This is a genomic window from Kitasatospora sp. NPDC056184, assembly GCF_042268405.1.
Lineage (GTDB): Bacteria > Actinomycetota > Actinomycetes > Streptomycetales > Streptomycetaceae > Kitasatospora.
Window position 1 is genome coordinate 1 of record NZ_JBHJUI010000009.1, and the last position, 40516, is coordinate 40516.

General features: G+C 74.7%; 33 protein-coding genes. 13 read left to right on the forward strand and 20 right to left on the reverse strand.

Going from position 1 to position 40516, the window contains the following annotated elements; translation table 11 throughout:
• Positions 1 to 125: 125 nt before the first annotated feature.
• Positions 126 to 1652 carry a carbohydrate binding domain-containing protein gene (locus ACFC0B_RS19025; RefSeq protein ID WP_376086975.1) on the reverse strand — a complete coding sequence of 509 codons (1527 nt, stop codon included), beginning with the start codon at positions 1650 to 1652 and terminating at the stop codon, positions 126 to 128.
• Between the two features lie 290 nt (positions 1653 to 1942).
• Between ACFC0B_RS19025 and ACFC0B_RS19030 the strand changes: the two genes are divergently transcribed.
• The gene (locus ACFC0B_RS19030; RefSeq protein ID WP_376086976.1) at positions 1943 to 2608 is read left to right on the forward strand and encodes a GDSL-type esterase/lipase family protein; all 666 of its coding nucleotides are present in this window, start codon (positions 1943 to 1945) and stop codon (positions 2606 to 2608) included.
• An 82-nt stretch (positions 2609 to 2690) separates the two neighbouring features.
• Positions 2691 to 3647 (forward strand): aldo/keto reductase, encoded by a 957-nt coding sequence (locus ACFC0B_RS19035; RefSeq protein ID WP_376086977.1) that lies wholly within the window; start codon positions 2691 to 2693, stop codon positions 3645 to 3647.
• Positions 3648 to 3658: 11 nt separating this feature from the next.
• Here the strand turns inward: ACFC0B_RS19035 and ACFC0B_RS19040 are convergent, their stop codons facing one another.
• From ACFC0B_RS19040 to ACFC0B_RS19050, 3 genes are all read right to left on the reverse strand, one after another.
• A complete protein-coding gene (locus ACFC0B_RS19040; protein ID WP_376086978.1) occupies positions 3659 to 4324 on the reverse strand; it encodes a GNAT family N-acetyltransferase in 666 nt (221 codons plus the stop codon).
• A 74-nt stretch (positions 4325 to 4398) separates the two neighbouring features.
• Entirely contained in the window at positions 4399 to 5088 is a 690-nt protein-coding gene (locus ACFC0B_RS19045; protein ID WP_376086979.1) for a nitroreductase family protein, read from the reverse strand.
• Between the two features lie 78 nt (positions 5089 to 5166).
• Complete coding sequence (locus ACFC0B_RS19050; protein WP_376086980.1) at positions 5167 to 6804, reverse strand: ABC-F family ATP-binding cassette domain-containing protein; 1638 nt, start codon at positions 6802 to 6804, stop codon at positions 5167 to 5169.
• Between the two features lie 445 nt (positions 6805 to 7249).
• On the opposite strand from ACFC0B_RS19050, the gene ACFC0B_RS19055 reads away from it, so the two are divergent.
• Positions 7250 to 8857 carry an ABC-F family ATP-binding cassette domain-containing protein gene (locus ACFC0B_RS19055; RefSeq protein ID WP_376086981.1) on the forward strand — a complete coding sequence of 536 codons (1608 nt, stop codon included), beginning with the start codon at positions 7250 to 7252 and terminating at the stop codon, positions 8855 to 8857.
• A gap of 33 nt (positions 8858 to 8890) precedes the next feature.
• Here ACFC0B_RS19055 and ACFC0B_RS19060 read toward each other — a convergent pair whose 3' ends face one another.
• Complete coding sequence (locus ACFC0B_RS19060) at positions 8891 to 10351, reverse strand: S41 family peptidase (RefSeq protein WP_376086982.1); 1461 nt, start codon at positions 10349 to 10351, stop codon at positions 8891 to 8893.
• Positions 10352 to 10587: 236 nt separating this feature from the next.
• On the opposite strand from ACFC0B_RS19060, the gene ACFC0B_RS19065 reads away from it, so the two are divergent.
• Together ACFC0B_RS19065 and ACFC0B_RS19070 are read left to right on the forward strand one after the other, a co-directional pair.
• On the forward strand, positions 10588 to 10800 hold the full coding sequence (locus ACFC0B_RS19065; protein ID WP_344322900.1) for a hypothetical protein: 213 nt from the start codon (positions 10588 to 10590) through the stop codon (positions 10798 to 10800).
• A gap of 30 nt (positions 10801 to 10830) precedes the next feature.
• Entirely contained in the window at positions 10831 to 11202 is a 372-nt protein-coding gene (locus ACFC0B_RS19070; RefSeq protein ID WP_376087433.1) for a toxin Doc, read from the forward strand.
• 75 nt (positions 11203 to 11277) lie between these two features.
• On the opposite strand, the gene ACFC0B_RS19075 is transcribed toward ACFC0B_RS19070, so the two are convergent.
• The 6 genes from ACFC0B_RS19075 to ACFC0B_RS19100 form a co-directional block, all read right to left on the reverse strand.
• Positions 11278 to 11994, reverse strand: coding sequence for a response regulator (locus tag ACFC0B_RS19075; protein WP_376086983.1), 717 nt, complete (start codon positions 11992 to 11994; stop codon positions 11278 to 11280).
• Positions 11991 to 13289, reverse strand: coding sequence for a sensor histidine kinase (locus ACFC0B_RS19080; RefSeq protein WP_376086984.1), 1299 nt, complete (start codon positions 13287 to 13289; stop codon positions 11991 to 11993). Before ACFC0B_RS19080 ends, ACFC0B_RS19075 begins: the two co-directional genes overlap by 4 nt.
• Complete coding sequence (locus tag ACFC0B_RS19085; RefSeq protein ID WP_376086985.1) at positions 13286 to 14365, reverse strand: hypothetical protein; 1080 nt, start codon at positions 14363 to 14365, stop codon at positions 13286 to 13288. The genes ACFC0B_RS19080 and ACFC0B_RS19085 overlap by 4 nt, the downstream gene beginning before the upstream one ends.
• Before the next feature lie 113 nt (positions 14366 to 14478).
• Positions 14479 to 15519, reverse strand: coding sequence for a hypothetical protein (locus tag ACFC0B_RS19090; RefSeq protein WP_376086986.1), 1041 nt, complete (start codon positions 15517 to 15519; stop codon positions 14479 to 14481).
• Positions 15520 to 15548: 29 nt separating this feature from the next.
• On the reverse strand, positions 15549 to 17690 hold the full coding sequence (locus ACFC0B_RS19095; protein ID WP_376086987.1) for a DUF6571 family protein: 2142 nt from the start codon (positions 17688 to 17690) through the stop codon (positions 15549 to 15551).
• A gap of 19 nt (positions 17691 to 17709) precedes the next feature.
• Positions 17710 to 18180 carry a hypothetical protein gene (locus tag ACFC0B_RS19100; RefSeq protein WP_376086988.1) on the reverse strand — a complete coding sequence of 157 codons (471 nt, stop codon included), beginning with the start codon at positions 18178 to 18180 and terminating at the stop codon, positions 17710 to 17712.
• A 235-nt stretch (positions 18181 to 18415) separates the two neighbouring features.
• On the opposite strand from ACFC0B_RS19100, the gene ACFC0B_RS19105 reads away from it, so the two are divergent.
• From ACFC0B_RS19105 to ACFC0B_RS19120, 4 genes are all read left to right on the forward strand, one after another.
• On the forward strand, positions 18416 to 19606 hold the full coding sequence (locus ACFC0B_RS19105; RefSeq protein ID WP_376086989.1) for a CaiB/BaiF CoA transferase family protein: 1191 nt from the start codon (positions 18416 to 18418) through the stop codon (positions 19604 to 19606).
• A 27-nt stretch (positions 19607 to 19633) separates the two neighbouring features.
• Positions 19634 to 20776 (forward strand): acyl-CoA dehydrogenase family protein, encoded by a 1143-nt coding sequence (locus tag ACFC0B_RS19110; RefSeq protein ID WP_376086990.1) that lies wholly within the window; start codon positions 19634 to 19636, stop codon positions 20774 to 20776.
• An 84-nt stretch (positions 20777 to 20860) separates the two neighbouring features.
• Positions 20861 to 22075: an acetyl-CoA C-acetyltransferase gene (locus ACFC0B_RS19115; RefSeq protein WP_376086991.1), complete on the forward strand. Its 1215-nt coding sequence runs from the start codon at positions 20861 to 20863 to the stop codon at positions 22073 to 22075.
• A 40-nt stretch (positions 22076 to 22115) separates the two neighbouring features.
• Entirely contained in the window at positions 22116 to 24293 is a 2178-nt protein-coding gene (locus ACFC0B_RS19120; RefSeq protein ID WP_376086992.1) for a 3-hydroxyacyl-CoA dehydrogenase NAD-binding domain-containing protein, read from the forward strand.
• A gap of 12 nt (positions 24294 to 24305) precedes the next feature.
• Here the strand turns inward: ACFC0B_RS19120 and ACFC0B_RS19125 are convergent, their stop codons facing one another.
• From ACFC0B_RS19125 to ACFC0B_RS19150, 6 genes are all read right to left on the reverse strand, one after another.
• On the reverse strand, positions 24306 to 25040 hold the full coding sequence (locus tag ACFC0B_RS19125; protein ID WP_376086993.1) for a MerR family transcriptional regulator: 735 nt from the start codon (positions 25038 to 25040) through the stop codon (positions 24306 to 24308).
• Positions 25041 to 25209: 169 nt separating this feature from the next.
• Positions 25210 to 26259, reverse strand: coding sequence for an isopenicillin N synthase family dioxygenase (locus ACFC0B_RS19130; protein ID WP_376086994.1), 1050 nt, complete (start codon positions 26257 to 26259; stop codon positions 25210 to 25212).
• Positions 26260 to 26588: 329 nt separating this feature from the next.
• The gene (locus ACFC0B_RS19135) at positions 26589 to 27353 is read right to left on the reverse strand and encodes a MerR family transcriptional regulator (protein WP_376086995.1); all 765 of its coding nucleotides are present in this window, start codon (positions 27351 to 27353) and stop codon (positions 26589 to 26591) included.
• 293 nt (positions 27354 to 27646) lie between these two features.
• Positions 27647 to 28666 carry an acetamidase/formamidase family protein gene (locus ACFC0B_RS19140; RefSeq protein ID WP_376086996.1) on the reverse strand — a complete coding sequence of 340 codons (1020 nt, stop codon included), beginning with the start codon at positions 28664 to 28666 and terminating at the stop codon, positions 27647 to 27649.
• On the reverse strand, positions 28663 to 30090 hold the full coding sequence (locus tag ACFC0B_RS19145) for an APC family permease (protein WP_376086997.1): 1428 nt from the start codon (positions 30088 to 30090) through the stop codon (positions 28663 to 28665). Before ACFC0B_RS19145 ends, ACFC0B_RS19140 begins: the two co-directional genes overlap by 4 nt.
• A 158-nt stretch (positions 30091 to 30248) precedes the next feature.
• Positions 30249 to 31364: a substrate-binding domain-containing protein gene (locus tag ACFC0B_RS19150; protein WP_376086998.1), complete on the reverse strand. Its 1116-nt coding sequence runs from the start codon at positions 31362 to 31364 to the stop codon at positions 30249 to 30251.
• Positions 31365 to 31475: 111 nt separating this feature from the next.
• On the opposite strand from ACFC0B_RS19150, the gene ACFC0B_RS19155 reads away from it, so the two are divergent.
• Positions 31476 to 31919 carry a MarR family winged helix-turn-helix transcriptional regulator gene (locus ACFC0B_RS19155; protein ID WP_376086999.1) on the forward strand — a complete coding sequence of 148 codons (444 nt, stop codon included), beginning with the start codon at positions 31476 to 31478 and terminating at the stop codon, positions 31917 to 31919.
• Positions 31920 to 31989: 70 nt separating this feature from the next.
• Here ACFC0B_RS19155 and ACFC0B_RS19160 read toward each other — a convergent pair whose 3' ends face one another.
• Together ACFC0B_RS19160 and ACFC0B_RS19165 are read right to left on the reverse strand one after the other, a co-directional pair.
• On the reverse strand, positions 31990 to 32568 hold the full coding sequence (locus ACFC0B_RS19160; RefSeq protein WP_376087000.1) for a hypothetical protein: 579 nt from the start codon (positions 32566 to 32568) through the stop codon (positions 31990 to 31992).
• A gap of 2 nt (positions 32569 to 32570) precedes the next feature.
• On the reverse strand, positions 32571 to 36098 hold the full coding sequence (locus ACFC0B_RS19165; RefSeq protein ID WP_376087001.1) for a chemotaxis protein: 3528 nt from the start codon (positions 36096 to 36098) through the stop codon (positions 32571 to 32573).
• 495 nt (positions 36099 to 36593) lie between these two features.
• Between ACFC0B_RS19165 and ACFC0B_RS19170 the strand changes: the two genes are divergently transcribed.
• Both ACFC0B_RS19170 and ACFC0B_RS19175 read left to right on the forward strand, forming a co-directional pair.
• Complete coding sequence (locus tag ACFC0B_RS19170; protein WP_376087002.1) at positions 36594 to 37097, forward strand: hypothetical protein; 504 nt, start codon at positions 36594 to 36596, stop codon at positions 37095 to 37097.
• 29 nt (positions 37098 to 37126) lie between these two features.
• Complete coding sequence (locus tag ACFC0B_RS19175; protein ID WP_376087003.1) at positions 37127 to 38803, forward strand: trypsin-like serine protease; 1677 nt, start codon at positions 37127 to 37129, stop codon at positions 38801 to 38803.
• 51 nt (positions 38804 to 38854) lie between these two features.
• Here ACFC0B_RS19175 and ACFC0B_RS19180 read toward each other — a convergent pair whose 3' ends face one another.
• Positions 38855 to 39772: an oxygenase MpaB family protein gene (locus tag ACFC0B_RS19180; protein WP_376087004.1), complete on the reverse strand. Its 918-nt coding sequence runs from the start codon at positions 39770 to 39772 to the stop codon at positions 38855 to 38857.
• A 166-nt stretch (positions 39773 to 39938) separates the two neighbouring features.
• Between ACFC0B_RS19180 and ACFC0B_RS19185 the strand changes: the two genes are divergently transcribed.
• A complete protein-coding gene (locus ACFC0B_RS19185) occupies positions 39939 to 40337 on the forward strand; it encodes a YciI family protein (RefSeq protein ID WP_376087005.1) in 399 nt (132 codons plus the stop codon).
• Positions 40338 to 40516 lie beyond the last annotated feature (179 nt).

Here is a 40516-nt window from a genome sequence, read left to right on the forward strand (position 1 = left end):
TTTAACAGCCCCCCCCGGGGGGGCGGGGCCTGCTTTTTAGTCTACCCCGGGCCACCGGGGCCCCTATTCGGGGGGGCGCGGGGGGCCCGGGGGGGGGGGCCCCCGGCGCCGGGCGCGGAGCGGGCTCAGCCGGTGTACTGGGCGAAGATCTTCGCGAACTCGTACGGCTGCTGCGGGATGTTGGTGCACTTGAAGAGGCCGCCGCCGGTGCAGGCGTTGGCGTCCCGGGTGGCGTCCCAGAAGGCCAGCGTGCCGAGGTGGTGCTGCCGGGCGAAGGCGACCAGCTGCTGGGCGTCGGCCTGGTTGTAGATCTGGTGATCGTCGTTCTCGCCGAGCATCGGGGTGACCCCGACCATGGCCCACAGCCGGGCGTCGTCCTTGGCCGGGTACAGCGCCTTGAGCTGGCCGTACAGCGACTGCGCGGCCTGGACGGCGGCGTCGCCGTAGTCGGTGCCGGCGCGGTAGTAGTCCATCGCCATGACGTTGACGACGTCGACGTCCACGCCCGCGTCCCGGGCGGAGCGGACGATGGCGACGCCCTCGCCGGTCAGGCCCTCGGGCAGGACCGGCAGGGTGAAGGAGACCTTCAGGCCGGGGTGGGCCTTCTGCAGCTTGGCGAGGGCGGCGGAGCGGCGCTCGTTGGCGACGGTGTCGGCGATCGCGGCGCCCTCGATGTCGAAGTCGACGTAGCGCAGGTTGTAGGCGTTCACCACGGCGTCGTACTCGGCGAACAGGGAGTCGACGCCGGTGCAGGCGGCGGCGAGCTCGGTGCCGCTGGCGCCGCCGAAGGAGAGCTTGACGTCGCCGCCGGCCGCGCGCAGCGCGTCGATCTGGTCCTTGGCCCAACCGGTGCGCGGGTCGTGGGCGTTGAACCAGCTCGCCTTGCAGCCGACGGCGGTGACGAAGCCCATGGTGAAGGACTTGAGGTTGCCGGACTTCGCCATCGCTGGCATCGAGGGGGTGGGCCAGGCGCCCATGTCGATGTACGGGGCCACCGGGAGGGCGACGTTCGGCGCCGGGGTGGTCGGCCCGCCGGTCGGCGGCGCGGTGGTGGTCGGCGGGGGCGTGGTGGGCGGGGTGGTGGGCGGCGGCGTGCCCGGGCCCCCGCCGGGGCCGGTGAGCGCGACGTCGTCGGCGAGGTAGGCGCCCTGGCCGTACCAGCCGTGCAGGTAGACGTTGACGCTGGTGGTGGCCGCGCCGGTGGTGAAGGTCGCGGTGAGCTGCTGCCAGCCGGAGCCGCCGGGCGTCCAGACGGCCGGGTCGGTGACACCGCTGCCGGTCGCGCCGAGGTACACGTACGGGCCCTGGACCCAGGCGCTGAGCGTGTAGGTGGTGTTGGGCTTCACCGCGACGCTCTGGCCGCACTGCGCCGTGTCGGCGCCGGAGACCTCGCCGCGCAGTGCGTACGAGCCGCTGCGCGCACCGGAGCCGACCACGCTGCCGGTCGCCCCGGAGCAGCTCCAGGCGCTCAGCGATCCGCTCTCGAACCCGGGGTCGCCCAGCAGGTTGCCGTCCGCGGCGCCGGCGTTCCCGGCGATCGTGGCGAGGCCGCCGCCGGCCAGGACGACGGCGGTGGTGAGGCCGAGCAGCTTGGTGCGGAGGGCGGGGCGCCGGTGCCGGGCGGCGGTGTCGTCGTGGGGCGCGCGTGGCATGGGGGTGCCTCTCGGGAACAGGGGGCCGCCGCCCGCCTCGCGCGGGGGGAGGAGGCGCGGGGCGGGCGGCGGTGGAGGGGTGGTCCGGTGGGGGAGGTGCGCCGTGCTGAGCATCAACCTGGACTAGACCACCTGGGCACGTCAAGAACCTCCGGTGCATCAAAGGCGCGTCGTGGCAAGGCTTACGCGGACCTTAAGGTTCCGCGGGAACCCGTGACGACGGCCCGGTCGGCCGCGGGGCAGGTGTGCCGGGCGGGCGGCGGGTTCCGGGCAGTGGCTAGGGTTCCGCCATGACCAAGGACAGCGGCGGCAGGGACCTGCGGATCACCTTCGTCGGCGACTCGTTCACCCAGGGGATCGGGGACCCGGAGTTCCGCGGCTGGGTGGGCCGGGTGGCGGCGGACTGCTGGGCCGAGCTCGCGGCGGGGCCGGACCGGGTGACGGTGTTCAACCTGGGCGTGCGGAGGAACACCTCGGCGGACGTGCTGGCCCGCTGCTGGGGCGAGACGGCGGTGCGGGCGCTGCCGGGCGCGGACAACCGGCTGGTGCTGTCGGTGGGCAGCAACGACGCGGTGGAGGAGGGCGGCCGCCCGCGGGTCGCGCCGGAGGCGTGCCTGGCCAACGTGGCCGCGCTGCTGGACGGGGCGCGCGAGCGGGGCCTCGCGCCGCTGGTGGTGGGCCCGCCGCCGGTGGTCGGCGCGGGGGCGGAGCACCTGGAGCGGCTGCTGGCGCTGGCCGACGGGATCGCCGGGATCTGCGCCGGGCGCGGGGTGCCGTTCGTGGGCGTGACCCGGGAGCTGGCGGCGGACCGGGAGTGGGCGGCGGAGGCCCTGGCCGGGGACGGCGCGCACCCGGGCGCGGCCGGGTACCGGCGGCTCGCGGACCTGGTGCTGCGGGGCGGACTGCGGGCGTGGCTGACGGAGGATCACTCGGCGGTGGGAACCGGCTTGACCTAGAGCGCACTCCAAGGGGGAGGCTGGTCCCGTTGAACCGACCGCGGTCGGCACCACGGGGCCGCCACCAGTGAGGAGTACCGTCATGCGCAACGCCACGCTCGGCAGCGAGGGTCCGGAGGTCGGGGTCGTCGGACTCGGCTGCATGGGGATGACCTGGGCCTACGACGTCCACAACCGCGACGACGACAACTCGGTGCGGGTGATCCGGCAGGCGCTGGACCTCGGCGTCACGCTGATCGACACCTCCGACATCTACGGGCCGTACAGCAACGAGGAGGTGGTCGGCGCCGCGCTGGCCGGGCCGTACCGGGAGCGCGCGGTGCTGGCCACCAAGGTGGGCCTGGTGCCGGGCAACGCCGAGGAGCGGGTGCTGCGCAACGGCCGCCCCGAGCACATCCGGAAGTCGATCGACGACAGCCTGCGCCGGCTCGGCACCGACCACGTCGACCTGTACCAGCTGCACCGGATCGACCCCGAGGTGCCGGTCGAGGAGTCCTGGGGCGCGCTCGCCGAGGCGGTCGCGGCCGGCAAGGCGCGGCGGATCGGGCTCTCCGAGGTGGACGTGGCGGAGATCGAGCGCGCGCAGGCCGTCCACCCGGTGGCCTCGGTGCAGAACGAGCTGTCGCTCTGGACCCGGGACTCGCTCGCCGAGGTGCTGCCGTACACCGAGGAGCAGGGGATCGCGTTCCTGCCGTTCTCCCCGCTCGGCCGCGGCTTCCTGACCGGCGGCATCGCGTCCTTCGACGAGCTGCCGGCGGACGACTTCCGCCGCGCGCTGCCGCGCTTCCAGCAGGAGGCGCTGAAGGCCAACCTGGCCCTGGTGGAGCGGGTGCGGGTGGTCGCGGCGCGGCACGGCGCGACGCCCGCGCAGGTGGCGCTCGCCTGGGTGCTGGCGCAGGGGCGGTACGTGCTGCCGATCCCGGGGACCAGGACGCCGAAGTACCTGGAGGAGAACGCGGCGGCGGCCGACCTGGTGCTCTCGCCGGCGGACCTCGCCGAGCTGGACGCGCTGCCGGCGGCGGCGGGCGAGCGGTACTGAGCGGACACGCCCTACGGAAGGGGCGCCGGGCCTTCCTGGATCCAGATCTGCTTGCGCCCGGTCTCGCCCGGTGCCCGCACCGGCGCGTCGACCACCCGGTCGAGCCGGAAGCCGAGCCGGCGGGCCACCGCGCCGCTGGCGGTGTTGGCCGGGTCGCAGTGGATCTCGACCCGGCGGATCCCGGGCAGGGCGAGCGCCGCCGCGGCGACGGACCGGGCGGCGGCGGTGGCGATGCCGCGGCGCGCGTGCTCGGCGCTCACCCAGTAGCCGATCTCCAGCGCGCCCGGGCCGATCCGGGCGTGCAGGCCGAACGAGCCGATCACCCGGCCCGGTTCGGCGTCCAGGCCGGCCAGGTAGATGAAGTCGGTGCCGGCGTCCCAGGCGGCGACGCCGGCCGCGGTGAGCTCGGCGGTCCGGGCGCGGGTGGGCGCCTCGGCGGCCCACTCCAGCCAGGGGCGCAGGTGGTCCAGGTTGGCCCGGACGGCGGCGTTGAGCGCGGGCGCCTGGGCCGGGGAGCGCCGCCGCAGGGTGATCCCCCCGGCCGGCCGCAGCAGTTCGGGCGGCCGGCCGGGGGCGGAGGCGCCCGGGCCCGGCGCGGCCGGACCCGGACCGGACACCGGCGCGGGTGCGCCGGGTGCGGGCGCGTCCCCGCGCGGCGGCGGCATGACGTGATTCATGACAGCGATTATGTCGGCGTCCTGTACCTGTCACCACCGGCCGCCGCCGCGCGCCGGGACCGTCCGGGGGCGCGTCAGAGCCGGACGAGCACCTCGTCGAGCTCCTTGCGCCGCAGGTCCGGCACGCGCGCCCCCTCGGCGGGGTAGCCCACCGGGATGACGTAGGCGGCCCGTTCCTCCTGCGGCCGTTCGCACACCTCGTTGAGGAACTTCATCGGACTCGGCGTGTGGGTGAGCGTGGCCAGTCCCGCCTGGTGCAGCGAGGCCAGCAGCAGGCCGACCGCGATGCCCACCGACTCCTTGGTGTAGTACGGGCGGGGCGAGCTGGGGCCCTTGTGCACCTCGAAGACGACGATCACGGCCGGCGCGTCCTCCAGGAACGGCTTGTGCCAGTCGGTGCCGATCGGCGCCAGTGCGGCCAGCCACTCCTCGGAGGCCCGGTGCGCGTAGAACTCGCGTTCCTCGGCCTCGGCGGCCTCCCGCAGCCGGCGCTTGCGCTCCGGGTCGGTGATCACCACGAACCGCCAGGGCTGGACGTGCGCGCCGCTCGGCGCGGTGTTGGCGGTGCGGACCGCCCATTCGACGACGCCGTCCGGGATCGGGCGGGTCGCGTAGTCGCGGACGGTCCGGCGCCGGTCCATCAGGTCGTGGAAGGCCTTGCCGCGGGCCTCGGCCTCGTGGGCGGGCACGGTCATGGGGGTGAGCGGGACGGTCGGGTAGGACGCGTCCGCCACCGCGCTGTCGAGCGCTGTGCTGTCAACCATGGGCGACAGCACAGCACATGACGGCGGGCCGGGGAAGAGGTCTGGACCTCCTCTCCCGGCCCGCGGCCCCGTCCCCGGCTACAGCTCGCGGACCGTGCCGCCGCCGACCTCGATCCGGCGGTTCACCGCGACCGTGTCCAGCATCCGCCGGTCGTGGGTGACCAGCAGCAGCGTGCCGGTGTACGAGGCCAGCGCCGACTCCAACTGCTCGATCGCGGGCAGGTCCAGGTGGTTGGTGGGCTCGTCCAGCACCAGCAGGTTCACCCCGCGGGCCTGGAGCAGCGCCAGCGCCGCCCTGGTCCGCTCGCCGGGGGAGAGGGTGCCCGCCGGGCGCAGCACGTGCGCCGCCTTCAGGCCGAACTTGGCCAGCAGGGTGCGCACCTCCTCCGGCGCGAACTCCGGGACGGCGGCCGCGAACGCCTCCAGCAGGGGCTCCCCGCCGAGGAACAGCCCGCGGGCCTGGTCCACCTCGCCGACCACCACGCCGGAGCCCAGGACGGCGCTGCCCTCGTCGAGGTCGAGCCGGCCCAGCAGGGCGGCCAGCAGGGTGGACTTGCCCGCGCCGTTGGCGCCGGTGATCGCCACCCGGTCCGCCCAGTCGATCTGCAGGTCCACCGGGCCGAGCGTGAAGCCGCCGCGCCGGGCGGTGGCCCCGCGCAGGGTGGCGACCACGGCGCCGGAGCGCGGCGCGGTGGCGATCTCCATCCGCAGCTCCCACTCCTTGCGCGGCTCCTCGACCACGTCGAGGCGCTCGATCATCCGCTGCGTCTGGCGGGCCTTGGCGGCCTGCTTCTCGGTGGACTCGGTGCGCATCGCGCGCCCGATCTTGTCGTTGTCACTGGACTTGCGGCGCGCGTTGCGCACGCCGTTCTCCATCCAGCCGCGCTGCATCCGGGCCCGGGCCTCCAGGCCGGCCTTGGTGTCGGCGTACTCCTCGTAGTCCTCGCGGGCGTGCCGGCGGGCGGTGGCGCGCTCCTCCAGGTACGCCTCGTAGCCGCCGCCGTAGACGTTGACCTGCCCCTGGTGCAGGTCCAGCTCCAGCACCTTGGTGACGGTGCGGGCCAGGAACTCGCGGTCGTGGCTGATCACCACGGTGCCCGCGCGCAGGCCCTTGACGAAGGCCTCCAGTCGCTCCAGGCCGTCCAGGTCGAGGTCGTTGGTGGGTTCGTCCAGCAGGAAGACGTCGTAGCGGGAGAGCAGCAGCGAGGCCAGGCCGGCCCGGGCCGCCTGGCCGCCGGACAGCGCCGTCATCGGCAGGTCCAGGGAGACCTTGAGGCCGAGCGAGTCGGCGACCTCCTCGGCCCGTTCCTCCAGGTCGGCGCCGCCGAGGTCCAGCCAGCGGTCCAGGTTGACGGCGTAGGCGTCGTCGGCGCCGGGCACGCCGTCCACCAGGCCCTGGGTGGCCTCGTCCAGCGCGGCCTGCGCGGCGGCCACCCCGGTGCGGCGGGCCAGGAAGTCGCGGACCGACTCCTCCGGGCGGCGCTCCGGCTCCTGCGGGAGGTGGCCGACGTTGGCGGTGGCCGGGCTGAGCCGGACCGAACCGCCCTCCGGGGCGTCCAGGCCGGCCAGCAGGCGCAGCAGGGTGGACTTCCCGGCTCCGTTGACGCCGACCAGGCCGATCACGTCGCCGGGGGCGACGACCAGGTCCAGGCCGGAGAAGAGGGTGCGCTCGCCGTGGCCGGCGGCGAGGTCCTTGACGACGAGTGTGGCGCTCATGATGCCCCGATTCTAGGCGGGCGGACACGGACGCCGCCGGGGGCGGCGGCACACGAGGGTGCCGCCGCCCGCGACGGGCGGGCCGGGCCGGCCCCGGACGTCGCCGGATCGGCACGCGATCGGCGCCGGAAAAACCGGTTGCACGCCTCCGGGGGGCCTCCGTAGCGTGATGCCTGCCACCCGCCAGAACAGGAGTAGGCCCTTGATCTACTGAGGTCCCGAGACACCGCCCCCGCCGCGCCGCAGCCATGTCGCCAGCCTTGTTGCCGACCAGTTCGCTGCCCGCGGTCCGTGAGTGTGCGCGTGCCCGACCTCAGTGGTGAGCCGGCCCGGCGTCCCCCGTCGCTTCGACGACCCCGGCCCTCCCCTCCCGGTCCCCCGCCCGCACCGCGGTGTCTCCCCGTGTTGCTCCACGACCACGTCGGCGACCTTCGGGAGGCTTTCCATGGCACAACCCACCACTTCGCTCCTCTGCACCGACCTCTCCTTCGAGTGGCCGGACGGCAGGCCCGTCCTCGACGGCTTCCACCTCGCGGTCGGCCCCGGCCGCACCGGGCTGATCGGCCTCAACGGCGCGGGCAAGTCCACCCTGCTGCGCCTGCTGGCGGGCGAGCTCACCCCCGCCTCCGGCGCCGTCAGGGCGGCCGGCGAGATCGGCTACCTGCCGCAGGGCCTCACCCTGGACACCGGCCTGCGGGTCGACGAGGCGCTCGGCGTCCGGGCCGCCCGCGAGGCCCTGCACGCCATCGAGACCGGCTCCACCGACCAGCGCCACTTCGACGCGGTCGGCGAGGACTGGGACGTCGAGGAGCGCGCCCGCGCCCTGCTCGACCGGCTCGGCCTGCACCGGCTCGACCTCGACCGCACCACCGGCGAACTCTCCGGCGGCGAGGCCGTCCTGCTGCGGCTGGCCACCCTGCTGCTGCGCCGCCCCGACGTCCTGCTGCTCGACGAGCCGACCAACAACCTCGACCGCTCCGCCCGGCAGCGGCTCTACGAGACGGTGGCCGGCTGGGGCGGCGTGATGGTGATCGTCAGCCACGACCGCGAGCTGCTCCAGCACGTCGACCAGATCGCCGAACTGAGGGACGGCCAGGTCACCTGGTACGGCGGAAACTTCGCCGAGTACGAGCGCACCGTCGCCGCCCAGCAGGAGACCGCCGAACGGCTGCTGCGCAACGCCGAGGCCGACGTCCACCGCCAGAAGCGGGACCTCGCCGAGGCCCGGATGCGGCTGGAGCGCAGCGCCAGCTACGGCAGGAAGCGCTCGGTCACCCGCAACGACCCGCACATCTTCGCCGGGAAGCTCAAACGCCAGGGCCAGGAGACCGCCGGCCGGCTCCAGGGCATGCACACCGAGCGCCTGGAGGAGGCCCGGCGCAAGCTGACCGCCGCCGAGGAGGCCGTCCGGGACGACGCCGAGATCCGGATCGACCTGCCCCGCACCGCCGTGCCGGCCGGGCGCACCGTGCTCACCCTGGACAAGGTCCGGCTGGCGTGCGGCATCACCGCCGACCTCGACCTGCGCGGGCCGGAGCGGATCGCCCTGGTCGGCCGCAACGGCGCGGGCAAGTCCACCCTGCTGCGCACCATCGCCGGCGAACTCGCCCCGGTGGCGGGCGAGGTGGTCACCCCGGTGCCGCTGCGCCACCTCCCGCAGCGGCTCGACCTGCTCGACGACGGGCTGACCGTCGTGGGCAACGTCAAGCTGTTCGCGCCGGGCGCGGGGGACAACGCGGTCCGGGCCCGGCTGGCCCGGTTCCTGTTCCGCGGCGGGCGGGCCGACCAGCCCGCCGGCACGCTCTCCGGCGGCGAGCGGTTCCGCGCCACGCTGGCCGCGCTGCTGCTGGCCGACCCGCCGCCGCAGCTGCTGCTGCTCGACGAGCCGACCAACAACCTCGACCTGGCCAGCGTCCGCCAGCTCACCCAGGCGCTCGCCGCCTACCGGGGCGCGCTGATCGTCGCCAGCCACGACCTGCCGTTCCTGCGCGGCCTGGGCGTGACCCGCTGGCTGGAGCTGGACGGCGGGCTGAGGGCGGTGGACCCGATGTAGCGGTGGATCCGGCGGGGCGGTCCGACCCGGCGGTCAGCGGTGGCCGGACCCGGCGGCGAGCAGGCGCCGGGCCTCGGTCAGCGCGGAGTCCTTCAGGCCGGCCAGCTCCTCCGCGGTGAAGACCGGGGTGCGGACGTCCGGCGGGATGCCCGGTCCGTCGAAGGTGCTGCCGTCGCGGGTGAGGAACTTCTCGTTCGGCAGGCCGACGAGCAGGTCGTCGGAGAGCGGCTTGAGCATGACGTCGGAGAACACGCCCTGGGTGTTCTCGCCGATCCGGGTGACCTGCGGGCCGCGGCCCGCCATCGCCTGGGTGAAGGTCTCGCCCGCGCTCACCGTCGAGCCCGCGGTGAGCAGGGCGACCGGCCCGGTGTAGCGGGTCGCCCCGGCGGCGGGGCGGACGGTGACCGGCTGGGGCCGGGTGAAGGCGGTGGGGTCGGCCGGGTCGTTGCGGGCCACCTTGCGGTAGGCCTGGTACGGCCGGTCGGTGAGCCGGGAGGCGATCCGCAGCCCCAGCTCGTCCGAGCCGCCGCCGTTCAGCCGCAGGTCGATCACCAGCCCGTTCAGCCGCCCGGGGTGCGCCAGGACGAGGTCCAGCGCCTTGTCCAGCTCGGCCGCCTGCTGCTGGTACGAGCCGTCGTCGACGTACTCGTCGAAGCCGCTGACCCGCAGGTAGCCGATACCGCCGGGCAGTTCGCCGACGCCCAGCCGGCCGCGGCCGAAGGGCTGCTCGGGGGCGATGAGCTGGGCGGCGACCGCTCGCCCGGCCTGCTCCCGCACCTGGTCGGTGGGCTCCTCGGTGCCCGGGCGCAGACCGCCGAAGACGAGGTCGTAGCCGCCGTCGGCCGCCTTGCGCCCCAGGAAGGTGTGCGCGTCGCCGAGCGGCTCCAGCAGGCCCTTGATGATCTCCGCGAGTGCGGTGGTGCCGGTCTGCGGGGTGATGGTCGCCCGGGCCTGCGCACCCCGGGCCCGCCAGTCGATGCCCTTGGCGGCGAAGAACGGGTAGTTCTCCTCGAAGGTCGCCCAGAACCGGTCGAAGACCGCGAGCGCGTCCTGCGGCGCCGGCCGCGTGCACCGCGCGGGCAGTCCGCCGGGCAGCCGGGAGAGGTTCTTGGTCCCGACGGAGCTGTCCTCCTTGTACACGGCCCGGTCACGCCCCCGGGGCGTGACGGTCAGCTCTCCGAAGCCCTTGCCGGGCCGGCCGTACCGGACGGCGCCGCCGCCGCCGGGCGCGCCGACCTGCGTGCCGCTCAGGAAGCCCGGAGTGCAGCTGATCCGGGTCACGTCGTAGGTGGTGAAGGCGGTCCCGTGGACCTCGACGATCGTGCCGTACCCGTCCGCCTGCCAGACGCCCTCCAGCCGGTTGGCCCCCGGCCGCGCGGCGCCGTCCCCGCCCGGTGCGGCGCCCGCCGCGCCGATCGTCCCGGCCGTGACCGCGAGCGCGACCGCCGCGATCCCCGCCGCCCTGGCCACCGACCTCCGGTGTCCGATACCCATGCCGTTCCCTGCCGTTTCCGGTCCGGGCCTCCCCCGCGGAACCCCTCCGCCGCCCACGGGTCGACGGTACGGACCGGTCGGGCCGCCGGACGTCAGCCTGCGGAGCGGTCCGCACCCCGACCGGGGAGGTACGTCGGCGGGGTCCGGCTCCGACCGGCGGCGTACACCCGCCCGGAGCGATCTCGGGGACGTCGGCTCGGTGTCCAACTCCCGTACGCTCCAGTACCATCGGCGCCATGCCAGCTCTCAACATCGAGTACACGGAGCACGAACTCGCCGCCATCCGCGAGGCGGCCGCCGCCGACGGCAAGAGCGTCAAGGCCTATGTGCACGACCTGAGTGTGCGGGAGCAGCAGCGCCGGGTGTTCGTCTCCCACGCGGTGGCGTTCTGGAACGCGCACCGCGAGGAGTTCGACCGGGAGTTCCCGGAGGACGCGCCCGCCGCCTGAGCGGGCGTGAGCGACGAGGGTGCCGCGATGATGCTGCTGCGGGTCGATCTGCGCTGGCTGCTCGACGTCCAGGAGTCGGCCTCGCCGGAGGACCTCGGCGTGCGGGACTACTCGGCGCTGCAGGCGGCCGTCGCCCGGCACCGGGTGAACACCGCGCAGCTCGGCCACGACGCCGACCCGGCCTGGTGCGCGGCCGCCCTGATGCACACCATCGTGCTGCTGCGGCCGCTCCCGGCGCGCAACAACCTGTACGCCTGCATGACGACGGCGGCGTACATGCACGCGGCCGGGGAGGGCGTCGACCCGCCGTACGGGGCGCTGGTGGAGCTGGCCCGGGACATCGCCGCGGGGCGGGCGGACGTGTTCGCGGCGGCCGACCGGATCCGCTCCTGGCGGATCTGAGGACCGTCGGGCCCGGGACGCACAGGGTGGCGCCGACCGCGGGATCCCCGCGGACCCGTGCCCCGCGCACCCCGCTCAGCCCGGCAGCACGAACCCCGACTCGTACGCCGCGATCACCGCCTGGGTGCGGTCCCGCGCCCCCAGCTTGGCCAGCACGCCGCCCACGTGCGTCTTGACCGTCTCCTGGCTGAGGACGAGCTTCGCGGCGATCTCCCCGTTGCTGAGCCCGGCCGCCATCAGCCGCAGCACCTCCCCCTCCCGCCCGGTGAGCCGCCCGATCGGGCCGCGGTCGGGCGCCGGACGGGAGACCCGCGCGGCCGGAGCCGCGTACCGCAGGGCCAGGTCGCGGACGGCCGCCGGGAACAGCAGCGAGTCGCCGCGCGCGATCAGCCGCACGGCCTGCACCATCTCCTCGGCCCGCGCCCGCTTCAGCAGGAACCCGGCCGCCCCCGCCCGCAGCGCGTCGTAGACGTGGTCGTCGTGCTCGAAGGTGGTGACCACCAGGATCCGGGGCGGCTCGGCCATCCCGGCGACCAGCTGCTCGGTGGCCCGGATGCCGTCGATCCCCGGCATCCGGACGTCCATCAGCACCACGTCCGGTCGCAGCGCCCGCACCAGCGGCACCACCTCGGCGCCGTCGGCCGCCTCGCCGACCACGGTGAGGTCCGGCTCGGCGTCGATCACCACCCGCAGGCCGGTGCGCACCAGTCGCTCGTCGTCGGCGATCACCACCCGGACCGGCCCGCCGGCCGTGGCCCCCGAACCCCCCGCGACGTACCCGTCGTCGTTCACCGCTCTCCTCCCACCGGCAGCCAGACGGCCAGCCGCCACGTCGTTCCGTCGTCCACCGGCCCGGCCTCGCAGCCGCCGCGCAGCGCCGCCGCGCGCTCGCCGATCCCGCGCAGCCCGCGCCCGCCGCCGGGCCGGCTGGGCCGCCACCGGCCGAGCGGATTGGTCAGTTCGATCTCCAGCCGCCCGCCGGCCGGGGCGACCCGCAGCCGGGCGGGCGCGGGTCCGGCCGGTCCGGCGTGCCGCAGCACATTGGTCAGGCCCTCCTGGACGATCCGGTAGGCCTCGCGGGAGAACGCGGCCGGCAGCCGGTCCAGCCCGGGAGCCAGCTCGGCGTCCACCGCCAGCCCGGTACGGGCCAGCTGCCGCAGCAGGTCGTCCAGCCCGGCGAGGGTCGGTCCGGCCGGCCCGGCCGCGTCGCCGTCCTCCTCGCGGAGCAGCCCCAGCACCGCGTCCAGCTCGGCGACGGCGCCCCGCGCGGTCTCCTCGATGGCGGCCAGCGCCTCCGCCGCGAACTCCGGGTCGGCGCGCAGCACCCGGGCGGCGGCCGAGGCCTGGATGCCGACGGCGCTCAGCGCGTGGCCGACCGAGTCGTGCAGCTCCCGGGCCAGCCGGTTGCGCTGGGCGAGCACGGCGGCCCGCCGCTCGGCGGTGGCCAGCCGCTCGTCCGGGGTCGGGCCGAGCAGCACGGGCGCCCACCGCGCCAGCAGCGCGCCGAGTCCGGCGCTGGTGCCGACGATCAGCGCGAGCAGCGCGCCGCCCAGCAGCGGCCCGGGCAGCCAGCCGGGCACGCCCCGGGCCTCCCAGAACCGCACCGCCTCCTCGAAGCCGGTCGGCCGGAGGATCAGCACCACGGCGAACGGTGCCCCGGCCAGCGTCATCCCGCTGACGACGCCGCCGAACAGCAGGTGCAGCACGAACCACGCCGCCGTCCGCCGCCGGGCCGCCCAGGACCGGGCCGGCCCGGTGACCACCTCCGCTGCCCGCCGGGGCGTGCACAGCGCCAGGGCCGCCGCGCCCTCCAGGGCCCGGACGGTCGGGACCAGGGCGGTGACGGCGGCCATCGGGAGCGAGGCGGCGAGCGCGGCGAAGTAGAGCAGGACCTGCATCAGCGAGCCCTTGCGCGGGTCCAGCGCGCCCAGGGCGACCGTCGACAGCATCCAGTACGGCATCAGCAGCGCGCCGCCGAGCACCAGGTGCACCCAGCGCAGCCGGGCCCGCCGGCCGAGCAGCGCACCCGCCGCCCGCCGCAGCGCGACGCCGCGCCCGTCCCGCCCCCGACCCGCCCCCGTGATCACTTCGCCGACTCTACGTCAGCCCTCGCGGTGCGGGAGACCGTTGCCGCGGACCACGCGGTGTCCGGGACGGCGCCCGCCGCCGCCCGCTCGACCAGCGCGACCGCGCCCACCGCCAGCACCAGCAGCCCGGTCACCACCTGCACCGACTCGACCAGCGGGAGCAGCCCCGGCACGGCCTCGCGCGGGTCGGCGGAGGCCGTGACGGACGTCCCGAGGGCCACCAACTGCCAGGCGCCCCAGGCGAACACCGACCCGGCCGCCGTCCACACCACCGCCAGCGGCCCGCGCAGCCGCCACTCCGGGCGGCGCCGGAAGACCAGCACCAGCAGCGCCGCCACCGCGGCCACCGCCATCACGGCCGTCACCGCGTCCATGATGGCCACGCTCCGGCCGCGCTGCTCCTGCCACACCACCGGCAGCCCGGCCGAGCCGCCGAACGCCCAGTACAGCCGGGCCGCCGCGACCCCGGCGGCGAGCAGCGCGGCGACGCAGGCGAAGGCCCGCTGGGTGGTCAGCGTGGGGGAGTGCGGCAGGTCGCCGATCCGGTCGCGGCGCAGCAACCCGGCCCAGCGCTCCCGCGCGTACAGCAGGAAGCCGGCGATCAGGGCCACCCCTTGGACGGCGAATCCGCCGTACACCAGGGTGAACACCCAGCCGCTGGGCCCGTCGTCGGCGCCCGCCTTCGCGGCCTCCGGACCGAGCACCAGGGCGGACAGCAGGAAGAGCGGCAGGGCGACCAGGATGGTGCCGAGCAGGCCGGTCGCGACCCACATCGGGAAGGCCAGCAGCCCGGCGGGCGCGCGCCGCCCCCACGGCCGGACGAACGCCAGGGCCAGGGCGACGGCGACGGCGTCCATGCCGAAGGTGAGCAGGTTGAGCAGCCACAGGTCGTCCATGGCGTCGGCGTCACCGGCCCCGACCGGGTGGCCGGTGAGCCAGAGCAGCTTGAGGGTGAGGTAGGGCACGGTCGCGGCGACGGCCGTCCAGGCGGCGGCGGTCCGCACCCGGCCGACGGGTGGGGCGGCGGGCGGAGCGGCGGCCGGGGCTGTCGCGGAGAGCGGGAGCGTCGAGGTCATGCCCCCACGCTCCCGCGCACCCGCCCGCCCGGACGTCCTGCGGCAAACCGATCCGCCTCCCCCGCCGGGGGGATCCGAGGGGGAGGCGGCGGTCCCCGGGGAGGAGGGGGCGGCTAGGGGACGATCGGCTCGCAGCCGATCGCCTTGCCGGCGGCGGTGAGGAACTGCGTCCAGACGGCCTCGGTGTCGGGCAGCAGGTCCCGGCTCCTGAGGGCCGGTGCCGGGTGCTGTTCGTAGTGGAAGTAGGTCGTCCGGCCCCGGCAGGTGGTCACCACGTCCTCGTTCGAGTCCCCCGACCACCTGCTCCGGCCGAACGCCGTGGAGCGCGCCGCTTCCGCCGCGAGGTCGACGACCCGAGGCTCGGTGATGACGACGAACGACTCCACCGGTCTCCCGGTGGGCCTGTCGGTCACCTCGCAGGACCAGACCGGGGAGAAGGCCGTGGTGGCCTGCTGGCGGTACCGGTCGTCGTGGTCCGCGTCGGGTGCCCTGGTGACGGCCATGCCGGGCAGGCCGCAGAGGTTGTTCCAGTCGACCGGCTGCTCGGCGCCCGCCGGGGAGAGCGTCTTCGGCGCGGGCGGTGTGCCGCCGCAGTTGCGGTCCTTCGCGGCGAGGCCGGCGAACTCGACGACGAGCCGGGCGATTCCTTCCGCGTGGTCGCCGTCCTCCCCGTCGTGGCCGGTGCCGACCGAGGCCATCAGACCGGTGGGACAGCCCTCCGGGAGCAGTGCCCACGCGCCACCCGGGGTCACCGAACCCACCGCGCCGTCCTCGGTGAAGAGCCTTGCCCCCGGGCGGGATTCGGCGCCGACGCTCCGGCTCACGGAGAGCCCGAACGAGACGCTCTGCCCGGTGTCCCCGAACAGGCCGAAGCTCACCTTGGCACGGCAGTGCTGCCGCGGGTCGACAGCGGTCGGGACGTAGCCGGGGGACTTCTCCTCGCTGATCCGCCCCGGCCCCAGCGCGGCGTGCACGGCGTCGGCGCTCGCCGCGCCCCCGCAGACGCTGTCCGGCCCGAGGACGTTGGTGAGCCTGAACAGCAGCACCCCGGACACCCCGGCCGTGAGGGCCAGCAGCACCCCGGCCGCGCGCAGCCGCAGCGCCCGGGTGGTGTACCCGCGCTTGCTCAGCGCCGCGTCGACCCGCTCGCCCACGGGCCGGTGTTCCTCCGTCGGTCCGTTCATCAGCTCCGCCCGAGGGCCCGGCGGTACGCGTCGTCGACGCCGGTCTGGTAGCTCGCGTTGACGTCGGCCAGCAGCGTGGCGGTGACTCCGCCGGTGGCGTTGACCTCCCCCTTCGGGATGCCGGCGGCCAGGGCGCGCTCCCGGATCATCGCCTTGAGCTGCTCGTCGCCGGCCCGGAAGGTGTCCGAGATCTGCTCGGTGGCCTTCAGGCTCTCGTCGTTGTTGAGGTTGTTGGCGTAGGCGGAGGTGCCGACGTCGACCAGCCGCTGGATCGCGTCGCCGACCACCGGAACCGGGGTGACCGGACCGCCGAGCACGTGGTAGTCCATCTTGGCGTTCCAGTTGTTGCGGAAGATCGCGTCGTCCCGGTGGTCGGCGATGACGTCGGTGCGGACGCCGCTGAGCGTGCCCATCACCTCGCCGGCCTCCCGGGTGAACCCCTCGATCCGGTGGTTCGGCCGCCCGGTCTGGTCCGGCTGGAAGGCCTCGGCCGGGTACTCGTTCAGCCGCCGGGCGACCTCCTGGCTCTCCGCGTAGTGGACGAGCTTGAACGCCTCGGGATCCTCGGCGACACCGCGGATGGTGCGCAGCATCTGCTCCCGGCCGACGGTGAGCCCGCTGGTCTCCGAGGTGCCGCCGGTCTCCTTGCCGAGGATCTCGTAGGTGTCCGGGGCGTAGTCGGCGATCATCTCGCCGAGCGGACGGCGCAGCGCGGCGGGCAGTTCGTTCTCGTGGCCGGCCTTGTCACCGCCGAAGTGGGTGACGGTCTCGGACATGATCCGGGCCATCGCCGGGTCGTGCGGGCGGGCCGGCGGCTGGTCGCCGTGCGGGTCGCGGCCGGTGGTGGCGGCCTGGAGGGCGTCGCCGAAGGCGCCGCGCGAGGTGTCCCGGGCGAGGGTGTCGGTCTGCTGGTGCTCGTAGCCCTGGTTGGGCCACTTGCGGTCCTTGAGCAGGTAGTCGAGGTTCTTGTTGGCGCCGGGGTCGAGGAACTCCTTGGACGCCTCCGGGTGGTGGCTCATCGCCTTCATCAGGCCGCGCATCGGGTCGCCCTGGCGGCCGGTGACGGCGGAGTAGTCGGGGCCCCAGAGCTCCTCGCCCTTGAGCTTGCTGCCGCGCTCGTAGTCGACCAGGTCGTTGCCGACCTTCGTCAGGAACGGCTTGTCGAAGTCGCCCTTGGCGCCCATCAGCTCGGTGAGCGTCCGGTAGTTCTCGTTGTACCCGGCGGCCGAGCCGCCAGGCTTGCGGGCGGCCCTGAGCAGGTCGTCCTCCCAGGCCCCGCCCATCCCGCCGTCCTTGGTGGCGGTGGCGAGCACCTGCCCGAGGTTGCCGTACAGGTCCTGGTACTGCTGGGCGTTGCGGTCGCCCCGGGCGAGGTCGCCGTAGACCTTGGCGTAGTCGAGCAGGGCCTCGGGGCCGCCGTGGCCCCCGGCGTTGAGGCTGTTGAGCAGGCCGGTGGAGAACTCCTTGGAGCCGGAGCCGGAGGCCATCAGGTTCTGCAGCCGCTGGAGCTCGGTGTCGGAGAGGCTGCCGCCCTTGGCGAGCAGGTCGGCGGCGCGCCGGGCGTCGGCCGTGTCGCCGCCGCCGTAGGGCTTGGCGTTGAAGGCGGTGGTGCTGGTGCCGATGTCGGTCTGCAGGGCGACGGCGGCGCGCTGGTCGGCGGCGGTGGCCTGCTGGACGGCCTTGGTGAGCCGGGCGGATATCGCCTCGGCCTTGGCCTTCATCTCCTCGTCGTACTTCTTGACGGCCGGGCCGGCGTCCGGGTCGTTGCGCGAGCCGGGCATCGGCGGCCAGCGGACCTCGCCGTCCCCGCCGACGGTCAGGGTCTGGGTCTCGGCGTCGTGGATCGCGGTGTCGAGGTCCTTGCGGGCGGCGGTGAAGTCGGCGGCCGCGTCGCGGATGATCGCGGCGAGCGCCTTGGCGACCGCGGCGGCCTGGGTGACGTCGGTGTCGACGCCCTTGAGGGTGGCGCCCGCCTGGATGGCGGCGGGCCCCTCCCAGCCGGCCCGCTGCGGGGTGCCGGTGAGGTCGCGGGCGACGCGCGAGTCGAGCCCGTCGAGGGCCGTGGCCATCGCGGTCCAGGCCTCGGCGGTCTCGGTGACGCCGGCGAAGTCGGCTTCGTGGAGTTCCTTGAAGGACACCATGGGGGTTGCTCCTCTCCGCTCAGCGGCCGGGCCGGGCGAACCGGCCGGCGGTGGACGTCTCGTTGGACTGGTAGGCGCGCTGGGTGGCGTCCAGGTTGTCGGCGGTGCCGGTCAGCTTGTCGTGCAGGGTCTTGCACTGCTGGAGCCAGCGCTCGGTGGAGCCGGTGAGCGCGCCGCCGAAGGCGAAGCCGCGGATCCTCCCGGCGGCGGTGGAGGCGTGCTCGGCGAGGTTGTTGCCGCCCTTGCCGTTGGCCTTGTCGAGGTCCGCGGCGATCTGGCGGGCGATGCCGGCCGAGGCGTTGAGCTCGTAGGGGCGATCGAGCCGGGTGGTGGTGCCGGACGGGTTCACGCCGGGGGAGGGGGACGGCACCGGTCCCGGTGCGGCGGCGGGTGTGCCCGCGCCGGGGGCCGGGGTCGGCCGGGGCGTGGGACTGGCGAACGGGGACGTGCTGGGCGCGACCGGCCCGGTGGTGAACCCTGGGTAGACCATGTGCGGCTGCTCTTCCTTCCTGCGGATCCGACGGGAGGTCAGCAGCCCCCCGCCGGGGACGACGGTACCGGGAGGGTCGGACGTGTACCGACCCACCCTCCGCGGCCGCGGTCGCGCGGTGCGCGTCGGCGGCGCCCGCGCGGAGGCCGGAAGGTCTTGTTACTGAACGGTCGCTTCCCTATCATCGCGAGTGTGACAGCTTTACTGTCAGACTTCGTCGATCCCCGGAGGGGCAGTGGCGCCCGAACGTGACAACGGCGGGGGCGGGCGCGGCGGACCGCTGTCCGGCGTCCGCGTGGTCGAACTCGCCGGAATCGGCCCCGGGCCGTTCGCCGCGATGCTGCTGGGCGACCTCGGCGCCGATGTCGTCCGGGTCGACCGGCCCGAGCCCTCGCCCCTCGGCATCGACCCGCCGTACGACGTCGCGGGCCGCAACAAGCGCTCGGTGGTCGTCGACCTGAAGTCCCCCGACGGGCCGGGCCTGGTGCTCGACCTGGCCGCCCGCGCCGACCTGCTGATCGAGGGCTACCGGCCGGGCGTCGCCGAGCGCCTCGGCGTCGGCCCCGAGGCCTGCCTGGCCCGCAACCCCGCGCTGGTGTACGGGCGGATGACCGGCTGGGGCCAGCACGGACCGCTGGCCGCCCGGGCCGGGCACGACATCGGGTACACGGCGGTCTCGGGCGCGCTCGGCCTGGTCGCGCCGCCGGCCGCGGCCGCCACCGAGGGGCCGGCCGCGGACGTCGCCGACGGGCCGCCCGCGCTGCCCGCCAACCTGCTCGGCGACTACGCCGGCGGCTCGCTCTACCTGGTCGTCGGCCTGCTCGCGGCCCTCCACCACGCCCGCGCCACCGGCGCCGGGCAGGTCGTCGACGCGGCCATCGTCGACGGCGCCGCCCACCTCACCGCCGTCCTCCAGGGCCTGCTGGCCGGCGGGCAGTGGCAGGACCGGCGCGGGGTCAACCTGCTGGACGGCGGCGCGCCGTTCTACGCCGTCTACCCGGCCGCCGACGGCGGCCACCTCGCGGTGGGCGCCCTGGAGCCGCGGTTCTACGCCGAGTTCGCCCGGCTGCTGGAACTCGGCCCGGACGCGCCCGGCCAGTGGGAGACCGCCCGCTGGCCCGAACTGCGCGCCCGGATCGCCGAACGCTTCGCCGGCCGCCCCCGCGCCGACTGGGAGGCCGTCTTCGCGGGCTCCGACGCCTGCGTGGAGCCGGTGCTGACGATGCGTCAGGCACACACCCACCCGCACCTGGCGAGCCGGGCGACGTACGTCGAGGTGGACGGCGTCACCCAGCCCGCCCCCGCCCCGCGGTTCTCCGCCACCCCCGGCGCGCTGCGCCGCCCGCCGGCCCGGCCGGGCGCCGACACCGCCGCGGTCGCCGCCGACTGGGGCGTGCCCGGGCTCACCGCGCCCCCGACCGCCTGAACCGCCCACCCCGCCAAGGAGATTGCCGTGCAACGCGACCTCTTCGCCGACGAGCACGAGGACTTCCGGACCACCGTCCGGGCCTACCTCGCCAAGGAGGTGCTGCCGCACTACGACCGCTGGGAGAAGGCCGGCATCGTCGACCGCGAGGCCTGGACGGCCGCCGGCCGGCAGGGCCTGCTCGGCCTCGCCGTCCCCGAGGAGTACGGCGGCGGGGGCACCGCGGACTTCCGCTACGCCGCCGTACTGGCCGAGGAGTTCGCCCGGGCCGGCGCCTCCGGCCTGGCGCTCGGCCTGCACAACGACATCATCGGCCCTTACCTCACCTCGCTCGCCACCGAGGAGCAGAAGCGCCGCTGGCTGCCCGGCTTCTGCGCCGGCGAGCTGATCACCGCCATCGCGATGACCGAGCCCGGCACCGGCTCCGACCTCCAGGGCATCCGCACCGGGGCGGTGGACCGCGGCGACCACTTCCTGCTCAACGGCGCCAAGACCTTCATCTCCAACGGCATCCTCGCCGACCTGGTGGTCGTGGTCGCCCGCACCACCCCCGAGGGCGGCGCGCACGGCCTGAGCCTGCTGGTCGTCGAGCGCGGCATGCCCGGCTTCGAGCGCGGCCGCAACCTCGACAAGATCGGCCAGAAGGCCCAGGACACCGCCGAGTTGTTCTTCCAGGACGTCCGCGTCCCCAAGGAGAACCTGCTCGGCGAGCCGAACCAGGGCTTCCTGTACCTGATGCGCAACCTCGCCCAGGAGCGGCTCACCATCGCCGCCGCCGCGATCGCCGGCGCCGAGCACCTGGTCGAGATCACCACCGCCTACGTCAAGCAGCGCGAGGCGTTCGGCCGGCCGCTGGCCAAGCTCCAGCACGTCCGCTTCGAGATCGCCGAACTGGCCACCGAGTGCGCCGTCACCCGGGCCTTCGTGGACCGCTGCATCACCGAGCACAACCGCTGCGCGCTCACCCCGGCGGACGCCTCGATGGCCAAGTGGTGGGCCACCGAACTGCAGAAGCGCACCGCCGACCGCTGCCTCCAACTCCACGGCGGCTACGGCTACATGGCCGAGTACCCGGTGGCCAGGGCGTTCACCGACGGCCGCATCCAGACCATCTACGGCGGCACCACCGAGATCATGAAGGAGATCGTGGGCCGCTCCCTCCTCGACTGACCTCCGGCGTCCGGCGCCGCGGCAGCGGTCCGCCGGCGCCCGCTCCCCGGCGTCCGACCCTCCCGCCCCGAAAGGCTCCCCACCGTGACCACCGAAGCGTACGTCTACGACGCGATCCGCACCCCGCGCGGCCGGGGCAAGGCCACCGGCTCCCTGCACGGCACCAAGCCGATCGACCTGGTCGTCGGCCTGATCCACGAACTCCGCCGCCGCTTCCCCGGGCTGGACCCGGCGGCGATCGACGACATCGTGCTCGGCGTGGTCAGCCCGGTCGGCGACCAGGGCTCCGACATCGCCCGGATCGCCGCCATCGCCGCCGGACTGCCCGACACCGTCGCCGGCGTCCAGGAGAACCGCTTCTGCGCCTCCGGCCTGGAGGCCGTCAACCTGGCCGCCGCCAAGGTCCGCTCCGGCTGGGAGGACCTCATCCTGGCCGGCGGCGTCGAGTCGATGTCCCGGGTGAAGATGGCCTCCGACGGCGGCGCCTGGTTCGCCGACCCGATGACGGCCTACGAGACCGACTTCGTGCCGCAGGGCATCGGCGCCGACCTCATCGCCACCATCGAGGGCTTCTCCCGCACCGACGTCGACGCCTTCGCCGCGGAGTCCCAGGCCCGCGCGGCCAAGGCCCAGGCCGACGGCCTGTTCGACCGCTCGGTCGTGCCGGTCCGCGACCGCAGCGGCCTGGTGGTGCTGGACCGCGACGAGTTCATCCGCCCCGGCACCACCGTCGGGACGCTGGCCGCGCTGAAGCCGTCCTTCGCCGCCATCGGCGAGGCGGGCGGCTTCGACGCCGTCGCCCTGCAGAAGTACCACTGGGTGGAGGCCATCGACCACGTCCACCACGCCGGGAACTCCTCCGGCATCGTCGACGGCGCCGCCCTGGTCGCCATCGGCAACCGGGAGATCGGCGAGCGCTACGGGCTGCGGCCGCGCGCCCGGATCGTCTCCGCCGCCGTCTCCGGCTCCGAGCCGACCATCATGCTCACCGGCCCCGCGCCCGCCACCCGCAAGGCGCTCGCCAAGGCCGGGCTGACCGCCGCCGACATCGACCTGGTGGAGATCAACGAGGCCTTCGCCGCCGTCGCCCTGCGCTTCATCCGCGAGATGGGCTTCTCCCCGGAGCAGGTGAACGTCAACGGCGGCGCCATCGCCCTCGGCCACCCGCTGGGCGCCACCGGCGCGATGCTGATCGGCACCCTCGTCGACGAGTTGGAGCGGCGCGACCTGCGCTACGGCCTGGCCACCCTCTGCGTGGGCGGCGGCATGGGCATCGCCACCGTCGTCGAGCGCGTCTGACCCCCGTCCTCCTCCCCACCTCCTCCGGAGACCCGAACCCATGAGCGACACCACCACCATCCGCTGGGAGCAGGACCGGGACGGCGTGGTCACCCTCGTCCTCGACGACCCCACCCAGTCCGTCAACACCATGAACGAGGCGTTCACCGCCGACTTCGAGGCCGTCGTCGCGCGGCTGGCCGGCCTCGCCGCCGCCGGTGAACTGCGCGGCGTGGTCGTCACCTCCGCCAAGAAGACCTTCTTCGCCGGCGGCGACCTGCGGATGCTCTCCGCCGCAGGCCCCGAGGACGCCGCCGCCGTCTTCGAGAAGTCGATGCGGATCAAGCGCGCCCTGCGCACCCTGGAGACGCTCGGCAGGCCGGTCGTCGCCGCGGTCAACGGCAGCGCGCTCGGCGGCGGCCTGGAGCTGGCCCTCGCCTGCCACCACCGGATCGCCCTGAACACCCCCGCGAGCCGGATCGGTCTGCCCGAGGTCACCCTCGGCCTGCTCCCCGGCGGCGGCGGGATCGTCCGCACCGTCCGGCTGTTCGGCATCACCGACGCCTTGCTGAAGTTCCTGCTGCAAGGCCGCCAGTACCGCCCCGCGCAGGCCCTCGAACACGGCCTGGTCCATGAACTCGTCGACACCCCCGAGGAGGTGTCCGACCGGGCGCGGGCCTGGATCGAGGCCAACCCGGCGCCCGTCCAGCCCTGGGACGTCAAGGGCCACAAGATCCCCGGCGGCACCCCCAGCACCCCGGCCTTCGCCGCCAACCTGCCCGCCTTCCCCGCCAACCTGCGCAAGCAGCTGGCCGGCGCCCCCTACCCGGCGCCGCGCAACGTGCTCGCGGCGGCCGTCGAGAGCGCGCAGGTGGACGTCGACACCGCGATGGTGATCGAGGCCCGCTACTTCACCGAGCTGGCCTGCGGGCAGACCAGCAAGAACATGATCCAGGCGCTCTTCTTCGACCTCCAGGCGGTCAACTCCGGTGCGGGACGGCCCGCTTCGGTGGAGAAGCGGACGGTCCGCAAGGTCGCCGTGCTCGGCGCCGGCATGATGGGCGCCGGCATCGCGTACGCCTGCGCCAAGGCCGGGATCGAGGTGCTGCTCAAGGACGTCACCCTGGAGGCCGCCGAGCGCGGAAAGGCCTACTCCGAGGGCCTGCTGGCGAAGGCGGTGGCGCGCGGGCGCAGCACCGAGGCGCAGCGCGACGCCCTGCTCGCCCGGATCACCCCCACCGCCGAGGCCGCCGACCTGGCCGGCTGCGACGCGGTGATCGAGGCGGTCTTCGAGAACCCCGAGCTGAAGCACAAGGTGTTCCAGGAGATCGAGGGCGTCGTCGCGCCCGACGCCCTGCTCTGCTCCAACACCTCCACCCTGCCGATCGGCCTGCTCGCCGAGGGCGTGCGGCGCACCGCCGACTTCATCGGCCTGCACTTCTTCTCGCCGGTCGACAAGATGCGGCTGGTGGAGATCATCCGCGGCCCGGGGACCGGCGACGAGGCGCTGGCCCGCGCCTTCGACCTGGTCCGGCAGATCGCCAGGACCCCGGTCGTGGTCAACGACTCGCGCGGCTTCTTCACCTCCCGGGTGATCGGCCAGTTCATCAACGAGGGCGTCGCCATGATCGGCGAGGGCGTGGAGCCGGCCAGCGTCGAGCAGGCCGCCGCCCAGGCCGGCTACCCGGCCAAGGTGCTCGCGCTGCTCGACGAGCTGACCCTCACCCTGCCGCGCAGGATCCGCGACGAGTACCGGCGCTCCGTCGAGGAGGCCGGCGGCGAGTGGACCGCCCACCCGGCGGACGCGGTGGTGGACCGGATGGTCGACGAGTTCGGCCGCCCCGGCCGCAGCGGCGGCGCCGGCTTCTACGAGTACGACGAGAACGGCGTGCGCGGCCGCCTCTGGCCGGGCCTGCGCGAGCACTTCACGCGCGCGGACGTCTCCGTCCCGTTCGAGGACCTCAAGGAGCGGATGCTGTTCAGCGAGGCCCTGGACTCGGTGCGCTGCCTGGAGGAGGGCGTGCTCACCTCGGTCGCGGACGCCAACGTCGGCTCCATCCTCGGCATCGGCTTCCCGGCCTGGACCGGCGGCGTCCTGCAGTACATCAACGGCTACCCGGGCGGCCCGGCCGGCTTCGCGGCGCGCGCCCGCGAGCTCGCCGCCGCGTACGGCGAGCGGTTCGCGCCGCCCGCCCTGCTGGAGCGGATCGCCGCCGAGGGCCGCACCTTCACCGACTGATCAGGTCGGTCCTCACCCGGGCGGGGCGGTCCGCCGCTCCTCGGCGGCCGCCTCGCCCAACTCCTCCCGCAGCGAGCGCTGGAACGCGGTCACCAGCGCCTGCGCCACCATCGGCTGGATGTGGTCGGTGAGCGCCTTCATCCGCTCCACGTCGTCCGGCGCCGGCTCGCTCTCCCGGTAGGGCCTCCACACCGTCTCGCGGAACAGCCGGTGCAGCTCCCGCGCCGTCGCCCGGCTGTGCTCCACCACCACGGCGCGCGCCGCCAGCAGCGTCTCCAGCGGGATCGGCACGTCCAGGATCCGCACCCCCAGCGGCAGCAGCCCCGGGTCCACCCGGAACACCTCCGGGTCCGCCGTCCGCTCCAGCGCCCCCATCGCGGCCAGCCGGTCCAGCTGCTCCTCCGACAGCCGTCGCCCGGCCCGCCGCTCGACCTCCTCCCGGCCCGCCTGCTCCGGCACCTCCGGCGTCCACGACGCCACCAGCGCCCGGTGGATCGCGAGGTCCAGCGGGGTGGAGTCCTGCGGAAGCCGCGCCAGGTACCGCTCGATCGCGGCCAGCGTCAGCCCCTGCCGCTGCAACTCCTCGATCAGCCCCAGCCGGTCCAGGTGCTCCGCCCCGTACCACCCCACCCGCCGGGCCCCCAGCACCGGCGGCGGCAGCAGCCCCTTCGTCCCGTAGAACCGCACCGTCCGCACCGTCACCCCCGCCCGCGCCGCCAACTCGTCCACCGTCAGCCGCACCTCCACCCCCGCCTCCCGTCCGTAGCACCGTCACTGTGACACCAGCAGTGTGACACCGCTGTCCCACCCGGTCCACGCCCGGACGGGCCCCGGTCCACGCCCCGGTCCACGCCCCGGACGCGCCCGGGCCCGCGCTCCGGCGGGGAGCGCGGGCCCGGTGCGGGTCGTGCGGGGGTCAGGCCGCGAGGCCGGGGTGGTGGCGGCGGGTGACCTCGGGGTGGGCACGGGTGTAGCCCTTCCACTCGTTGACACCGAAATCGGCGAAGAGCGGGTTGGCCGGGTCCTGGGTGACGCCGGGGGCGTGGTGGGCGAGCGGGAAGTCCAGCGGCTCGATGTGGGCGTCGAGGCGCGGGTTGTAGAAGAACGGGACGGAGTAGCGCTCGCGGGCGCCGGGCGGGCTGACCACGCGGTGGCTGGTGGCTTTGAGGTAGCCGTCGGTGGCGACCTCCAGCAGTTCGCCGAGGTTGACGACGAAGGCGCCCTCCAGCGGCGGGACGTCCAGGAAGGTGCCGTCCTGGCGCTCCACCTGGAGGCCGCCGACGGTGTCCTGGAGGAGCAGGGTGATGAAGCCGTAGTCCTTGTGCGCGCCGACGCCCTGGGCGGCGCCGTCGGGCGCGGTGCCCGGGTAGCGGACCAGCTTGAGCCGCAGGTGCGGGTGGCCGGCGAAGGCGGGGTCGTAGAAGTCGGGGCGGGCGCCGATCGCGGCGAGGAGCTCGTGCAGCAGTGTGCGGGCGACCGCGCCGAGCCGGTCGATCCAGGCCAGGGCGGCGGTCCGCAGCTCCGGGAGCGCGGCCGGCCACTGGTTGGGGCCCTCCAGCCACCAGTACGGCGGCTCGCCGGGGGCGGGCACGTGCGGGGGCAGCTCGGCGCCGATGTCGAGCTGGTCGCGCCAGTCCCGGCTGCCGCCGGTGCGCTCGTCGCCGGTGCGGGTGTAGCCGCGGTAGTGCGGGGAGTGCAGGTTGGCGACGGCGAGGCGGTCGGCCTCGGGGAGGGCGAAGAAGGCCCGCATGGCCCGGGTCAGGGCGGTCGTCTCGGCCGGGGTGATCCCGTGGCCGACCAGCTGGAAGAAGCCGACGCCGGTGGCCGCGGTGCGGAGCTCGTCGTGCAGACGGGTGCGGTCCTCCGGGCTGCCGCCGGCGAGCGAGAGGTCGATCACCGGAAGGGCGTCGAGGGGGGCCTCGGCGGGGGCTCCGACGGGGCTGGTGGGGTCGTACTGCTGCGTCATGGGTGACATCCGCTGGGTCTCGTCCCGGCCGGCTCCGGTGGTGACCGGGGACGCCGGGACGCGCCGGGTGCGGCGGGTGGTCCCTGGGCCGGGAGGGGGGACGCGGCCGCTGCGGGCCGCGCTGAGGGTGAAGGGGGTACGAGGTTCAGCCGGAGCGTCGACAGGACATGCTGGTCACGCGGAGCAGGTCCACGTGACGGCGGCGAACGAGAAGAGTCACCCCACCAGACTAGATCACCCGTTCGGGTGCGGGCGGTGGGAGCCGCGGAGGCGGGCGCGAGCGGGTCCCGTCCACCCGCCCGCGCCCGCCCGGCCCCCGGCGGGGCCGCTCAGGCCGGCAGCGTCGCCGCGTACGCCTCGATCGCGTCCCGCTGGTACGCGGCCAGCCCCGGGGCGATCGACTCGTACGCCGCCCGCCACGGCTCGTTCTCCACGCAGGCCCGCCCCATCGCCCGGAACTCGGCCGGCGGGACCGGCTGGACGGCGGTGAGCGCCCGGTACTGCGCGGCGATCTCGGTCCGCACCGGCTCGGCGTCGACCGGCACGCCGGCGGCCATCAGCTCGGCGAGCCGGATCATCAGCGCGGTGCGCTCGCGCTGGCCCGCCTCGACCTCCTCCGCGGTCAGCCCCGCGGTGGCCCGCCGGGTGGCGTCGGCCAGCTCGGGGAACGCGCGCACGCCCTCGTCGTAGTCGGCCGCCCGGATCCCCTCGAAGAGGTTCTCGGGCCGGTTGATCCCGGTCATGGCCGTACCGTCCTTCCTGGATCGCTCCAGATCGGTGATCGTGCGGGCGACCGTCGCGGCCAGCGCGTCGAGGCGGTCGCGCTCGGCGAGCAGCCGGCGGTGGTGGCCGCGCAGCGCCTCCAGCTCGTCCACCCGGGTGGCCAGGACGCGGCCGATCTCGGACAGCCCCAGGCCGAGCGCCCGCAGCACGAGGATCTGCTGGAGCCGCAGCAGCTCCGGCTCCTCGTAGTAGCGGTGGCCGTTGGCGCCGATCCGGGCGGGCGGCAGCAGCTCGATCTCGTCGTAGTGCCGCAGTGTCCGGGCGGTCACTCCGGACATCCGGGCGACCTCGGCGATCGGCCAGGCAGCCATTCCGCTCTCCCTCACGATTCCCACCGGGCCGGTCCGTCCGGCCCTGGTCAGGACGGTAGCGGCTGCCGTTGCGGCAACCTCAAGTCCGGCGGCGACGTCAGTGGCCGGACCAGTGAGGGGACTGCCCGTGCGGCCCGGCCGTCGGGGCGGGGGCGTTGCCCCGACGGCGGCGTCGAAGGAACCGGCGGTCAGCGGGGAACGAGGCGGGAACGAGGCGGGAACGAGCCGGGAAAGAGCCGGGAATCAGCCGGGAATCAGCCGGGAATCCGCTGCCCGGGGATCCTGACCGCTCTTCAACGCTCCCGGAGGTAGGCGGCACCGGCCTCCCGGAGCCGGTCGTGCAGGCCGTCGTACGCCCGGGTGCGGCCCAGCAGGGACTTGGGCAGTTTGGCGGCCATCGTGTAGTTGGTGTCGCACACGTTGGCCGCCGGGGCCAGGCCGGCCTGGCTGACCAACTGGTAGGCGTCCAGTACGTCCAGGCCGAGCAACTCGCCGCTCCAGCCGACGAGATCGTGCTGGCTGATCCGGAAGGCGTCCTCCAGCGGCCGGGCCGAGCCGGTGGAGATCAGGTAGCGGTCGTTCTCCAGCCGGGGCCAGGCGGGGCCGCCGCCCTTGATCAGGTCGATCACCACCGTGGTGCGCATCGCGGTCTCGACCGCCGTCCCGCACACCTCGCCCTCGCCCTGGCGGGCGTGGCCGTCGCCGATGGCGAGCAGCCCGCCGGGCACGTTGACGTCGAAGTAGGCGGTGGTGCCGGCCCGCATCTCGGGGGTGTCGAGGTTGCCGCCGTGCGCGCCCGGGGTGATCGACATCAGGGTCTCGCCGCCGGCCGGGGCGACGCCGACCGTGCCGTGCATCGGGTCGAGCGGGAGCTCGGCGGTGAAGTCGCTGTTGCGGGCCCGGAAGCGGCAGACGCCGGCCGCGACGTCCAGCTCGTACACCCAGACCCGCTCCTCCAACGGGGCGTGCAGCATCGCCGTGGTGTGGGTGGCGGTGAGCGCGCCGAAGTGCGGGAAGGTGCTGGAGACGCCCCAGTCGCGGGCCGGGGTGATCTCCACGAAGTGCACGGCCAGGGTGTCGCCGGGCTCGGCGCCGGCCACCGCGATCGGCCCGGTGACCGGGTTGAGGTAGGGGAACTCGCAGACCGCGCTCGGCAGGTCGGCGAAGCCGCGGACCCGGCCGCCGAAGCAGTCCTCGGTGGTCAGCTCGACGATCGTGCCGGGCTGGACGGTCACCAGCGGGGCGCGTCCGCCGAAGGTGTAGGCGTAGTCCTCGGGCGTGGGGGAGAGGGTGACGACGTCGGGCAGGTTCACGGGTGCTCCTTGCGGGGGGAGGGATCGGGGGTCGCGTCGGCGGCCACCGCCGCCAGGTTCGGGCGGCGGCCGGACAGCAGCAGCCCGGTCAGGACGAGCCCGCCGATCGCCAGCCAGACGAAGCCGAGCCGCTGGGCGGCGATGTCCGCGTTGACCACCACGTACGCGAGGATCGCGAAGCCGGCGACCGGGGCGATCAGGTGGCGCCACCAGTCGCGGCTGCGGCGGCGGAACACGTAGTGGACGACCACGGACACGTGCAGGACGAGGAAGGTGGTCAGCGCGCCGAAGTTGACCAGCGTGGACAGCAGCGTGATGCCGTCCTCGCGCGAGGCGGTGTAGAGGCCGAGGACGAGCGAGACGCCGGCCGTCAGCAGGGTCGCGTTGACCGGGACGCGGTGGCGCGGGTGGACCTTGGCGAGGAAGGCGGGCAGCTGGCGGTCGCGGGCCATCGCGAACAGCAGGCGGGAGGTGGCCGCCTGGGCGACCAGGGAGTTGGCGAAGCCCCAGGCCACGGCGGTCGCGGCGGCGGTGACGGTGGCGAGCCAGCCGCCGGCGGCGACCCGCGCCGCGTCGTAGAAGGCGGTGCCGTCCGGGTCGCCGTCGGCGATCAGCGCGCCGGGGTCCGGGACGAGCAGCGAGGCGATCCAGGTCTGCACGATGAACAGCGAGCCGGCCAGCAGCAGCGCGGCGATCATCGACCGGCCGATCGCCCTGGCGGAGTCCCGGTTCTCCTCGGAGAGGGTGGAGATGCCGTCGAAGCCGAGGAAGCTCAGCACCGCCACCGACACCGCGCCGAACACCAGGCTCCAGGAGAAGGTCTGCGCGTTGTAGACCGGGGTGAAGTCGAAGCCGCGGCCCTTGCCGGAGGCCAGCGCCGCCACGCCGAAGCCGATGAACACCACCAGCACGACGAGTTCGCCGATCAGCATGGCCTTGTTGACCTTGGACGTCATCTCGACGCCCAGGTAGTTGACGGCGGTGTTCAGCAGCACGAAGCCGACCAGCCACAGCCAGACCGGCACCGCCGGCACCAGGGAGTTCATCGCCACGCCGGCGATCAGGTAGAGCAGGCCGGGGACGAGCACGTAGTCCAGCAGGATCATCCAGCCGGACAGGAAGCCGACCGGCGCCGCGATGCCGCGCCCGGCGTAGGTGTACACCGAGCCGGCCATCGGGAAGGCCCGGGACATCTGCGCGTAGGAGAGGGCGGTGAACATCATCGCCACCATCCCGAGCGCGTAGGCGAGGGCGACCATGCCGCCCGAGCCCTGGAAGACGCTGCCGAAGATGCCGAAGGGGGCGATCGGCACCATGAAGACCAGTCCGTAGACCAGCAGGTCGGTGAACCGCAGTGAGCGGCGCAGCTCCTGTTGGTAGCCGTAGCTCTCGATGCCGGTGGGGGAGGCGGGTGCTTCGGACATGTGGGGGCTCTCTTCCGTGACGACCCGTGGCGGGGCGACCCGAGGCGGGACCCGAGGGGAGGGGACCCGAGGTGGTGGGGAGACACTAGAGCCAGCTATTTCCAAATGGAAGGGTTATCGGGGTGTCGTCCGGATAACGGACGCTCCCGGGCCGGGGCCTACGGCAGGACGGTGAACCCGAGCCCCTCCGCCCGCGCCAGGTGCACCCCGTCACGGGCCGGCCCCAGCGGCGCCCGCGCCCAGGCCCGCCGCACCGCCGCGCCGTCCCCGCGCAGCAGCCGCGCCGCCGACCGCGCCAGCCCGCCGTCCGCGACCAGCTCCCCGCGCGCCGCCAGCGCCGCCACCAGGTGCAGCCCGTCGTACAACCCGACCGCGTAGGCGTCCAGCACCGGCGCGTACGGCCCGAACAACGCCCGGTGCCGCTCCGCCAGCCGCATCCGCCGCTCCTCGGCGAGGGAGGCGAACGACGGCATCGCGGCGTACAGCGTGCCGGTGTCGTCGCCGCCGTACGCCAGCAGGCTGTTCTCCTCCAGCGCGCCGGACAGCCGCACCAGCCGGCGGTCCAGGCCGCTGCGGCGCAGCGCCCGGTTGAACCGCACCAGGTCGGCGCCGATCAGGCTCAGCAGCAGCGCGTCCGCCCGCTCCGCGCGCAGCGCGTCCAGCAGCGGTTCCAGCGTGCGCTCCGCCGCCCCGAACGGCAGGTGCCGCCGCAGCACCACCCGCGCCCCGGCCCGGGCCACCGCCTCCCCGGCCGCCCGGTGCACCGCGTGCGGCCAGATGTAGTCGTTGCCGACCAGCGCCCACCGGCGCAGCCGGTGCCGCGCGGTGAGCCGCTCCACCACCCCGTCCAGCTGCCGCGCCGGGTCCGCCCCGGTGCAGAACACGCCCGGCAGCCGGTCGCCGCCCTCGTGCGGCGGCGTGTAGACGTACGCCGTCCGCCCGGTGGTGACCGCCTCCAGGGCCCGGTGCACGTCGCTGGAGTGGCAGCCGGCCACCGCGTCCACCGCCCCGGCGTCCAGCAGCAGCGCCACCTCCCGGGCCACCGCCGCCGGCGCGCCGCCGCCGTCCACCAGCACCAGCTCCAGCGGCAGCCCGCGCACCCCGCCGCCCGCGTTCACCTCGTGCGCGGCCAGCAGCGCGCCGTCCAGCGCCGACGGCCCGGTCAGGCCGAGCGGCCCGGACTGCGGCACGACCAGGCCCACCCGCAGCGCCGGCGCCTCCCGGGGGAGGTACCGCGCGTCGAGCGGCTCCAGCAGCTTCACCTCGGCGCTCATCGCTTGCGAGTATCGTCATGGCAGCCGATCCGGCCAAACGAGGGCGGAACGACCGGGGCCGGCGACCGGGACCGGCGATTGGGACCAGCGACGGGGAGAAGAGACACGGCCATGACACCACCAGCCACCACCACCCCCGCCGCCACCGTCGCGACCGACCAGCCGCTGCTGATCGAACTCCTCACCGTCGCCCAGCGTCGCCTCGCCCGCGACCTGGCCGCCCGGCTGGAGGCCGAGGGCTGCACCCTCGACCAGTGGCGCGTCATGCGCGCCCTCACCGAGGGCGCCGGCCGCTCGATGGGCGAGCTGGCCCAGGCCCTGCTGATCCCGCAGGCCAGCCTCAGCCGCATCGTGGACGCCCTCGCCGAGGCCGGCTGGGCCTACCGGCGCCAGGACGAGCAGGACCGCCGCCGCATCACGGCGCACCTCTCCCGCGTCGGCCACACCCGCCTCCTCCGGCTCGACGCCCTCGCCGCCGCCCACGACGCCGCCGTCCGCACCGCCTGCGGCAGCCACGACCCCGGCCCGCTGCTGCGCCACCTCACCGGGGCGTAGCTCCACCCCGCCCGGGAACGCCGAAGGCCCGCCACCGGTGGTACCGGTGGCGGGCCGAAGGGCTGCGGTGTCAGTCCACCGTACGGCCGGCTCGCGAGGAGTCCATGAACACCTGCGCGGTCGGGCCGCCCGGTTCGACCAGGATGTCGAACAGGCTCCCGTTCGGCGTCTCGGCGTCGACGTACTGCTCGTACTCCACCGCCGGGTTGAACGTCCAACCCAGCTTGTCGGTCCGCGACTTGGGGATCGGGGGGAGTCCGGCGGCGTTGGTCTCCTTCTCCCGCCCCGGTGTCCAGTGCAGCGGGCGGGAGACGTCCGCCTGCTGCGCCTTGAGGAAGTCCTGGACGCAGTCCTGCGGGGCCCGGAACCTCAGGGCGAGCTTCTCCTCGCCCCGCTTCGCCGTGCCCGAGAACCGGAGGTCCTCGACCTGGCAGTTCGGAAGCGCGAGCCCGAAGGTGTCCAGGACGCGTTCCAGCTTCTTGCCGCCGGGGCTTCCCGGGGACGCCTGCACGTCGCCGTCGGCCGCCGCGCAGCCGCCGAGCAGCGCCACGGCGAGTGCGGTCACGGCCGCGCCCGAGAGCGCGCGCCGCGTCGTGCGGCGGACGGCTTCCGGCGGTCCGGGGTGCCGGGTCCGTTCGATCGTCCTCATCCTCACCTGTCGCCGACCATCACGTTGCCACGCGTCTTGCCCGTCACGGTGTAGTCCCGGGCCAGTCCCCAACTGGGCGCCTCCGCGAGGAGGTCGAAGCTGAAGGGGCCGACGCCCTCGCCGCGGTCGAAGTTGTAGGCCTTGCTGACCTCGAAATCATAGGACCCGGCCAGGCCGACCGTGCCGTCGGCGTACCGCGTCGCGGTCAGGTTGTCCGCGGTGATCCGGTAGCTGATGCCGCGGAACGCGTAGAACTTGTCCGAGAACTTGTCGCCGAAGCTGTAACCCAGCCACTTGGTGTCCAGGTTGACCCGGCAGGTGGTGCCGGCCGGCCCGGTGCACTTGGCCGCCGCGTCCTGGGCGTAGGTCCTCGCCCGCTCGACCAGCTTCGCCTGCAGCCCGGTGTCGCCGAGCACGTCCTGCATCTGCTTCTCGTTGAGCACGTACGCCTTGCCGGACTCGTCCTTCCAGTGCCGGAACAGCGGGCAGGACAGGTCGAGGCCGACGCCGCAGAAGAGGGCCTCGGCGCCCTTGATCTCGGCGAGGGTCGCCACGAGCCGGGGGCCGTTGCCCATCTTCTCCCAGACGCTGTGGCTGTTGTACGGCGGGTGCAGGTCCGTGTCGCCCTGGTCGGAGGCCGGGGCGTCGGCGCCCTTTCCGGTGACGGAGATGACGCCCGAGTTCGGCTGCGCGGCCGCCGCGGCGGCCTCGGCGGCGCGGCGCTGCTCCTCGATCACCCGGGCCGTCTGGACCACCTCGGCCTCGATCCGGGCCTGGGCGGCGGCCGCCGCGTCCTTGCCCGCCGAGACGGCCGAGGCCGCGGCAGAGGCCGCGGACGCGTAGGCGGCGCGCGCCGACGCGGCCGCCCGGCTCGCCGAGGAGGCGGCCGCCGACGCGGACTTCGTGGCCGCCCGGGCGTCGTTCTGGGCGCCCTTCGCGGCCTCCTTGGCCTGGGCGGCCGAGGCCGCCGCGCGCTGGGCCGAGTCGTTGGCCGAAGCCGACGACTGGCCGGCCTGGGCCGCGTACCCCTGGGCCTCCCCGGCGGCGGCGCGGGCCTTGTCCGCGTACTGCTGGGCCTGGGACGCCTGTCCCTGGGCGTAGGCCGCGACCTGGCCGGCCTCGGCGGAGTACTGACGGGCCAGGGCGGCGTCGGTGGAGGCGTCGGCGATGAGCCGCTGGACGTCGGCGACGTGGATCAGGGTGTCGTAGTCCGACTTGGCGGCGCGGTACTGGGTGGTGGTGACGAAGGCCCGCAGCACGGTCGGCGGACCGGCCAGGGCCACCTCGGCCGCGGCCTTGACCCGGGGCGTGCCGGTGTTCAGCAGGCCCAGCGCGACGATCTTGTCGTCCTCCGCCCGCGCCTTGTGCTGGTCGACTTCCAGGAACTGGCGGTACGCCTGGGGCGTACGGGCGTCGAGGGCGAGCTGGCCCACGGCGTTGACCGAGCGGCCCGAGGTGGCCATGACGCTCAGGATGCTGACCCGGAAGTCGTCCTCCTGCGCCTTGTCCTGACCGGTGTTCAGGAACGCCTCGACGGCGTCCGTGGAGCCGTTGAGCGCGGTGGTCGCGGCGGCCCGCACCTCCGGGTGCTCGGCCTCCCGGGCCGTGTACGCGACCTTGGACCGGTCGTCCTGCTCGGTGGCCCGCTTGCGACCCGACCCGAGCCAGGCGCGGACGTCCTCGTTGGTGCCGGAGAGTGCCGACCGGGCCGACTCCTGGGTCCAGGTGTCGCCGTTCTCGGCCAGCCGCAGAGCCGCCTTGCGGCCCAGTGCCGCCGCGTCGGCGGGGCTGGTGGCGGGCTTCGCCGCCTCCTCCAGCAGGCGCTTGGTCTCGGCGTCCGCACGGGCCGCCTCGGTGCGCGCGGTGCTCGCGGCGGCCTCGTTCTTCTCGAACTTCTCGCGGGCCTCCTGGGCGGCCTTGAGGGAGTCCGCCTTGTCGGTCTCCAACTGGCTGGCCTCGATCGCCCGGGCGGCCTGCTCGACCTTGACCGCGGCGGCGACGGCGGAGGTCGCGTTGTCGGCGGCCTGCGCGGCCGCGTTGGCGTGCGCCACGGCCTGGGCGGCCTGGTTCCCGGCCTCGCCCGCGTGGTTCGCGGCCTCGTCCGCCGCCTGCGCCGCGGCCGCGGCGTGCGTCGCCGCGTTGGCGGCCGCGGTCCTGGCCTCGGCGGCGGCCGAGGCCACGGTGGTGGCGAGCGACTCCGCCGCGTTGGCCGCCGCGGTGGCGGCGCTCGCGGCGGCGTTGGCCTTGGCCGCGGCCTGCTTGGCCCGCTGGCCCTGGGCCCCGGCGGCCTGCGAGTACCCGCCGGCCTGGGAGGCCGCGTTGGCGGCCGCGGCGGCGTTCGCGCCCGCGCTGGCGGCGGACCTGGCGGCCCCGGCCGCGGCGGACACGGTGTCCGCCAGCGGCGCGATGGCGTCGACCGCCTGGTTGGCGGCCACGACCGCGTCGCGCGCCTCCTGGGCGGCCTGCCGGGCCGCGGAGGCCTGGCCGGCGTCGGACGCCGCGGCACTCGCCTTCCGGTACGCCTTCGCGGCGGCCTGTCCGGCCGCCGAGGCGGCGGTGGCGGCCGCTGCCGCCGCGCCGGCCGCCGCGCGCGCCGCCGACCGGGCGGCGCTGGCGGCGGTGACGGCGGTCTTGGCCGCGTCCGCGGCCTTCTCGGCCGCGTCCGCCGCGCGACCGGCGGCGCTGGCCGCCACCGTCGCCGAGTCCTTCGCGGCGGCGGTCTCGCGCTCGGCCCGCTCCGCGGCCTCCTTGGCCTTGGCGGTCGCCTCCGTCGCCCGGGCCGCGGCTGTCTTCGCCGCCTCCAGCTCCTCCTTGGCCTTGGCCGTCGCGGACTTGGCGTCGGCGGCGAGCTGGGCGACCGTCATCCGTTCCCGGTCCCGCGCCCTGGCCAGGTGCTGGCCGTTGCGGAGGAACTCCGCGACGTCGGCAGGGGTGCCGTTCAGCGCGTCCTGGGCCGCCTGCTGGACCTGCGGTCCGCCGGTGGACAGCAGCCCCAGCACGATGACCCGGTCGTCCTCGGCCTGGGCCTCGGCCTGGCCGTCCGACAGGAACTTGAGCAGGGCGTCGTGCGTGCCGGCCTTCAGCGCCTGGTCGCCGAAGTACTGCACGGTCCGACCGGAGTTGGCCATCACGGACAGCACGGTGACCTTCAGGTCCTCGTCCCAGGCGGGCTTGAGCCCGGTGGTGAGGAGGGTGTGCAACTGCTCGGGGGTGCCCTTCAGCGCCTCGTCCACGAGGTGGCGCATCGTCGGGCCGCCCTCGCTGAGGAGCGTCAGGCCGGTGACCCGGTCGTCCTCGTTCCGGGTGAGCTTCAGCTCGTCGGCGAGGAAGGCGTGCACCTCGGCGTCCGTGCCGAGCAGCGCCTTCTCGGCCGCGGTCCTGGTCGACCGGCCGCCGTCCAGCCAGGCGGCGAGGACCTGGCCCCGCTCACTGACCGGCGCCGGGTCCGTCGTGCCCCCGTCCGCGGCCGGCACGGCGAACGCGGAGGCGCCCAGCGTGCCCGCGCCCAGTGCGAGGACGGTCAGCCCCACCACAGCCGAGCGCGCGGCCGCTCTGCGGCCCGGCGCCCACCCCCACCTGCTCTTTTCCTGTCCCACTGTCACCTCGATGTCGATCGACCGGCGCCCGACCGGCGCCGTGGTTCCCTGAGTGCGGGAACCATCCAGTGCGTATCCGCACGACAGACGAATATACGGAGCCGCGGCAGACGTGACGAGAAATTTCCTTCTGGCTTGAATTCGTCCACGAATAAGCCAGGTCTTTGGGGCGATGGCATCCGCAACCCGGTCAAATCGTACACAACCTGACGGATCGTCGGGGAGGACGAAGTTTTACCCGGAGGCCCTCGGAAACGGCCCCTGTCTGGTGATATCAATGTGACCGGCCGGGTCCACAGCGGCACTCGGGGGGAGGTCTGCGGTCGGTCCCTGCCCGTATTCGGGTGGACGCCTTCGGGGGTTTTCCCTGTCTTTCCCCCCTCGCCGGACGGCCTTCCGCTCATCTTCGGACGAAGGATCGAAATCCCGATGAAGCCCACTTTCCGCATGCTCTCCGCCGCGGCCGTCGCCACCGCGGCCCTCCTGGCGGGGACCACCGCGGTCTCCGCCGCCGGCACCACCGGCACCGTGGCCGCCGACCCCGGCACCGACACGCCGCCGCCGGCCGTCGAGGACTTCAACTACCCGGGCGCCGACCAGATCCTCGCGAGCAAGGGGATCCTCCTCAAGCGCGGTGACGGGCACATCGCGCTCATCGACTGCCCCGCGAACACCGCCGACCTGATCGTGGTCGAGGCGCGCTACCTGAAGCGCTTCTGCTTCCAGACCACCGGCCCGAGCGGCTTCCTCACCATGGAACTGGACAGGGTGTACTCGATCACCGGGAACCAGACGGACGCCACCGCGCGGCTGACCGTGGACGGCACGGAGTCGTCGGTGAAGATCCGGAAGGGCGGCAGCACCTCGGTCGGCGAGCCCAGCGACCCGCAGCACCGGGACCACACCCTCGTCGAGCTGTCCTTCACCCGGTGAGATTCCGTCCAGAGGGAAGAGAGGCCGAGATGTCCCCGATCCGTACCCGCTCCGCCCGCCTGCTCGGGTCGCTGACCGCGGTCGCGGCCGCCGGCGTGCTCGTCAACCTCCCGGTCACCCCGGCGTCCGCCGTGACCGGAACCCCGTCCGCCGACGGCTCGTACGCCTACACCGCGCGGATCGCCATCGGCGACAACCTCCGCTCCTGCACCGGAGCCCTCGTCGACCGGAGCTGGGTCGTCACGGCGGCCTCCTGCTTCACCGACGACCCCGCCCAGCCGGGGACCGTGGTGGCCGGCGCGCCGAAGTGGCGCACCACCGTCACCGTCGGCCGCGCGGACCTGACCGCCACCGGCCAGGGCGCGACCGTCGAGGTCAGCGAGCTGCTGCCGGATCCCGGCAGGACGCGTGACGTGGTCCTGGCGCGGCTGGCCACCCCGGTGGACGGCGTCGCCCCGGTCAGGGTCGCCTCGACCGCGCCCACCGCCGGGCAGCAGCTCCGGGTGCCCGGCTACGGCCGCACCAAGACCGAGTGGTCCCCGCTCCGGCTGCACAGCGGCGCGTTCAAGGTCGACGCGGTGCGCCCCACCGCCCTGGACGCCACCGGTCTCGACGGCGCCGCGGTCTGCAAGGGCGACACCGGCGCGCCGGTGCTCCGCGAGACGGCCGGCGGCGCGGCCGAGCTGGTGGCCGTCGCCTCCCGCTCCTGGCAGGGCGGCTGCTTCGGCAGCACCGAGACCCGCACCGGCGCCGTCGACTCCCGGGTCGACGACCTGGCCGGCTGGATCGAGCAGGTCCGGCTGTCCACGCCCGGCTGGAAGACCCGCGCGCTGGTCCGCGGCGGCGCCGACCTGTACCAGGCGACCCGCTTCCAGGACGGCGCCTGGACCTCCTACGAGGACGTCCAGGCCAAGGCCGGCGGCATCGGCGGTGTGCGCACCTCGGCGGTGGCCGGCATCAACGGCGACACGCACGTCCTCGCGCAGGGCGCCAACGGCCACCTGTACCACACCGTCCGCAACGCGAACGGCACCTGGGCCGGCTTCGGCGACCTCAACACCAACGTCGGCGACCTGGGCGGGATCACCCGGGTGGCGGCCGCCTCGATCGGCGCCGACCTGCACGTCGTCGTCCTCGCCGACGGGCAGCTGTTCCACACCGTCCGCGACGCGGCCGGCAGTTGGACGGGCTTCGGCCGGGTCTTCGACGCCACCGGCCCGCTGAACGGCATCACCTCGCTCGCCGTCGCGAGCGTCGGGAGCGGGCTCCAGGTCGCCGCCGTCTCGGGCGGGAAGGTCTACCACACCCAGCGCCTCGCCGACGGCAACTGGGGCGCCTGGGGCTCGGTCGAGGCCGCGGCCGGTGTCACCGGCCCGGTCGGCGAGGTGGCCCTGGCCCGCCAGGGCGACAGCGTCAACCTCGCCGTCGTCACCGACAACGGCGCCGGCGTCCAGCACACGATCCGCTTCGCGGACGGCACCTGGCAGCCCTTCCGCTCGCTGAACGGGATCCTCGGCCAGGTCACCGCCACCGGGATCAGCGCGGCCGGCGTCGACGCCGACGTCCGCTTCGCCGTCGACACGGCCGACAACAAGGTGCTGACCGTCGCGCGGCTCGCCGACGGCAACTGGAGCGCCCCGCAGGCCCTCGCCACCGAGTCCCTGCCGGGCAGCCACACCGGTACGGTCCTCACCGGCACGCTGTAGGCGACGCCGGGAGGCGGACGGCGGACGGGACTCCGGTCCCGTCCGCCGTCCTCAGTCCCCGGCCGCCGGGGCGTGCGGGAACGGGCAGCCGCCGGAGGAGGATCCGGGGGCGCCCTTCTCCTCGAAGGTCCCCAGGTCGCCGATCCGATAGCCGTACGGGTAGCCGGGGTAGCTCCTCACCTGCCGGCCGTCCCGCCCCAGGTGCGGCCGGCGGCGCGGCGGCAGCAGGCGCACGAAGCGCCCGCGCAGCCGCATCCCCGCCCGGACGGCGCGGCGCAGCGCGGCCGGCGGGGCCGGGTAGCCGAAGGCCTCGCGCAGCGGGTCGTCGAGCAGGCAGACCGAGGAGGTCCGCATCGACGGCCGGATCGGCGCCGGGTACCAGGAGGCCATCAGGCCGAGCGTGGCGTCGGAGACCGCCCGGCTGCCCGGGTCGAAGGCGAAGTGCTCGCGCTCGTAGTCGTCGAGCAGCCGCTCGAACTCCTCGTACGTCTCCGGGATGCCGCTCAGGCCCATGTGCCGGCCCAGCTCGCGGTAGTAGTTGACCGCCGCCCGGATCTCGTGTGGGGACAGCCGGCGCCAGCCGTAGTCGTCCAGCCAGCGCTTGGGCGTCACCACGAAGGTGGCGAGCACGTACCGGAAGTCGTCGTTCGTGATGTCGTACCGGCGGTGCATCTGGTTCATCCGGCGGATCGCCTCGCGCCCCTGCGAGGAGTCGAAGCCGTGCTCGACCACCGCCTCCAGGATCAGCAGGGTGTCGTCGTAGCGCTTCTGGGTGCGCCCGGTGAACTCACCGGTCCGCGCCAGCAGTCGGCCGATGCTGGGGACGGCGTAGGTGCGGTAGAGCGCGAAGCCGAGCGACTGGGTGTAGTCCCAGGGGAACTCGTACCAGCTGCTGATCCGGTAGATCTCGGTGAACTCGGTCTCCGGGTCCATGCGCTGAATCTTCTTCAGCCAGTCGTATCGCTGCACGGATCCCGACCCTAGGGGCCGTTCAGGGCCCGGTCAACGGCGTCGCGCCGGGGCCCGGCGGGGGAACCGCCGGCCTCCGTTCCCGGAATTCCCGGGGGGATGTCGAGAACGCCCGGCGTGCTCCGACCCTCCTGTGAGAGCCTGCGGACGACGAAGGGGTGCAACGATGAAGTACATGCTGCTGATGCAGTTCAGCGAGAAGGACGTCGATTTCCCGAAGGTCGAGGAGTGGCCGGCCGAGGACATCCGGGTCCACGTGCAGTACATGCGGGACCTGAACGTCGAACTCGCCGGCACCGGTGAACTCGTCGACGCCCAGGGCCTGGACGCGCCGGCGACCGCCCGGATCGTCCGCGCGAACGGCGGCGCGCCGGCGGTCTCCGACGGCCCGTTCGCGGAGACCAAGGAGTGGGTGGCCGGCTGGTGGATCGTCGACTGCGACGGCGAGCCGCGCGCGGTCGAGATCGCGGCCAAGGTCTCGGCCGCCCCCGGACCGGCGGGCAAGCCGCTCGACATGCCGGTCGAGGTGCGCCGGATCATGTCCGAGCCGCCGGCCGAGGTCTGAGCGCGACCGGCGCGGTGCTCCTCGGGACGGCCCGCGGCGGACCCTCCGCCGCGGGCCGGCCGCGGGCGGCCGGCCCCCCACAGCGATCATCCGACAGGGGCCCGCCCCGGCGGGCCGGGGACCGCCCCAGGCCACCACGTCCCATACCCGCATCCCCGTCATAAACGGCGGCGTCGCCG

Bases quoted from the DNA above. Each gene is read 5' to 3' on its own strand.
- ACFC0B_RS19175 (WP_376087003.1), top strand. From the start codon at position 37,127: ATGTCCCCGATCCGTACCCGCTCCGCCCGCCTGCTCGGGTCGCTGACC.
- ACFC0B_RS19085 (WP_376086985.1), bottom strand. From the start codon at position 14,365: ATGACCTCGACGCTCCCGCTCTCCGCGACAGCCCCGGCCGCCGCTCCG.
- ACFC0B_RS19065 (WP_344322900.1), top strand. From the start codon at position 10,588: ATGCCAGCTCTCAACATCGAGTACACGGAGCACGAACTCGCCGCCATC.
- ACFC0B_RS19100 (WP_376086988.1), bottom strand. From the start codon at position 18,180: ATGGTCTACCCAGGGTTCACCACCGGGCCGGTCGCGCCCAGCACGTCC.
- ACFC0B_RS19045 (WP_376086979.1), bottom strand. From the start codon at position 5,088: ATGGTTGACAGCACAGCGCTCGACAGCGCGGTGGCGGACGCGTCCTAC.
- ACFC0B_RS19095 (WP_376086987.1), bottom strand. From the start codon at position 17,690: ATGGTGTCCTTCAAGGAACTCCACGAAGCCGACTTCGCCGGCGTCACC.
- ACFC0B_RS19055 (WP_376086981.1), top strand. From the start codon at position 7,250: ATGGCACAACCCACCACTTCGCTCCTCTGCACCGACCTCTCCTTCGAG.
- ACFC0B_RS19145 (WP_376086997.1), bottom strand. From the start codon at position 30,090: ATGTCCGAAGCACCCGCCTCCCCCACCGGCATCGAGAGCTACGGCTAC.
- ACFC0B_RS19030 (WP_376086976.1), top strand. From the start codon at position 1,943: ATGACCAAGGACAGCGGCGGCAGGGACCTGCGGATCACCTTCGTCGGC.
- ACFC0B_RS19150 (WP_376086998.1), bottom strand. From the start codon at position 31,364: ATGAGCGCCGAGGTGAAGCTGCTGGAGCCGCTCGACGCGCGGTACCTC.
- ACFC0B_RS19160 (WP_376087000.1), bottom strand. From the start codon at position 32,568: ATGAGGACGATCGAACGGACCCGGCACCCCGGACCGCCGGAAGCCGTC.
- ACFC0B_RS19040 (WP_376086978.1), bottom strand. From the start codon at position 4,324: ATGAATCACGTCATGCCGCCGCCGCGCGGGGACGCGCCCGCACCCGGC.
- ACFC0B_RS19035 (WP_376086977.1), top strand. From the start codon at position 2,691: ATGCGCAACGCCACGCTCGGCAGCGAGGGTCCGGAGGTCGGGGTCGTC.
- ACFC0B_RS19060 (WP_376086982.1), bottom strand. From the start codon at position 10,351: ATGGGTATCGGACACCGGAGGTCGGTGGCCAGGGCGGCGGGGATCGCG.
- ACFC0B_RS19120 (WP_376086992.1), top strand. From the start codon at position 22,116: ATGAGCGACACCACCACCATCCGCTGGGAGCAGGACCGGGACGGCGTG.
- ACFC0B_RS19070 (WP_376087433.1), top strand. From the start codon at position 10,831: ATGCTGCTGCGGGTCGATCTGCGCTGGCTGCTCGACGTCCAGGAGTCG.
- ACFC0B_RS19135 (WP_376086995.1), bottom strand. From the start codon at position 27,353: ATGGCTGCCTGGCCGATCGCCGAGGTCGCCCGGATGTCCGGAGTGACC.
- ACFC0B_RS19185 (WP_376087005.1), top strand. From the start codon at position 39,939: ATGAAGTACATGCTGCTGATGCAGTTCAGCGAGAAGGACGTCGATTTC.
- ACFC0B_RS19025 (WP_376086975.1), bottom strand. From the start codon at position 1,652: ATGCCACGCGCGCCCCACGACGACACCGCCGCCCGGCACCGGCGCCCC.
- ACFC0B_RS19130 (WP_376086994.1), bottom strand. From the start codon at position 26,259: ATGACGCAGCAGTACGACCCCACCAGCCCCGTCGGAGCCCCCGCCGAG.
- ACFC0B_RS19050 (WP_376086980.1), bottom strand. From the start codon at position 6,804: ATGAGCGCCACACTCGTCGTCAAGGACCTCGCCGCCGGCCACGGCGAG.
- ACFC0B_RS19170 (WP_376087002.1), top strand. From the start codon at position 36,594: ATGAAGCCCACTTTCCGCATGCTCTCCGCCGCGGCCGTCGCCACCGCG.
- ACFC0B_RS19155 (WP_376086999.1), top strand. From the start codon at position 31,476: ATGACACCACCAGCCACCACCACCCCCGCCGCCACCGTCGCGACCGAC.